At 40.4% G+C, this 57,671-nt stretch carries 53 protein-coding genes, 1 tRNA gene, 1 other RNA gene and 2 pseudogenes (1 of these 57 cut by a window edge); 17 read left to right on the top strand and 40 right to left on the bottom strand.

What is annotated here, in order from left to right:
- The 8 genes from ACFIKD_RS04480 to ACFIKD_RS04445 form a co-directional block, all read right to left on the bottom strand.
- Positions 1-626: the 5' portion of a N4-gp56 family major capsid protein gene (locus ACFIKD_RS04480; protein WP_375647322.1), read on the bottom strand. Its footprint begins 493 nt before the window's first position; the window shows 626 of its 1,119 coding nt (coding positions 1-626); it begins with the start codon at positions 624-626; its stop codon lies off the left edge, out of view.
- A 240-nt stretch (positions 627-866) separates the two neighbouring features.
- A complete protein-coding gene (locus ACFIKD_RS04475; protein WP_375647321.1) occupies positions 867-1,640 on the bottom strand; it encodes a hypothetical protein in 774 nt (257 codons plus the stop codon).
- A gap of 306 nt (positions 1,641-1,946) precedes the next feature.
- A complete protein-coding gene (locus tag ACFIKD_RS04470; RefSeq protein WP_375647320.1) occupies positions 1,947-3,788 on the bottom strand; it encodes a portal protein in 1,842 nt (613 codons plus the stop codon).
- On the bottom strand, positions 3,788-5,149 hold the full coding sequence (locus ACFIKD_RS04465) for a PBSX family phage terminase large subunit (RefSeq protein WP_375635637.1): 1,362 nt from the start codon (positions 5,147-5,149) through the stop codon (positions 3,788-3,790). Before ACFIKD_RS04465 ends, ACFIKD_RS04470 begins: the two co-directional genes overlap by 1 nt.
- A 692-nt stretch (positions 5,150-5,841) precedes the next feature.
- Positions 5,842-6,033, bottom strand: coding sequence for a hypothetical protein (locus tag ACFIKD_RS04460; RefSeq protein ID WP_375647319.1), 192 nt, complete (start codon positions 6,031-6,033; stop codon positions 5,842-5,844).
- The gene (locus ACFIKD_RS04455) at positions 6,026-6,163 is read right to left on the bottom strand and encodes a hypothetical protein (RefSeq protein ID WP_375647317.1); all 138 of its coding nucleotides are present in this window, start codon (positions 6,161-6,163) and stop codon (positions 6,026-6,028) included. Before ACFIKD_RS04455 ends, ACFIKD_RS04460 begins: the two co-directional genes overlap by 8 nt.
- Positions 6,164-6,176: 13 nt before the next feature.
- The gene (locus tag ACFIKD_RS04450) at positions 6,177-6,503 is read right to left on the bottom strand and encodes a hypothetical protein (RefSeq protein ID WP_375639170.1); all 327 of its coding nucleotides are present in this window, start codon (positions 6,501-6,503) and stop codon (positions 6,177-6,179) included.
- A gap of 552 nt (positions 6,504-7,055) precedes the next feature.
- Positions 7,056-7,268 carry a hypothetical protein gene (locus ACFIKD_RS04445; RefSeq protein WP_375647316.1) on the bottom strand — a complete coding sequence of 71 codons (213 nt, stop codon included), beginning with the start codon at positions 7,266-7,268 and terminating at the stop codon, positions 7,056-7,058.
- A 382-nt stretch (positions 7,269-7,650) separates the two neighbouring features.
- Here ACFIKD_RS04445 and ACFIKD_RS04440 point away from each other — a divergent pair, with 382 nt between their 5' ends.
- Positions 7,651-8,022, top strand: coding sequence for a helix-turn-helix domain-containing protein (locus tag ACFIKD_RS04440; RefSeq protein ID WP_375639156.1), 372 nt, complete (start codon positions 7,651-7,653; stop codon positions 8,020-8,022).
- 1,436 nt (positions 8,023-9,458) lie between these two features.
- Here the strand turns inward: ACFIKD_RS04440 and ACFIKD_RS04435 are convergent.
- Positions 9,459-10,694, bottom strand: a complete 1,236-nt coding sequence (locus tag ACFIKD_RS04435; RefSeq protein ID WP_375647330.1) for an MFS transporter — start codon at positions 10,692-10,694, stop codon at positions 9,459-9,461.
- A 1,613-nt stretch (positions 10,695-12,307) separates the two neighbouring features.
- On the opposite strand from ACFIKD_RS04435, the gene ACFIKD_RS04430 reads away from it, so the two are divergent.
- Positions 12,308-12,679: a helix-turn-helix domain-containing protein gene (locus ACFIKD_RS04430; RefSeq protein ID WP_375647315.1), complete on the top strand. Its 372-nt coding sequence runs from the start codon at positions 12,308-12,310 to the stop codon at positions 12,677-12,679.
- Between the two features lie 401 nt (positions 12,680-13,080).
- On the opposite strand, the gene clpB is transcribed toward ACFIKD_RS04430, so the two are convergent.
- From clpB to ACFIKD_RS04410, 4 genes are all read right to left on the bottom strand, one after another.
- Positions 13,081-15,660 (bottom strand): ATP-dependent chaperone ClpB, encoded by a 2,580-nt coding sequence (gene clpB / locus ACFIKD_RS04425; protein WP_375647314.1) that lies wholly within the window; start codon positions 15,658-15,660, stop codon positions 13,081-13,083.
- Between the two features lie 285 nt (positions 15,661-15,945).
- Positions 15,946-16,218 (bottom strand): DNA polymerase, encoded by a 273-nt coding sequence (locus tag ACFIKD_RS04420; protein WP_375647312.1) that lies wholly within the window; start codon positions 16,216-16,218, stop codon positions 15,946-15,948.
- Positions 16,219-16,325: 107 nt separating this feature from the next.
- Positions 16,326-16,688 (bottom strand): hypothetical protein, encoded by a 363-nt coding sequence (locus ACFIKD_RS04415; protein ID WP_375647311.1) that lies wholly within the window; start codon positions 16,686-16,688, stop codon positions 16,326-16,328.
- 138 nt (positions 16,689-16,826) lie between these two features.
- A complete protein-coding gene (locus ACFIKD_RS04410) occupies positions 16,827-16,991 on the bottom strand; it encodes a hypothetical protein (RefSeq protein WP_375647310.1) in 165 nt (54 codons plus the stop codon).
- 1,210 nt (positions 16,992-18,201) lie between these two features.
- Between ACFIKD_RS04410 and ACFIKD_RS04405 the strand changes: the two genes are divergently transcribed.
- A complete protein-coding gene (locus ACFIKD_RS04405; RefSeq protein WP_375647308.1) occupies positions 18,202-18,573 on the top strand; it encodes a helix-turn-helix domain-containing protein in 372 nt (123 codons plus the stop codon).
- 426 nt (positions 18,574-18,999) lie between these two features.
- On the opposite strand, the gene ACFIKD_RS04400 is transcribed toward ACFIKD_RS04405, so the two are convergent.
- The 5 genes from ACFIKD_RS04400 to ACFIKD_RS04380 form a co-directional block, all read right to left on the bottom strand.
- Positions 19,000-20,208, bottom strand: a complete 1,209-nt coding sequence (locus ACFIKD_RS04400; RefSeq protein WP_375647307.1) for an MFS transporter — start codon at positions 20,206-20,208, stop codon at positions 19,000-19,002.
- Positions 20,209-20,513: 305 nt separating this feature from the next.
- Positions 20,514-20,798, bottom strand: coding sequence for a DNA gyrase inhibitor YacG (yacG, locus tag ACFIKD_RS04395; protein ID WP_015856851.1), 285 nt, complete (start codon positions 20,796-20,798; stop codon positions 20,514-20,516).
- A 21-nt stretch (positions 20,799-20,819) separates the two neighbouring features.
- Positions 20,820-21,533: a Maf family nucleotide pyrophosphatase gene (locus ACFIKD_RS04390; RefSeq protein WP_375635662.1), complete on the bottom strand. Its 714-nt coding sequence runs from the start codon at positions 21,531-21,533 to the stop codon at positions 20,820-20,822.
- 235 nt (positions 21,534-21,768) lie between these two features.
- Positions 21,769-21,987: a translation initiation factor IF-1 gene (infA, locus tag ACFIKD_RS04385; RefSeq protein WP_004857577.1), complete on the bottom strand. Its 219-nt coding sequence runs from the start codon at positions 21,985-21,987 to the stop codon at positions 21,769-21,771.
- A 331-nt stretch (positions 21,988-22,318) separates the two neighbouring features.
- Positions 22,319-22,450, bottom strand: coding sequence for a hypothetical protein (locus ACFIKD_RS04380; RefSeq protein ID WP_375635626.1), 132 nt, complete (start codon positions 22,448-22,450; stop codon positions 22,319-22,321).
- A 728-nt stretch (positions 22,451-23,178) separates the two neighbouring features.
- Between ACFIKD_RS04380 and ACFIKD_RS04375 the strand changes: the two genes are divergently transcribed.
- Both ACFIKD_RS04375 and ACFIKD_RS04370 read left to right on the top strand, forming a co-directional pair.
- Complete coding sequence (locus ACFIKD_RS04375; RefSeq protein ID WP_375647306.1) at positions 23,179-23,544, top strand: helix-turn-helix domain-containing protein; 366 nt, start codon at positions 23,179-23,181, stop codon at positions 23,542-23,544.
- Positions 23,545-23,923: 379 nt separating this feature from the next.
- Positions 23,924-24,289, top strand: a complete 366-nt coding sequence (locus ACFIKD_RS04370) for a helix-turn-helix domain-containing protein (RefSeq protein WP_375635623.1) — start codon at positions 23,924-23,926, stop codon at positions 24,287-24,289.
- A gap of 843 nt (positions 24,290-25,132) precedes the next feature.
- Here the strand turns inward: ACFIKD_RS04370 and ACFIKD_RS04365 are convergent.
- From ACFIKD_RS04365 to ACFIKD_RS04355, 3 genes are all read right to left on the bottom strand, one after another.
- Entirely contained in the window at positions 25,133-25,336 is a 204-nt protein-coding gene (locus ACFIKD_RS04365) for a hypothetical protein (protein WP_375647305.1), read from the bottom strand.
- A gap of 696 nt (positions 25,337-26,032) precedes the next feature.
- Positions 26,033-26,614 carry a disulfide bond formation protein B gene (locus ACFIKD_RS04360; protein WP_375635621.1) on the bottom strand — a complete coding sequence of 194 codons (582 nt, stop codon included), beginning with the start codon at positions 26,612-26,614 and terminating at the stop codon, positions 26,033-26,035.
- Positions 26,615-26,624: 10 nt separating this feature from the next.
- Entirely contained in the window at positions 26,625-26,777 is a 153-nt protein-coding gene (locus ACFIKD_RS04355) for a DUF5993 family protein (RefSeq protein WP_015856857.1), read from the bottom strand.
- 811 nt (positions 26,778-27,588) lie between these two features.
- Between ACFIKD_RS04355 and purE the strand changes: the two genes are divergently transcribed.
- Positions 27,589-28,086: a 5-(carboxyamino)imidazole ribonucleotide mutase gene (purE, locus tag ACFIKD_RS04350; RefSeq protein WP_015856858.1), complete on the top strand. Its 498-nt coding sequence runs from the start codon at positions 27,589-27,591 to the stop codon at positions 28,084-28,086.
- A 1-nt stretch (position 28,087) separates the two neighbouring features.
- Positions 28,088-29,239 carry a 5-(carboxyamino)imidazole ribonucleotide synthase gene (locus tag ACFIKD_RS04345; RefSeq protein WP_375635620.1) on the top strand — a complete coding sequence of 384 codons (1,152 nt, stop codon included), beginning with the start codon at positions 28,088-28,090 and terminating at the stop codon, positions 29,237-29,239.
- 250 nt (positions 29,240-29,489) lie between these two features.
- Here the strand turns inward: ACFIKD_RS04345 and ACFIKD_RS04340 are convergent, their stop codons facing one another.
- Positions 29,490-29,633, bottom strand: a complete 144-nt coding sequence (locus ACFIKD_RS04340; protein ID WP_375635619.1) for a hypothetical protein — start codon at positions 29,631-29,633, stop codon at positions 29,490-29,492.
- A 2,603-nt stretch (positions 29,634-32,236) separates the two neighbouring features.
- Between ACFIKD_RS04340 and ykgO the strand changes: the two genes are divergently transcribed.
- The 5 genes from ykgO (at position 32,237) to ACFIKD_RS04315 (ending at position 36,025) form a co-directional block, all read left to right on the top strand.
- Positions 32,237-32,362, top strand: a complete 126-nt coding sequence (gene ykgO / locus ACFIKD_RS04335) for a type B 50S ribosomal protein L36 (protein WP_013545486.1) — start codon at positions 32,237-32,239, stop codon at positions 32,360-32,362.
- 140 nt (positions 32,363-32,502) lie between these two features.
- On the top strand, positions 32,503-33,288 hold the full coding sequence (locus tag ACFIKD_RS04330) for a tetratricopeptide repeat protein (RefSeq protein WP_375635618.1): 786 nt from the start codon (positions 32,503-32,505) through the stop codon (positions 33,286-33,288).
- An 801-nt stretch (positions 33,289-34,089) separates the two neighbouring features.
- Positions 34,090-34,250, top strand: a non-coding RNA gene (ssrS, locus tag ACFIKD_RS04325) — 6S RNA.
- Positions 34,251-34,579: 329 nt separating this feature from the next.
- Positions 34,580-35,185, top strand: a complete 606-nt coding sequence (locus tag ACFIKD_RS04320) for a 5-formyltetrahydrofolate cyclo-ligase (protein WP_375647329.1) — start codon at positions 34,580-34,582, stop codon at positions 35,183-35,185.
- An 18-nt stretch (positions 35,186-35,203) separates the two neighbouring features.
- Positions 35,204-36,025, top strand: a complete 822-nt coding sequence (locus ACFIKD_RS04315; RefSeq protein WP_375647328.1) for a TIGR00282 family metallophosphoesterase — start codon at positions 35,204-35,206, stop codon at positions 36,023-36,025.
- Positions 36,026-36,393: 368 nt separating this feature from the next.
- Here the strand turns inward: ACFIKD_RS04315 and ACFIKD_RS04310 are convergent, their stop codons facing one another.
- The 8 genes and pseudogenes from ACFIKD_RS04310 to ACFIKD_RS04280 all read right to left on the bottom strand — a co-directional run bounded on the left by ACFIKD_RS04310 (position 36,394) and on the right by ACFIKD_RS04280 (position 44,343).
- Complete coding sequence (locus ACFIKD_RS04310) at positions 36,394-36,750, bottom strand: helix-turn-helix domain-containing protein (RefSeq protein ID WP_375647304.1); 357 nt, start codon at positions 36,748-36,750, stop codon at positions 36,394-36,396.
- Between the two features lie 282 nt (positions 36,751-37,032).
- A complete protein-coding gene (locus tag ACFIKD_RS04305; protein WP_375635616.1) occupies positions 37,033-37,389 on the bottom strand; it encodes a helix-turn-helix domain-containing protein in 357 nt (118 codons plus the stop codon).
- A gap of 875 nt (positions 37,390-38,264) precedes the next feature.
- Positions 38,265-40,172 carry a Ti-type conjugative transfer system protein TraG gene (traG, locus tag ACFIKD_RS04300; protein WP_375647302.1) on the bottom strand — a complete coding sequence of 636 codons (1,908 nt, stop codon included), beginning with the start codon at positions 40,170-40,172 and terminating at the stop codon, positions 38,265-38,267.
- Between the two features lie 526 nt (positions 40,173-40,698).
- Entirely contained in the window at positions 40,699-41,103 is a 405-nt protein-coding gene (locus ACFIKD_RS04295) for a helix-turn-helix domain-containing protein (RefSeq protein WP_375647301.1), read from the bottom strand.
- A gap of 799 nt (positions 41,104-41,902) precedes the next feature.
- Entirely contained in the window at positions 41,903-42,169 is a 267-nt protein-coding gene (locus tag ACFIKD_RS04290) for a hypothetical protein (protein WP_375635614.1), read from the bottom strand.
- A 163-nt stretch (positions 42,170-42,332) separates the two neighbouring features.
- Positions 42,333-42,528 (bottom strand): annotated as a pseudogene (locus ACFIKD_RS09820) (UDP-N-acetylglucosamine 1-carboxyvinyltransferase); the annotation flags it as partial.
- 190 nt (positions 42,529-42,718) lie between these two features.
- The gene (murA, locus tag ACFIKD_RS04285) at positions 42,719-44,014 is read right to left on the bottom strand and encodes a UDP-N-acetylglucosamine 1-carboxyvinyltransferase (protein WP_375635613.1); all 1,296 of its coding nucleotides are present in this window, start codon (positions 44,012-44,014) and stop codon (positions 42,719-42,721) included.
- A gap of 176 nt (positions 44,015-44,190) precedes the next feature.
- On the bottom strand, positions 44,191-44,343 hold the full coding sequence (locus ACFIKD_RS04280) for a hypothetical protein (protein ID WP_375635612.1): 153 nt from the start codon (positions 44,341-44,343) through the stop codon (positions 44,191-44,193).
- A 177-nt stretch (positions 44,344-44,520) separates the two neighbouring features.
- On the opposite strand from ACFIKD_RS04280, the gene ACFIKD_RS04275 reads away from it, so the two are divergent.
- Positions 44,521-44,595: transfer RNA gene (locus ACFIKD_RS04275), tRNA-Thr, on the top strand.
- 164 nt (positions 44,596-44,759) lie between these two features.
- On the opposite strand, the gene ACFIKD_RS04270 is transcribed toward ACFIKD_RS04275, so the two are convergent.
- From ACFIKD_RS04270 to ACFIKD_RS04250, 5 genes are all read right to left on the bottom strand, one after another.
- Positions 44,760-44,960 (bottom strand): hypothetical protein, encoded by a 201-nt coding sequence (locus tag ACFIKD_RS04270; RefSeq protein ID WP_375647300.1) that lies wholly within the window; start codon positions 44,958-44,960, stop codon positions 44,760-44,762.
- Between the two features lie 247 nt (positions 44,961-45,207).
- Entirely contained in the window at positions 45,208-45,951 is a 744-nt protein-coding gene (locus ACFIKD_RS04265; RefSeq protein WP_375647299.1) for a YqaJ viral recombinase family protein, read from the bottom strand.
- Positions 45,952-46,721: 770 nt separating this feature from the next.
- Positions 46,722-46,910 carry a hypothetical protein gene (locus ACFIKD_RS04260; RefSeq protein WP_375635610.1) on the bottom strand — a complete coding sequence of 63 codons (189 nt, stop codon included), beginning with the start codon at positions 46,908-46,910 and terminating at the stop codon, positions 46,722-46,724.
- Between the two features lie 2 nt (positions 46,911-46,912).
- The gene (locus ACFIKD_RS04255; RefSeq protein ID WP_375647297.1) at positions 46,913-47,302 is read right to left on the bottom strand and encodes a hypothetical protein; all 390 of its coding nucleotides are present in this window, start codon (positions 47,300-47,302) and stop codon (positions 46,913-46,915) included.
- Positions 47,303-47,614: 312 nt separating this feature from the next.
- Entirely contained in the window at positions 47,615-47,932 is a 318-nt protein-coding gene (locus ACFIKD_RS04250) for a transcriptional regulator (protein WP_015857134.1), read from the bottom strand.
- Positions 47,933-48,347: 415 nt separating this feature from the next.
- Here ACFIKD_RS04250 and ACFIKD_RS04245 point away from each other — a divergent pair, with 415 nt between their 5' ends.
- Positions 48,348-49,418, top strand: a complete 1,071-nt coding sequence (locus ACFIKD_RS04245) for a YdaU family protein (RefSeq protein ID WP_375635609.1) — start codon at positions 48,348-48,350, stop codon at positions 49,416-49,418.
- A 137-nt stretch (positions 49,419-49,555) separates the two neighbouring features.
- On the opposite strand, the gene ACFIKD_RS04240 is transcribed toward ACFIKD_RS04245, so the two are convergent.
- Complete coding sequence (locus tag ACFIKD_RS04240; RefSeq protein WP_375647332.1) at positions 49,556-49,744, bottom strand: hypothetical protein; 189 nt, start codon at positions 49,742-49,744, stop codon at positions 49,556-49,558.
- 93 nt (positions 49,745-49,837) lie between these two features.
- Here ACFIKD_RS04240 and ACFIKD_RS04235 point away from each other — a divergent pair.
- Positions 49,838-50,038: pseudogene (locus ACFIKD_RS04235) on the top strand (hypothetical protein); the annotation flags it as partial.
- Between the two features lie 29 nt (positions 50,039-50,067).
- Positions 50,068-52,107, top strand: a complete 2,040-nt coding sequence (locus ACFIKD_RS04230; protein WP_375647296.1) for a toprim domain-containing protein — start codon at positions 50,068-50,070, stop codon at positions 52,105-52,107.
- Here ACFIKD_RS04230 and ACFIKD_RS04225 read toward each other — a convergent pair.
- The 4 genes from ACFIKD_RS04225 to ACFIKD_RS04210 form a co-directional block, all read right to left on the bottom strand.
- Complete coding sequence (locus ACFIKD_RS04225; RefSeq protein ID WP_375647295.1) at positions 52,098-52,442, bottom strand: hypothetical protein; 345 nt, start codon at positions 52,440-52,442, stop codon at positions 52,098-52,100. The two genes, ACFIKD_RS04230 and ACFIKD_RS04225, sit on opposite strands and share 10 nt — an antisense overlap.
- 281 nt (positions 52,443-52,723) lie before the next feature.
- Entirely contained in the window at positions 52,724-53,407 is a 684-nt protein-coding gene (locus tag ACFIKD_RS04220) for a hypothetical protein (protein WP_375647293.1), read from the bottom strand.
- A 31-nt stretch (positions 53,408-53,438) separates the two neighbouring features.
- Positions 53,439-54,056 (bottom strand): hypothetical protein, encoded by a 618-nt coding sequence (locus ACFIKD_RS04215; protein WP_375647292.1) that lies wholly within the window; start codon positions 54,054-54,056, stop codon positions 53,439-53,441.
- Between the two features lie 58 nt (positions 54,057-54,114).
- On the bottom strand, positions 54,115-54,534 hold the full coding sequence (locus ACFIKD_RS04210) for a hypothetical protein (protein ID WP_375647291.1): 420 nt from the start codon (positions 54,532-54,534) through the stop codon (positions 54,115-54,117).
- A 237-nt stretch (positions 54,535-54,771) separates the two neighbouring features.
- Here ACFIKD_RS04210 and ACFIKD_RS04205 point away from each other — a divergent pair, with 237 nt between their 5' ends.
- Positions 54,772-55,341 (top strand): hypothetical protein, encoded by a 570-nt coding sequence (locus ACFIKD_RS04205; protein WP_375635598.1) that lies wholly within the window; start codon positions 54,772-54,774, stop codon positions 55,339-55,341.
- The last annotated feature ends 2,330 nt before the right edge of the window (positions 55,342-57,671 follow it).

The following is a 57,671-nucleotide window of genomic DNA, read 5'->3' as shown; positions in this document are numbered from 1 at the left end:
TTTGCCAATTTAGCCCTTTCGACAGCTTTATCAATGAGCTTAAGATCAAAAACATCGTTTGATTTTAAATCTTCATCTTTTATTTTTCCATTAGGGCGCACGATGCGTTTATCGGTTGGTGCCGTTGGCGCATTAAACCCATAATGGACAGGTTTAAGAGTAATCGTACGTCCCTCAAAGTTAATAGCTTTTGCGGTATATCCACACACTTGAATGAAGAACATCATACTCAGACGATCTGCATACCAATCAACCAAACCATTTTTTGCCTCGGTGCGCAAATCATGAAGAATCCGTTGTTGATCAATCGTTCCCTCATTTTTGACACGCACAGCATGAACGAGTTCATTAATTGCCAAGCGATCATTGAGAAACTGTAAGGCTTCTTCATTGCCTTCCAATGTCTGCCCTTCACTCACCCCATCGCCTAGCAACTGCACACGCAAATTAAAGCTAATGGCATCCCCACTTGCTTTCGTGGTTTCATCCTTTAATTGTACGATACTGTTTGAATCATTTCCAATCAACGGTGCAATCGGAATTGCTTTTGAGACTTCTTGGTTTAGTAATTTAGACCATGTGCGCACTGCCATTGGGTCATTAAGTCCGATATAAGTTACAGTCATTTTATCCTCTAAAAGTTTTATTGACATAAAAAACCCGGCAAAGCGCCGGTTGTTAAAACACCACATTTCATTTCAAATGGTGAATAGGTTATTCGTGAGTTTTATCTAATTTCTGTTAGCGTCTGCCTCCCCCTTATAAGAGCTCTCCTCACCACATCCGTGCTTTGAGAAATCCCCCGCATTCCCTGCGCTAAAAGCCTCTCCAAGTTCCCGCAAAAAACACCCCCCGCATTTTTATTTTTAAAATTCTCTTCCCCCCATTAAACGATTAAAAGCAGCTTTATTTTTAGGATCAGAAACCCAAGCGCTAAACTCTGCTTCTGACATTTTATCAAGCATCTCCAAAGAAATCGGCCCATTTGGCGTCAAGCCGTTATAAGCAGCAAGTGTACGTGCAGAATTGTGTCTTTCCTGTAAATTTTCATCCATGTTATTGGGAACATTTGTGTAGCCAATTTTTTGTGCAATAGAGTAAATCACTTCAGCCGGATTTTGATTTTTTTGCGCACAATCGCGCAAGATCTGCTTCAACTCATCGCCAATCAACGCATCAATATTTTTGGGATCTGCCATCTCAGGATAGAGCGAAGCGCAAGCTGCCAACTGTTTAGCCCGCGTTTCATAAATAAAATCAGCTGCTTGATCAAAATCATCATGCTTTTGTTTAACACTTGCAACAGACTGCTGAAAAAACGCATGCAACTGTTCTGCTTCGCGAGCCAGAGAAGGTTGTTGTTTTTCATTAACAAGTCCTTGTTTTTGGAGTGTTTTTCCCAACCATTGCATATAGCCCATAAAGTCTTTTTGCGGATCTGGCGGAGCATCTTCTCCCCCTTGAACCTCTTTTCCAGCCTTTTGCGAAGAATACTGTTTTTGATGCGTTTGCCCTTGAAAATTATCTTCAAGAGTTTTTTCTTCTCTTCCAATTTCACCGTCTTCTCCCTCTTGTGTTGAGAGCAGATAATCCTGTTTCAATTGGTTTTGTTCTGCCGGCGTTAAGTGTTCTTGATCCATGACATTAGCCTTCTCTTTTTTTAACAATAAAATTAAATTTTTCAGATAAAACAGCCTGAGAGCATTTATCCCCTTAATGCTTACCCATCATTTTGGCTCCAACATTCCCCCACATGGCTCCCCCACCATGACGACAAAACACTATCGAACATTTTCCCCAATACACACTGTCCAATAAAACAGCTCTTCTGAGATAAAGAGAGGCGACATTGCACGACATAAGCAACATGGGTAACTATGGAAATTGTTTAGATAAGCAACTTCTGATAGATGAAATTCATCTGAAAGAGCGCATCATAAAGCATCCTATTGTTGAGCCTTTACTGTCTGCAACATCTGCATTATCTGCTCTGTTCCCATATTACCCCCCATCTGCGCTGAGGCATTTTGCTCTTCTTGAAGAGAATTTTGCGCCTTTATCGCAATTTTATGAATGAGTGAGGCTGGTAAAGGTGAATAGCGTAAGAGATCAAGCATAATCTCAGGCGTTGCAAAATTTTGCATCAAAGGAAGCAGTTGCATAATCAGTGCAAAAGTACGCTCTTTTTCATTAAGACTTGTTGGCGCATCATCAACGACAATATCATATTCCAAACTTGTCACCATTTCGCGTGTCAGTGGAACATACTGGGCATTTTCATCACCAGCAATACGGACCAGCCGCCCATCGGACAGATAATTTTGAATAAGATAGAGAATAATTTTCCCCTGTCGTTGCCGATATCGACGCAACCCATCAAAAAAGGAAGCCAAAAGATTAAGTGACGATTGTCGCCGTTGTTGTTCAAGAACGCCAGGCTGATTGACAGCTCTTGTCCCAATAAATTCAGAAGACAACCCCGTCACCTGTTCGAGTGCGCTCTTTGCTTCATTAAACAATTGGAAAAACCCTTGCGGAAATTGTGCCACGGGTTTAGGCTGAATTCTTCCCCCAGACACAGCACCACTTTTCAACCAAGTAATACTATCGGCTCTAGCCCAACTCTCGAGGGCTTGTCGATCATCATCAAAAGCATCGCGTTCTGCCATAATTCCGCCTTTTGATTGGCTATTGAGCAAATGCATCACTTGACTAAAATATTTGTTTGCCCACCGTTGGGGATCTTTTGTAGGGCGCACAAGTCCGTAAAAGTGCCGGCTTAACTTATCAAAAGTACCGGTAATACATTCCCATCCCAATTGATTGTGTGGGACCAAGGGCTTATCAGGCGCTTCGAGCAGCTTTCTGCCCAAAAATGCCCGTTTGACAATTTTTCTGTTCAACCTTGTTGCTTGAACATGAGGAAAGGTTTTGCTTAAATTTTGGAAATCCTGCTCTGAATAATCGATAAACTTTCCACTTTGAGGCTCGAGAACTTTATAAATCACCTCGCGTTCAAACCAGCGACATTCTACCAATGTCACCATTTTAGGACGTTGATAGGTCCCTCCCTCTTCCCACTCTCCTTGATATCCCCTCTCAGCTTGATAACTTTGTGTCATCCCATTGCTGGATGAATGTAAAAAACTCTGATGTTTAACCCAATCAGCATTAAGATCACTCCAATGAACATTAGGAAACATTTCCTGAGCCACAGCAAGAGGTTTTTCATCAATATACCACAAGCGTTGTGCATCAATAAGATTAGGCTTGACAGCACTCGCATCCCACACCATTTTCATAGGGTCCAGCCGCGCAATAATTGGTTTTCCCTGTGGATCTTCTTCATAATCAAGGCGTGTATCTGTCCACCCCATTCCGCAAATAATTGCATCTTGAAAGGCATCGGAATCTTCGTATTCCCCATCGGCTTCATCACGAAACCACTCAGCCGCCCCTGTCAGAATCTGGTTTGCAAAGGCTGCTCCTTCTTGTCGTGGAATAAATTGAACTTGTCTTTTATTATTGCGCTCAGCCCCAATCACGGCATTAATTAAAGGCGCAATACGGTTAAAAGTCATGACCGGTCTGTTTTGTTCGTGCAAGACAGCAAGATCTTGCTCATTCCATTGCCGTCCATTATAAAAATCGTAATCTTCTTGGGCATTTTTTCGCCATTTTTCGACATGGGCAATATCATCCTGATACCACCCCACGAGTTTTTTAAAGAGAGCTTGATTTTCAAGCGTTTCGATTTGATCAAAAGAAGAATCTGTAGAAATATTCATTAAAAAGCCATCCATGAAGTTTGAGAATGGTGAAACGAGCGATAAGGTTTTTTTCGCGCTCTAGCATTTGGTTGTTCATAAGCCACACACATCAGTCCAAAGGCATCGGCCCCATGGCTAGCCCAATCATGTTCAGCCCCTAGTCCGATATTGCGCTGTTCGTCGCGCTTTTCATGATACCAAGCGAGTGCTTTTCTGCCCGCACATGTCGTTTCACGATTAAACCATAGTGCAGGAAACAATCGCCTTACGGCTTCGATACGCATTTTCACAGCGCCTGTTCCTTGATTAGGAATCACTTTAGTTTGAAACCCAGCTTGTTGAAGGGCACTTTCAAAACTCACATTATAAACACGATCTTTTGTTGCGCCATCATGGGGCAAAACCATGAGAGCCTTTTCATATCCCCTTTGAAAGACCCAGCCCACATGCTCTGAGAGAGGCTGTCCTTGGGCTTCATAATAATCGAGCACTCGAATTTCCCGTCCAATAAATTGCGCAACCCACAATGCGGTAGCATCAGCCTTTGCTCCTGTTCCCCCGATATCCCAAAAGATTCTCACCTGCATCAAAGGATCACGTGGAACGGTGGTAATCCGCCCTTCCATTTCAGCTTCGAGAAGACATTTCTGATAATAAGCCCCTTGGACAGCTTGGAGATATTCGCCTTCCCAAATATGGTTATACTGCTCTGGTCTTTGCTGCAAATCGTCCATTCGATCACGATTGAGTTTTTCAGGAAATTGCGGATTATCACGCCAATTAATTTCTGCCCCTTTGATATGAGGATTATCGACATTTCGGAAACGTTTTTCCACAGGTGCATTTTCATGGCACGGGTTCCATGTGACCCATAATTCTGCATTCCAATCTTTTCCTTCTTCGCGCAAAGTTGGAATGAGGGTTTGCCAAGCAGTCTCAGTGACCGGCTCCGCTTCATCAACCCAGCAAAGGAAAACGCGCCCCATTGATTTAATACTTGCGATATTTCGATCAAGCCCAGCAAACACATAGACAATCCGTCCATCTTTTGATTTAATATATTTATCGCCAATGTCATAATAGTCTTGTAAAAAAGGATAAGATTCGATAGCGCGTTTAATTTCTTCCAAAGAACTGTCATTGAGAGAATTTTGAAATTGCCTTGCACAAAGAATAATCCCGCGTTCTCCAGCCATTCCATGGCGATATCCCACAACAGCCGACATCAAAGCAAAAGAACGTGTTTTTCCAGAGCCCCGTCCTCCCCAAGCGGCTCGCACATCTGCTTTTCCAGTAAAAACAGGAATAAGCTTTGGAATAAGAGCCACTTGAGCCGTTTTCTGCTCTATTTTTTGAGAAATTTTCTGAACAATTTTCATTATAAATTTTCATACTTTAGCAATAATTGCGCTTCATCCTTTTGCTTATCCCAAGTTTAATTATCCCAGAGCAATTGAAAGAAACGAGCAATTGAACGAAAAACGCCCTTCTCAAAAGCAGCGCTTTATCTTCTCTTCATCCTAATACGCAATGAATTTCACTTTTTTGCATGAAGCCCCCCTTGGACCGCTTTGACCGCTTTGACCGCTTTGACCCCGCATATACACGATATGCGCCCCCCCAAGGGTCCCTATTCCCCCATCACCACCCCTCAAACACCGCGCCCTGTCATCCCCCAACCAAAGCACGGCATCCCCCCACCAAATCATAGCCTCAACACATGGCTCTCAGGCATATCCAAAGCCCAACATCCTCCAATATCATGCCTCTCAAGCTTCCCCAATCCTCACACTTGTCTATCCCCGATACCCCCACCAAAACACATGCATCCCGCAAGCATAATACTTCTCTCAAGTTTCACGCCCTTCGCCCATCAAAACACTATCCCATATCCACCACACAAACATCCTGCACCAAATCTCCTCCAACACATGGCTCTCAGGCATCATTCACCCAAGCCAAGTATCACGAGCGCCTACAAGCACGATAGCCTCTGCTTCAATCCCCTCAAGACAAGCAATCACCAAAGCAACCCCCTTCCAAGATGTCACCCCGCATCATCCACCTCAGCCTAACATTTTTCAATATCACAAACCTCCGTTGCTGAAGGATCACGCTTCTCCGGTTCAATACTTTTTGCATTCACTGGTACAATCTCGATACGCGAAACTGTTTTTAATATCTCCACACCTTCAATAACGAGAAAAGACCAAACCTTTACAAAAAATCCAAAACAGTAGATAATATCACGCCCTCTAAGCATCGTACCTCTCGAGTATCACCTCTTCAGCACACGCCCCTCTGTCATCGCCCATAAAAGCCGGCGTCCCCATAAAGCCAAGCCCAAATATCTCCCCCCGAAATATTCTGCTCTCCAATAAACGCCCAAACATCACAGCCCCCTCTTCAAGCCTCCGTTGCTGAAGGATCACGCTTCTCCGGTTCGATACTTTTTGCATTCACTGGTACAATCTCAATACGCGAAACTGTTTTAACCTCCCCTTCTCCAGTCCCCTGAAGAGGCAACACTTTTGCAAGCAGCGAAAAAAACGGTACGGGATTATTCAGAGCATGATACTGAAGATAAGACACCAGCCCATCTTCACCATAGTGATAGCCCGCCTGCTCCGCCGCTGTCAAAAGAGCTTCATTAAATCGCTTTGTTGTTTTATTCAAAGCCCCTTTTTTCCGCCCTCTTCGACGTAAGGGAAGACAATGTTCATCTACCATCATCATGTTCCTTCCAACTAAAGAGAAACCAAAACCTCAAACACAAAAAATGACATGAAAATCAGGAATGAAACCTCAAAAGCAACCAGCAATCTAAAAAAATGGAACACACCCTAAAAGATAAAAAACACGCACAAAGCACAAAGCCTCTGCTCCTTTTTTACAGATCAACGTTTTTACGCTTTTACATCATTACAGAACAAAGCCAAATGAAACTCCCAAACCATTACCCCGCATCGCTCTATAAACACGGGTCTGTCAACAATCTGATTTCTCGTCTATCAGATTCCCCTGCTGATTATTTCATATGGCTATCCCACACTTCAAAGAAGGCTGTTTCATCAAACACGCCAGATAAGCTCTGATCTACAATTTGACTTCAAAAAGCAAATTTTCCTCTGCAGGATAAAGCTTCCACCCCGCACCGGTTTTAAACTATAATCCAACCTCTTACCCAGTAAATTCCCCTACTAACATCAGATTACTTACCCTACTAACATCAGATTACCGCCCCCAAACATCCCTATTTTACACTATAACCGTATAGCAAATATTTTAATTTTCTTGCCAATCTTCTGAAACTACTTTATTGATGAGCTTGTGTTTTTGATCGTCCACGCAACGGTCAAATAGGGATTTGAAGACCCAAAAACTCATGCATGAATTTATCCCGCTTTGCGGATATCCCAGAATTCCTGGAGTTTTTGCTATGTCCAAGTGCTTGTCAGCACTAAAAGCAAAAAGCTGATTTGAGTTCAGTGCTTTCAAACTCCCGGAATACCAATGCGAGGGCGCTCGCCCCCAGCGGGGGGCTTGAAGTGCCAACTAAAAATCCAGATTTCGCACTTTTTTAAAAAGTACCCAATCTTATAGTCTTTGAAATTATTTTGATTTTTCTTGCCAATCCCTTGAAATTACTTTATCACTTAAAGGATATTTTGGTCGTCTACGCAGCGATCAATAAGGGATAGTAAAGCCCTAAGCTCTAGCGTAAGAATGAACCCACTTTGTGGGTGTCCCGGGATTCCGGGAGTTTTTGCTATGTCCAGGTGTGATAAGCACTAAAAGCAAAAATGCTGACTAGAGCTCAGTACTTTACTACTCCCGGAATACCAATGCGAGGGCGCTCGCAACCGGAGGGGAGCTTGAAGTGCAAATTAAGAATTCACATTTCAACGACATTTCAATAGGTAAAAAAATCCGTCACAGACGCATTTCAATGGGGCTTTCTCAAAAGGAATTAGGAAGCCATTTAGGTGTCAGTTTCCAACAAATCCAGAAATACGAAAAAGGCTCCAATCGTGTAAGCGCAGGGTGTTTGCTCGAAATTGCTAAAAAACTAGCAGTTCCTATTACCTTTTTTTATACTGATATTTTTGCAGAAGAAGATATTCCCACAAAAGAAACTCTCCTACAGCGTGATCAATACACCTATAGCGAAAAAGAACACGCACTTTTGAAAAACTTTAGAGAACTCCAGCCGAAAAAACAAAAAGCAGTTTTGTGGTTGATTTCTGATTAGACAAAAGCACACCTATCGACATCCCTCGCCAATATCCCCCTCTGCCTAAAGCCTTGCCCGCCTGATACCACCACATCTCAAAAAACGGTTTACGGCACCGGTTTACGACATCATAGGATGACAAACTTCAAAATAGGATAACAAACACCAAAACCTTGGGAAAACATCCCCACCCCTCTCACAGAATTCTATCAAGAGATCTCTCTGATTTAAACGCACAATTCCGATTGTATCATTATGATACCTTTTTACATTTACCTTGTCAAGTTTTTATATTTTTCTTTTTATATTTTTGTGTTTTTCTTTAAGGGAGCCACATCCCTCAAAACACCTCTCTTGCAAAACGCCGTTCCAGCAAAACGCCTCTCATAAAAAACACAATGTCCAAAACAACAAGAGCTAAAATAGGATTTCCCCTCTAAATAGGATTACCCCTCTAAATAAGATTACCATTGTATTTCTCATTCACCCACTTATTAAAAAAACATCTCTCAATGCTTCTCACACCCATTTCACGGATATCCCCCACACAAATACAGACGCAAATATAATTGTTAAATTCCGCATAGAATATAAAAGCCAACCACGATTTTTCTCTCTTCACATCTCTTTACACATCCCCTCTTTACACATCCCCCTTTCAATCTGTTCACAGCTATTCCCAAACTCTCCTCTCCAACCAACACACGAACAGCACTCTTCATTTCCCCTCCAGTTTGCATAACTCTTCGCCTCGTCCCCTCCTTCTCACCACTCCATACCATAACAATATATTGATTTATAATGATAATTTAGCATCATTGATATTGATTGAGAATTCCAAACATCGTAAGATTCTCTCATTTCAAATCTCTCCCATGTTGAATCAATCAAAATCATTCGCTTGCACGTCAAAAGCGGGGAGAGCCCGTGTGGATAAAAAACGATTCAGAAAGGAATAAAAATGGCTCTTATGAACCGTCTCAAGTGCCAAGGGCTGTAGCCAACACCCACGAGCTAGCAAATATAATGATGATACCGGCTTGCTTCTTCACAAGCGTAAAGATAGGAGTGCTCAATGGATTTATCATTATACCATGACAAAAAACACGCACAATACATAAATCCATAAGTCCTCCGCTTCACTTTTACAGATTCACATTTTTACGCTTTTACATCTTTACAGAACAAAGCCAAAGGAAAGATTCACCACCCCACGCTGCTCTATAAACACTGGTCTGTAAACGAACAAAGCTTTTTGCCCAGCCAATGCGCTCCCACAGTCTTCAGACTATCCTCCTCAAACAACAGCACTTCATCAGGCTCAATAAATCAAGCCCTGCCCTCAAATATTCTAGCTCTTCACTCCCCCCTCAAAGAGCGATGTTTTTACATTACAACAGGATAATTAACGAACCGTCTTAGAAAAAAGAAACGGCATGGAGATATTAAATATATCAATGGTCGTCATCTACTGTCGTATTAAGAGATGTTGTATCTTTATTTTTCTTAATTTTTAAAATGCCAATCATTCCCGTGGAAATAATTAATGCAGACATAGCTAAAAAGGAGCTTAACAATCCCACGAGTGCAAAAAGTCCAGCAATAAAGCCAGACACTGCTTCCGCAGAGTTCGCTAAAGTTGAAAAAGTTCCAAAACTCTTACCAAAATCTTCACGACGAGAATATAATTGAATAGCTGAGACTAAACTAATATCCACAAGTGCACCAATAAATCCTAAAACAAATGCTAACACGAGAAGGAGTTTTAAATAAAGTCCTGCTGCTAAGGGCATAACAAACAGAATAACCCCATAAAGAAGCCAAAATACCATGAGCTTCAACGATGTAATCTTGAATATAATTTTACTATATAACAAACCACCAACAATAGTTCCAACAGCCATGAGAGAAAAAATATAACTAACAAGGCTTTCCTCTCCCCCTATAGAGAGGACAAAAGCTGGAATTAAAAATCTTAAAATTGCACCAGTAAAGAGAATAGCAAACGACGAGCCAACGAGCGTAATAAATAAATTATTATTTTCTTTAGAAATATATTTAAGATAGGAAGCTGTTTCTCGATAAATTTTTATAAAATTGAATGATTTATTCTCATTTGAATTTAAATTCATGAGATTAAATAACACTATAATAGATATAAAATAGGTAAAAAAATCAAAAATGAGTACTGCCGATTTATTTGCTAAAAAAAGCAGTAGGGAACAAACTAAAGGACCCATGACGGATGCAGTTTCCTCTATAATTTGTGCAATGCTATTGGCCTTTGTCAGATCCTTTACTGAGAACATTCTGGGAATAGCAGCTTGAAAACTTGGTTGGAAAATACTTCTTCCTATCGTTGTACATATTGCTGCGAAAATAAGAACAATAATATGTGCAGTCCCTGTTATAGTGGTTATAAAAACGAATAATGAGGCTAATAATCTAACAAGTTCACTTAAGATTATATTTTTCTTCAAAGAAAAATTATCAGCTAACCAACCTCCTATAGGACCAAAAAAGAGAAAAGGGATAAATCGAAAAAAATACACAAGACCTGTAAAAAAGATGTTATCTGTTAATTCTAAGACCAGTAAAACAAAAACAACTTCATAAGCATAATCACCAACTTTAGAAATAAAGAGAGAGGAAAAAAGAGCTAAAGGACTCTTTTTTAAAAATAAATTCATATCAACCATCCGATATTAAACTTTTCTACAGTTAAAGTTGCATTCCCTTCAATACAATTGGTGATATGAACTTCAAAAGAGTTGTTTACTCTAACAAATTGCTTAATAAGTTAAGTGAAAATTTTTAAAGAAATACTCCTCTTGGTATAAGCATTTAGACCAATATCAAGTAATATATTAATTTTTCTTTCTTATTTGCTTTAAAAAAAAAGAAAGAATGTAAAAATTATGAGATCAAAATCTGCTATATTATTATATTGACTTCCAGCCCACGTCTCAAAGAATGAAAATTCCCAACCAGCACTGGTCTACAACCCCACTTCAAAAAGCAGCTTTCCCCACAGAACAAAGCTTACACCCAACCGCCCCTCAAATGACAACACTTCGTCAGGCTCAACAAATCAAGCCCACTCTCCTCGCCAGCCTTCATCCCTTCGCACCACCACCTCTTATCCACACTCTCCTCCTATCCATGCGCACTCTCTTCATCCTCCATTTCCCCCTTTTTTCTCCCATTATACACTTAACAACTTAACACCCCTCTTCCCTCCAGCTTCCCCCTCCATTCACGAAAACTCTCCCCCCATTTATCTCACTACATTCCACGCCAGACAAAAACCCAACGTGACCAAAAACACGCACCAACACCCCCTCTCCACTCCTTTCTCACAGACACATTTTTACGCTTTTATGTCATTACACAACGCAGCCAAACGAAAGCCCGCACCGCTCTGTAAACAATAGTTTATAAACGAACCCAGCTTTTTGCCTAGTAGCCTTACAGTCTTCAGACTATCCTCCTCAAATGACAGCACTTCATCAGGCTCAATAAATCAAGCCCACTCTCCTCGCCAGCCTTCATCCCTTCGCACCACCACCTCTTATCCACCCTCTCCTAACCTATCCATGCGCACTCTCTTCATCCTCCATTCCCCCTTTTTTCTCCCATAAGACACTTAACAACTTAACACCCCTCTTCCCTCCAGCTTCCCCCTCCATTTATGAAAACACTTCCTCCATTTATCTCACCACATTCCACGCCAAACAAAAACCCAACATGACCAAAAACACGCACCAATACCCCCTCTCCACTCCTTTCTCACAGACACATTTTTACGCTTTTACGTCATTACACAACGCAGCCAAACGAAAGCCCGCACTGCTCTGTAAACAATAGTCTATAAACGAACAAAGCTTTTTGCCTAGTAGCCTTACAGTCTTCAGACTATCCTCCTCAAATGACAGCACTTCATCAGGCTCAATAAATCAAGCCCTGCCCTCAAATATTCCAGCTTTTCACTCCCCCTCAAAGAGCCGTGTTCTACGGCACAATAGAATAGAAAATTTTTGATTTTTCTTGCTAATCTTCTGAAATTACTTTATCACTTAAAGGGTGAGTTTGGTCGTATACGCGACGATCAATAGGGAACTGAAAGCCCGAAACCTCGATACATAAGAATGAACCCACTTTTGTGGGTGTCCCGGGATTCCGGGAGATTTTGCTATGTCCAGGTGCTTCTCAGCACTAAAAGCAAAATGCTGATTCGAGGTCAGTGCTTTCAGGCTCCCGGAATACCAATGCGAGGGCGCTCGCAACCGGAGGGGGGCTTGAAGTGCCAACTAAAAATCCACATTTTATCGACATTTTGATAGGCAAAAGAATCCGTCATAGACGCATTGCAATAGGGCTTTCCCAAAAAGAATTAGGAAGTCATTTAGGCGTCAGTTTCCAACAAATCCAAAAGTATGAAAAAGGCTTTAATCGTGTAAGTGCAAAATGTTTGCTCGAAATCGCCCAAAAACTAGATGTCCCCGTAAACTTCTTTTATGCAGACCTTGCCACAAAAGAAGATCTTTCAACAAAAGACACTCTCTTACACCTTGATCAATGCACCTATAGCGAAAAAGAACACGCACTTTTAAAAAACTTTAGAGAGCTCAAATCTAAAAAACAAAAAGCAATCTTGTGGCTAATTTCTGATTAAGCAACAGCGCAACGATCAACATTATTCCATTCATATCCCCCCTAAGTCACATTCAAACCAGCTCCCCACACCCCCTCAAAGAGCAATATTTTACGGCAGATAAACGGCATTTCTCTTTAACGCTTTTACGCACAAAGCAATAAAGCAATAAAGCAATCCCGCTTGTGACTTCACTCATTACATTGCAAGAAAATAGTTTTCACTACAAACAGAAATAAAAGAATCCTACGATATTCGAGAACACTCATTTAATATGCAAAAACACCGACCACTCCCTTTGCTTTGCAATAAAACACCCGCTGTCTCATCGTGAATTTTTCTAAATCAGCACGCCTCAAAGAGCGGTGTTTTATCGCACAATAGGATTATCACCGCCCTTTATAGCGTGAATTTCTTCAAACTTAATCTTCAGGCAAAAATTCCAACCGATCACCTTGTTTTATAATTTTCACCGTTGTTTCATCGTGAATTTTTCCAAACAAGATATTTTCCGCCAGTGGGTCTTGAATTTCTTTTTGGATAATCCGTTTAAGCGGACGTGCACCATAGAGAGGATCATAGCCTTTATCGGCAAGAAATTTCCTCACCTCTGGCTCGATTTGCAAAGTTATTTTGCGTTCATTGAGCAAATTTTGCAAATGTTCTATCTGAATATCGACGATCGCTTCCATATCGTGGCGTTGCAATCGTTGAAAAAGAATAATCTCATCAATACGGTTTAAAAATTCAGGGCGAAAAGCCGCTTTGACGACATTCATGACATCATTTTTTGCCTGATCAGTTGTTTGTCCTTCAGGCAAAGCGGTTAAAAATTCAGCACCAAGATTAGAAGTCATAATCAGCAAGGTATTGCGAAAATCGACGGTACGTCCTTGACTATCGGTCAAACGTCCCTCATCGAGCACTTGCAACAAGAGATTAAAAATATCAGGATGTGCTTTTTCAATTTCGTCGAACAGAATGACCTGATAAGGTCTTCTGCGTACGGCTTCGGTCAGCACGCCTCCCTCTTCATATCCAACATATCCAGGCGGCGCCCCAATAAGCCGCGCCCCAGCATGTTTTTCCATATATTCAGACATATCGATGCGCAACATGGCATTGGAGTCTTGGAAAAGAAAAGCGGCCAGAGCTTTGGTTAATTCGGTTTTCCCCACACCAGTAGGACCCAAAAACATGAAAGAGCCAAGCGGACGATTGGGATCTTGCAACCCTGCGCGCGCGCGGCGTACAGCGCGAGAAACAGCTTGAACAGCTTCGCCTTGACCAATCACACGTTTGCTAATTTCATCTTCCATCCGCAACAGCGCCTCCCGTTCTGCCTCCAGCATTCGATCAACAGGAATACCGGTCCAGCGTGAAACAATCCGTGCCACATGTTCAGCAGTAACCGTTTCTTCAACGAGATGATTTTGTTGGTCATCATTTTCAGCGATGCTCAATTGTTTTTCGAGTTCAGGGATAACGCTATAAGCGAGCTCTCCAGCTTTTTGGAATTGTCCATCACGCTGTGCAATAGCCAAAGCATTGCGTGCTTCTTCGAGTTGTTTTTTCAAATCAGCAGCATGCCCTAATTTTTGTTTCTCAGCCTGCCAAGCCGTTGTCATCTCAGCGGACTGTTGTTCCAATATTTTCAGTTCATCCTGCACGCTTTTCAAACGTTCTTTTGCTGTTGGCTCGACATCTGTTTTCAAAGCTTCACGTTCAATTTTCAACTGTAAAATACGCCGATCAAGTGCATCAAGTTCTTCCGGCTTTGAATCGACCTGCATCCGCAACCGTGCCGCCGCTTCATCGATAAGATCAATAGCTTTATCAGGCAAGAAACGATCCGTAATATAGCGGTTAGACAAACGCGCCGCCGCAATCAAAGCACTATCAGCCAAGCGCACTTTGTGATGTTGTTCATATTTTTCTTTAATACCGCGCAAAATAGAGATGGTATCCTCTAAAGAGGGTTCCGGCACAAAGACAGGCTGGAAGCGGCGTGCAAGAGCAGCATCTTTTTCGACATATTTTCGATATTCATCCAAAGTCGTAGCCCCCACACAATGGAGTTCTCCGCGTGCGAGAGCAGGTTTTAGCAGGTTGGAAGCATCCATAGGACCATCGGATTTTCCTGCCCCCACGAGATTATGCAATTCATCGATAAACAAAATGATCTGTCCATTTTCAGCTTGCACCTCTGCCAGCACCGCTTTGAGGCGCTCTTCGAATTCCCCACGAAACTTTGCACCAGCGATAAGCGCTCCCATATCGAGCGCATGAAGCTGTTTATCACGCAAAGTTTCAGGCACATCGCCATTAACAATGCGCAATGCCAACCCTTCCACAATAGCTGTTTTCCCCACCCCTGGTTCACCAATCAGCACAGGATTATTTTTGGTACGCCGTGAAAGCACCTGAACAGTGCGGCGAATTTCCTCTTCCCGCCCAATCACAGGATCAAGTTTTCCTTCACGAGCATCTTTTGTCAAATCACGAGCATATTTTTGCAAAGCATCATATTGGCTTTCGGCATGGGGGCTTGTTGCTGTTTTTCCCTTCCGCAAATCATTAATAGCCTGATTAAGCGCTTGCGCTGTCAAACCACCCTTTGTTAAAATATCAGCGGTTTTTGCGGTCTTTTCCATGATCAGTGCTTGCAACACACGCTCCACAGTCACAAATTGATCACCGGCTTTTTTCGCCAGATCTTCAGCCATGTTAAAGACTTTTGCCAACGGCTGAGACAAATAGAGCTGTCCATTTCCCCCTTGCACTTTTGGCAAAGCATCAAGTGCTTCGTTAAGCGCCTTTCGAATAAGAGTAAGATCACCACCCGCTTTTTGGATCAGTGATGCCGCCAACCCTTGAGAATCGTCTAACAGCACTTTCAACAGATGCTCCGGCATAAATTGCTGATGATCAGAAGAGAGGGCACTATTTTGTGCTGATTGTAAAAAACCTTGCAACCGTTCGCTATATTTTTCCAAGTTCATTTTTTTTCCTTAAATCTCAAGCCACCGCCGCACTTTAAACTCCCCAACATTCCACAAAAGAGACATCTTCAAAGGACCAACCAATCCCCACAAAACACCGCAAATGATGCCGCATGAAGAAGAACCGTAGTGCTAAAAAGAATATGGGTCCTCACAAGCCCTATAGCAAGAGGGAGAGAAAGGTGCACTGTCATTATTTAAATAAAAACTGCAATTCCCCTATACCCTCCACCAGCACAACCCCACCATCACAACCCCACCAGCAAAGCCTCACCATCACACACTTCACAACTTAACACCCCTCTTCCCCCTCCATTCACAAATGCCTCCCCCCAGTTCTCTGACCACATTCCACGCCAAACAAAAGCTCAACGCGACCCCAAAACACGCACAATATGAATTTATGAATATTCCGCCTTTTTTGTAAATAGGATTACTTATAGGTAATAATTTTAACATCATAGCTGAGTACATACTGTTAACATCGTATACTTCAATTTCATTATATGTATGTCCCCATTTCTTGATTAAAAAAACAAAACCCACCTTTATATGCATTTCTTAATATCTCATCACCATTTAATTCTAAAGGAGGTGTTAAAAAAGTTGCTTTTGTCATTTCCGATAAATTGTTCATTACAAGGCTTGGTAAAGTATCGTATTTTTTAAAATATCCTTTTTTTAATAAAATGTCTTTTAACCATATCTTTTATGATATCATCTTTAGCTTTTAAGAAATTATTTATTAAAATCAGTCTTTTAGAACTGCTATCTTTAACAATATTTCTTTTTAATGTAGTTATATGGTTATTGTAGTGAATTAACTGATTTTCAGTTTCAGGATACGCTTTAAAATGAAAAGCACTATTTGGAATTGATTCATTATATTTATGAGCACGAACAACAAAGTTTTTTTGTTTAAACTTTTTTTCAGCTTGCCATTTCTTTAATTCTCTGCTAGTTTTACATACATTCTTAGTAGTAATGGTTTCCGAAGGTATAGATTCATGTGTTGTTTCTATACCCAAAGAAGTACTAAGATGTGGATTTGCATAATTTATACGTTGTTTTAAATTTTGTAGATCAGTTTTTTTGACATTGCTTTCCCCAATGTTGAAAATTCACCTCCGCTATTGAAGCCCTCTGTTCCCGCAGAGGGCTCATTTTTATGATAATGCAATTACAGCACCTGTTTTTTCTTGCAAAAGAGCAATAAGCTTTTCAGTGTTAAAACATTTATCTAAAACTTCATAATCTTTAAAATCATAAGTTTCTTTTGTTTCTGGATCATAAAATTGAACTTGCATTCTTATTTTAAAGTCAAGCCTCATTACCAACACCGTGTATTTTCATTACATAGTATGATCTATTATTGTTACTAGATTTAATTAATTTTACAGATAAAATCAGTCCCATATTTTGACTAGGGGTCCCAAATTTAGAGACAATATCAAAAAAATCTCGAATAGCTGTTCTTGCTGTAACAAACAAAACTCTTTTATCATCTAGATATAAGTACAATCCAGTTTGTACAATATTAGTTTTTTTTATCTAAACTAGGAAACGCTGCTTTCCCTGCTGAATAACCTAATACTTTAAATTTAAAATCATCTTGACTATACGTAAATCTATAAATCCTCCGCTTCACTTTTACAGATTCACATTTTCACGCTTTTACATCTTTACAGAACAAAGCTAAAGGAAAGGTTCACCACCCCACGCTGCTCTATAAACACTGGTCTGTAAACGAACAAAGCTTTTTGCCTAGTACCCCTTACAGTCTTCAGACACCCCTCCTCAAACGACAGCACTTCCTCAGACTCAACAAATCAAGCCCTATCATGAATATTCTAGCTCTTCCCCCCCTAAAAGAGCGATGTTTTATGGCATAACAGAATAAAAAATATTTTTGATTTTTCTTGCCAATATACTGAAATTACTTTACAAATTTAAAAGTGTTTTAGTCGTCCACGCAGCGATCAACAGGGAAAACAAGCCCTAAGCTCTAGCGTAAAAACAAACCCGCTTTGCGGATATCTTGAGATTCTGGGAGTTTTTGCTATGTCCAGGTGCTTACCAGCACTAAAAGCAAAAAAACTGACTAGAGCTCAGTATTTTGACTCCCAGAATACCAATGCGAGGGCGCTCGCCCCCAGCGGGGTGCTTGAAGTGCCAACCAAAAATCCACATTTTATCGACATTTCTGATTAAGCAAAAAACGCGATTTATAATCCATATTTCGCACTTTTTTAAAAAGTACCCAATCTTATAGTCTTTGATATTATTTTAATTTTTCTTGCCAATTTCCTGAAACTACTTTATGAATTGATCTGTGTTTTTGATCGTCCACGCAACGGTCAATAAGGAGTTGGATTCCTTAAAACTTAACACATAAACAATTATGGCTATCCCGGAAATTCCGGGGGCTTTTGTTATGTCCAAGTGCTATCAGCACTAAAAACAAGAGACTGTTTAAGTTCAGTGAATCCAACCTCCCGGAATACCAATGCGAGGGCGCTCGCAACCGGAGGGGGGCTTTAAGTGCCAACTAAAAATCCACATTTTATCGACATTTTGATAGGCAAAAGAATCCGTCACAGACGCATTTCAATAGGGCTTTCCCAAAAAGAATTAGGGAGCCATTTAGGCGTCAGTTTCCAACAAATCCAAAAGTATGAAAAAGGCTTTAATCGTGTAAGTGCCAAATGTTTACTGGAAATCGCCCAAAAACTAGATGTTCCCATGAGCTTTTTTTATGCAGACCTTGCTACAAAAGAAGATATCTCAATAAAAGACACTCTCTTACACCACGATCAAGAAACCTATAGCGAAAAAGAACACACCCTTTTGAAAAATTTTAGAGAGCTCAAAGCGAAAAAACAAAAAGCAATCTTGTGGTTGATTTCTGATTAAGCAAAAGCACAACAGTTAACATACCCCCTGCCTAAAATTTCCCATACTTGATATCACCACCCCCCTCAAAGAGTGATATTTTACGGCATGTAGGATAATTTATACTATAGCTCATTTTCTGTTTCCGTTATTGCTTCAAGCCAAGCTGATTGAGGATCAGTGGCTGGGGTTGAAAGTTTAACTATTCGTAGCATAACAGGGTTCAATACAGTGCAATCGTTACTCAAAACCATGTCTCCGCTTGAGTTTATGAGACGGTAGAACAGTGTCAAGAAGGCAAAGCCCCGAAAAAAACATATGAGCGGTTAAGTAAAAATCAAAAGATTGAGCTTATAACGTTGAAAAAGCTGCTCTATGTTGGATTATCTCCACGTCCTCTAAATCTCAGAAAAATGATTTACAACACATGTTTCGTTGATGAGCCAATCATTCAGAATGAATAATGAACAAAGAACGGCTTACCAATATCCTGATACCCAATAAACAGAATAACCCACTCAATCCAGAAAAAAGGAACAACTGCCCAGCCGAAGTGTGACCTAAAACAAACGCTCCAACAAAGGGAGCCACCAACATAGCTAAATTTTGTATAGACTGCACCCATCCAGAAGCCAACCCAATCTGTTCATTGAAATTGGTTACCAGATAAACATTAGAAGATATGGAAAAGTAGGCACTAACCATTCCAACAAGAAAAGAACAGAAAAACAAAGTTTCAATACGGAGTAAATCCAAGTAAAAAAAGCACACTGAAATCATTACAAAACAAACCATTGTTGACATTGCAGGCATTAACAACTCTGATATTTTGCCTGTAAGGGGTTTATGCTTTGATTGTTTCACTCTCCAAAACCCATATAAAAAATTACCAATCCCTGAAGCAGATACCAACATCCCAAGAGCCTGTTTATTCATTTTCAGTGCATTAAGGATGACAGGCAACTGATTATTCACCATAAAGATCATGGCAAAATACACAAACATCACCGCCACATAGGCATACCAAGTTGTCCCATAAAGCCTATGCTGTGATTTCATGGTGTTCGCTGTTTTTACTATGAGCGACGAGACAGGTTGTGCACCAAGACAACAAAACACTATAAAGCCTAGCAACGTCAGAAATCCAGAAAACAATAAAGTATATGTATCTGACAAAAACGCAGAGAGCGTACTCCCCAAAGCAGGTCCTATCATCTTCGCCATGCTATTGATCATGTTAAGCACAGAATAGTAACGAGTACGTTCTTTTTCAGGCACAGAATTTGCACTGAGAACGAAAATTGCTGGAATGGCTAGACTATTGAATGTCGCTCGAATAACTGCCAGTATAATAAATCCCTGCAGACTCGTCGCCATCAATAAAACGACAGTACATAACGCCCGTAACAACAACGATGCACGCAACCAATGTATCATATAACGATGACTTACCAACATTCCAATTGGCTTAGACAGAACGATACCCGGTAATAATGTTGCCGCTCCAATGAAAGCGACATCATATTGATCAGCTTTCCAGATGAACACAGATACGGTCAAAATCACGATATAATCAATCCAGCCCCCAAATGACACCATGCCATTACCCAGCAAAAGCACCAACAAGCGATTGTTTGTTGCCCCGTCTATTTGCACTAAAACACGCCCCCCTCTTTTTCCTTAGCAATACTGATTGGATTATCAATTCTTCCCTCACACCCTAAAGGCATCAACGACCTTCCGCAACAAAGCAATTTATAATTACAAAACCACTGGTGCTAAGTCTTAGATATGTATTAAAACTTTCATCATTGATTGAACTTAATCTGCGTCTTTGCGAATGACGACAATAACCAAGCCGTTAATCCAGCTCTTGAATCCATTTACGATAATCCCGCGCGCCCTCACCTTCAGCTCCAACACGAAAAACGCTCTGAGCATTCTCTCCTCAAGAGGACTCTTTATTCTTCTTCATCACTTTTCTGCGGCGGGGGCGGTAAAATATAAGCGCCTGAAAGCCAACGATTAAGATCAATGGCTCGGCACCGTGTGGAACAAAAAGGATAGGCGTTTTGTTGTGACATTTGACCACAAATAGGACAAGGATGCGGAGGACGAGTCTCTTTTTGCAAATTTAGCTCTTTTTTTTCTTGGCGCACCTTTGTCATCTGCTCCTTCATTAACTTTTCTTCTGTTCCTTTTTTTTCATTTTTGCTTTTTTCTTTTTGTTGCTTTTCACCTTGCATTGATCTTGCCTTAAAGTTTTTCTAATGCGTTTCTTCAACCCAATGAGTGAAAAGTGGATAGTGATAAGCGGTCAAGAGATCGACTGTTTCAGCCAAAGGCAATCCCACAACATTAGAATAAGAACCCGTGATATAGACAACAAAAGCACCGGCTTTTCCCTGAATAGCGTAGCCACCAGCTTTCCCTTGCCATTCACCAGAAGCAAGGTAAGCCTTCATCATGGAAGAAGTTAAGCGTCTAAAACGGACACGACTTTCAACCAATTTTACGGTTATTTTTCCACGTTCATTGAGCGCACAAACGGCGCCATAGACCTTGTGCGAACGCCCAGAAAGGTATCGCAAACATTCATAAGCCTCGTCTTCACCCTCTGGTTTGGGGAGAATGGTGCGCCCCACAGCCACCACCGTATCAGCAGCCAAGATAATCATTTTCTGTTGAGGTAATTTTTCTTGACCATTCTGCAACTCTTCTTGACCATTCTGATCGTACCAGCGCAAAATTTCTTGGGCTTTCAGCGCTTTTTCTTTTGCCAAACGTTTGGCAAGATTTGCAGGATGTTCTTTTAATTTTGGCGTTTCATCAATATCGCTTGCACAAACCTGCTGAGGATCAATCCCTATTTGTGCTAAGAGCGCTAAACGTCTTGGCGAAGCAGAAGCAAGCACCAAATGAATTCCTTCTGTAAGAGCATCTGCCAAACGTTTTTTCCCCCACTCTCTTATATTTTTCATTTCCACCCCTTCACAATCGACTTCCCTCTCGCCCCTTTTACGCGCCCCCTTTTTAAGCGCCATTAATCTCCTTATCTTTTTTCCGCATTGATTTTACAGTTTTTCAATGCCATTCAAACACTCCCCTTTTTTCACTCATGATTTTTTCACTCATGAAAAGCAAGCTTAAAAACTGTTAAAAAATAATAGAAATAATATGATGGCTTTTACAAAAAAGCGCAAGCCACCCCTTAGGCTACTTATAGCGATATGTAATGCGCCCTTTTGTCAAATCATAAGGTGTCATTTCCACCATGATTTTATCACCTGCCAACACGCGAATACGATTTTTCCGCATTCTACCAGCAGTATGCGCAATAATTTCATGATCATTTTCCAGTTTCACACGAAACATTGCATTCGGTAAGAGTTCAGTAACGATACCAGAAAATTCTAAAACTTCTTCTTTTGACATAAACAAACATTTCCTTTACAGTGCACATATTTTGTTAAGCTGTGCGTTATTTCCAGCGTTCATATCCTATTTTCTTAAGTTTGTGAATAAAAATTCAACAAAAAGAGAAAGGTTTTTCAAGTTTACTCTCTCATGCGCTCAAAAAACATCACCACACATATCACCACACACATTGAGGCTCAAAACTTTCTCTCCACCAATTTTTCCCACCCATTTCCTCCAATTTTTAGGATGATCTTGATTTCAGAGTGACGAGAAATTGCGCTAAAATTTCTCCCCCTCAAGCGTTTTCCCAATGCCTCTGACTATCTCCACGACTTACAAACAATCCTCATCCCTCCAACTTTTCCTCACCTTCCGCCTTCCACACCCTAAACATGCGCCATTGGGATAAATGCAAACACCTCTCCCCATCCAGAAGCCCCCTCCTTTTTTCAAAAACATCCTTCACAAATCCATCCACGACATGCTCCACAGCCCTCTCCACTCTCTATGCATTTCCCCACACAGCCTGCCCCATTTTTCCTCTCTCCACACACTTCCTCTAAGCCACTCCTTCTATTTATGTTGCTCTCCCAGCTTGAAAACACGATCCCTATACATTCCGTCTCATTAACCACAACGCCCCCTAACGACATAAAGCCTTTTCCTTTTTTGCACATTTCCGTTTTTACGCTTTTATACATTCACAGAAAGCAGCCAAATGAAACTTCCACACCACCACCCCCGCGCTGCTCTGAAAACAATGCTCTACAACCCAGCTTCTTACCCAACACCCCCACGCACTTCAAATCACCCCCCCTCAAACGAGACTGTTTCATCAGACCAGACAAAGAAATCCAGCCTAAAATATTCATCACACTCTAAAAAACACCTTGATAAATTGATATGCCTGATATCACCCCCCCAATAACGCCGTTTTATGACATATTGATTTCTCTTGCCAATCTCCTGAAATTGCCTTATGAATGAATACTGTAACTTTGGTCGTATACGCAACGATCAATAGGGGATCAAAAACCCGAAACCTAAACATAGATTTATCCCACTTTTGTGGGTTTCCCGGGATTCCGGGAGTTTTTGCTATGTCCAGGTGCGATGAGTACTAAAAGCAAAAAGCTGATTTAGGTTCAGTATTTTTGACTCCCGGAATACCAATGCGAGGGCGCTCGCAACCGGAGGGAGCTTGAAGTGCCAACTAAAAATCCAAATTTTATTGATATTTTGATAGGCAAAAGAATTCGTCAAAGAAGAATTGCCATGGGACTTTCCCAAAAAGAATTAGGAAGCTATTTAGGCGTCAGTTTCCAACAAATCCCAAAATATGAAAAAGGCTTAAATCGTGTAAGCGCAGGGTGTTTACTCGAAATCGCCCAAAAACTGGATGTTCCCATAAGCTTTTTTTATGCAGATATTGCCACAAAAGAAAATCTTTCAACACATGCCGCACACTATGATCAAGAAACATACAGCGAAAAAGAACACACCCTTTTGAAAAACTTTAGAGAACTCAAAGCGAAAAAACAAAAAGCAATCTTATGGCTGATTTCTGATTAAGCAAAAGAGTAACAATTAACATTATTCCATTCATATACTCCCTTAAGTCAAATTCAAACCAGCACACCACACCTCTCAAAGAGCAGTGTTTTACGGCATAATAGAATAGAAAGATTTTGATTTCTCTTGCCAATTTTCTGAAATTGCCTTATGAATGAATACTGTAAGTTTGGTCGTATACGCAACGACCAATAGGGAACTGAAAACCCGAAGACTTGACACATGAATTTATCCCGCTTTGCGGGTATCCCGGAATTCCGGGAGATTTTGCTATGTCCAGGTGCGCTCTAGCACTAAAAGCAAAAGGCTGAGTCAAGTCAGTGTTTTCAGACTCCCGGAATACCAATGCGAGGGCGCTCGCAACCGGAGGGGACTTGAAGTGCCAACTAAAAATCCAAATTTTATCGACATTTTGATAGGCAAAAGAATCCGCCATAGACGCATTTCAATGGGACTTTCCCAAAAAGAATTAGGAAGCTATTTAGGCGTCAGTTTCCAACAAATCCAAAAATATGAAAAAGGCTTAAATCGTGTAAGCGCAGGGTGTTTACTCGAAATCGCCCAAAAACTGGATGTTCCCATAAGCTTTTTTTATGCAGATATTGCCACAAAAGAAAATCTTTCAACACATGCCGCACACTATGATCAAGAAACATACAGCGAAAAAGAACACACCCTTTTGAAAAACTTTAGAGAACTCAAAGCGAAAAAACAAAAAGCAATCTTATGGCTGATTTCTGATTAAGCAAAAGAGTAACAATTGACATTATTTGCCAATATCCAACTCCCCCTATAAACTTCAGATCACCCACCCCTCAAAAGATGATGTTTCATCAAACGCGACAGATACGTCCTATTCTAAAATATTCTTGCCCCTTCACCACCCTAAAGTAAGATCACTGAAAGCACCCGTTCACTCCCTCTTCAAAAAGCAACTTTCCCCCTCTATTCTCCCACACCCTCTTCTTCTCTCTCATCAACGCACCCGCCTCTTCATCCAAACTTCCCCTCCCTTCACAGACTCTTCATCCCCAAACCCCAATTCTTCTCTCTACATTCCATGCCATGATAAAATCACACACCACACATAAAATCGCAGCTTACTTTTTTGCACATTTCCGTTTTTACGCTTTTACGTCATTACAGAAAGCAGAAAATCTGTAAAAAATGCATTACACAATAACGTTTTCACCAACTGTCATTAAAATCTCGCCTCCCTTTTCATTTAAATCCCTCTATTTTCACTTAAATCATAGATATAAACCGCCCTATTATTTGCATTGACCAGCATAAATTTTTTCGACAACTTCTAGCTATCAAAAGGATTTATAGGAAGCATTTTACGACTTTTAAAAGATTTTTTATTTACATCCAGTGCTTTCTTGTAACGTACGAGAGTACATTTAATTGATTGACTATAAGAAAATTTGAAATGAGAGAACCTTTTCGTTTTTCTCATTCAACATCCGCAATGATAACTTATCCTTATAAGTCACAGTATTTTTTCGTAAGACAAAACGCACAAAACACAATATACTTGCGTTGCATATTCACACGCTTGTTTTAAAGACAGATCTCTCAACGCTCGTCACACCCATTTCGCAAACGCTATCCATAAAGGTATGGAAAAGCCCCCATGAAGGGAATAAAATCCATTCAACATCTTTACGTTTATAGAGGAAAACACCGGCAGCATCACAAAAACTCTGCCACTCCCAATGTTGCGGACAGCCTTCAGTTCAAGAGCCAATTCATTAAAGGCATGCCTTTCTTGTAAAGTTTTTACCCACATGGCCCATCCGCTCATGATGTGCAAGCAAGTAATTTTAATTGATTCAATATGAGAGAACGGGTGATGAGAAAATCTTATTATATTTCAGCGTTGTGCTTCACGTTGGAAATGATAATTTATCATTATAAATCAACATCTTAATAAAAAAGAGAGTCATCCAGACGCTTTATTTTTTCTAAAAAAGGCTTCACACTGAAAAGAAAAGATCTAAAAATTAGATAAAAAAAAAGGTTTGCCTCTAATAAACAAACCTCTGCAGAAAATTATTCAGATAATTTTCAAAATTTTAAATTAATCCCTCTAAAAGCAGCAAAGATACTTCAGAAGCATCAAAATGAATACAATAACTTATTTAACGCAATGTTAAGAAAAATCAAGAATAAAAATTTTTTATCGTTAATGCACCTTTAAAAAACGAAGCTTTTTAACCCACGCAGCTCAACAATCTGGGATTGTTCTAAAAACACCTGCAACCAATCCTTTTATCTCCCTCAAAAGACAGTATAAAAGGTTCACAGAGCAAGTCTTCGCTAAAAAACATCAATCGCAAGCGCTCATAAAAGCCAGTGTTGGCATAAAAGATCAGATTATCGAATAATCTTGCTAAAATGTCTTCCCAATCAATAAAAAAGAAGCGGATTTTTTAACATTTCCGCCTCTTTAACAATAAAATCACGATGAGGGATTATTAAAAATTCAAGACTGTGAAGGGAACCAATTTGATAACAATTCATACCTTACAGGATCATCAGCACATTGTCCACCACCACATTCCAGTATGGTAGAAATCAAATTTGCCGCAATCAAAAACACAAATAAAAAACTTGCCGTTTTACTCAAAAATGGAAAAGGAGAAAATTCTTTGAACTTATGTGCCAATTCGCCTAAAATCATGACAAATGAGACAGCAAAGATACAAAGGACAGAAATAATGAAAGCCCAAGTATAAAAATGCAATCCAAAGAACGTTGAACCATATCCCAAATCATCAGGTGTTATATGCAAAAATACTTGCCGTGCTGCAACGGCACTCGTTACCATACAACCGAGAATAACCATACCATAATGAGTATTTTTCACCTTATGGTGAATATTGAGCAAGAACCCACAACCTGCCAGCATCAATCCAACGCGCTGTAGCAAACAAAGGGGACAAGGTAACTCAAACTTTACCAATTGATAATAAAAAGCCACCACCAAGACAATAGATAACCCAATGAGTCCTAGCGTATTCATAAAGATGACGAAATGAGGGTTTTTTTGTTCAACTTGTTCCATGGCTATTCTCTCAAAAAGATAAATTTAAAGTAGAAGTTGCGTGATGATTGAAAGTGAGAAGAATGACAACGAATAAAATTGCCCACAAAGCATAACTTATATTTTTTTTGCCATACATAGTCGTTATTGCAGTACCTAAAGCGATTAAAAATGGAAAAAACATAGCTTTAAATCTCCTTTACATCCGGTGTTTAACTTTTAATTTATTTCAGCGTTCACCATTATTACAAAATTGGGCAAAAAAGAGACCATGGATTTATTATTCACAATTCGTCATTCACTTTATCTTGTCATCATATTTAAGTGAAAAAACGCAGAACCATATAATCGCTAAGAAACACATCTTAACAAAAGCACAAAAGCGTTGATTATTCGCTTCCCTTTATATCAGCTATTATTAAAAATATATCAACGATTACAAAGAGCATATTCCCCCACTCAATTAATAGAATCACTTGAACAGCAAAATAAATAGCCTTTGAAATTAAGAGAGCGACATCTCTTTTTTCTCAAAAGAATATCCTCACTTTGCAACGCATTTTCGCCATAAAAATCTCTTTTTCTCATAAGCAATTTTTCAAATTGCAGCAGATTTTATAATATATGGTGACCATGTTTATTTTAGCAAATAAAAATGAGACATTTTTTAAAACTTACAATCAATGGCTTTCCCCCGATGTATTTTTTCCTCTTACCTTAAATAAACGACAATCCCGCAGCTCAACAGCCTCATAGGTCCCACACCACCCCTTAACACCCCCCTCAAAATTCATCCCTCCCCCTCAAAAGAAGTGCTTCATAACCTTCAATACTTTAATTTTTCAACTCTCGAGATCCCCCTTTAAATTTTTAGCTTTCCATCTTATTTGAAAAATAACTGTTTCTCTGTCATCAATTGGCTTTGCAAAGAGAATATAAAACTTTTAAAAAAATAATGATAAAGAATCGCATTGAACCTTTGAAAAGGATGGTGAATGATGAAAAAATCATGTGATGTCGCGATTTTAATGGGGAGCCAATCGGATTGGCAAACGATGTGCCATAGTGCAGATATTTTGACGAATCTTGGTATTTCTCATAGTTCGCATATTGTCTCAGCACACCGAACTCCTGAACGCCTTTATCAATTTGCAAAAGAAGCAAAAGACGCAGGGTTTAAAGTTTTAATTGCCGGTGCAGGGGGTGCAGCGCATCTTCCTGGTATGCTAGCAGCCCTTACGCCTCTTCCTGTTTTTGGCGTTCCAGTGCATTCTCATTCTCTTTCTGGTCAAGATTCTTTGCTTTCAATTGTGCAAATGCCAGCAGGGATACCCGTTGGCACATTAGCAATTGGCAAAGCAGGCGCAATTAATGCAGCACTTTTAGCCGCAGCCGTTATGGCCATTTATGATCATGATCTCGCCCAGCGATTACAAGATTGGCGTCAACAACAAACAGCCAATGTCGCCAAAACGCCTGTAACGGAGGTTTAAAATGGCACCGTTTTCCAACACCACCCTCTCATCCAACACGCCCCTCTCGTCCAACGCCCCCTCACCTAACATATTACCTCCAGGCAGCGTCATTGGTTTAATCGGGGGCGGACAATTAGCACGGATGCTCGCCATAGCGGCCGCAGAATTAGGGTTTCGAACAGTTATTTTTTGCCCTGAGGCCGATTGCCCAGCCGCTCAAACAGCAAACAGCCATATTGTTGCCTCCTATGACGATACATCAGCTTTAGATCATTTTATTTCTCAGTGTGATGTTGTCAGCTATGAATTTGAAAATCTTTCGCTTCAAACGGTTCAATATGTAGAGAAGAGTAAGCCTGTTTATCCTTCTTCCAAAGCATTAGAGATCACGCAAGATCGACTTTTTGAGAAGCAATTTTTACGTGATCAAGGGATTGGAACCGCCTCATGGTATGCTGTTGACAATTCTTCTTCTCTTCTTTCCGCTCTCGATGCCTTAGGCGAACGTGGTCTTTTAAAGACGCGTCGTTTTGGTTATGATGGGAAAAACCAGATCAAACTTGACCGCCCCAATGAACAAACCCTTGACGAAGCCTTAAGGACTTTTCAGGAGCAGCCTTGTATTTTGGAAGAAATAGTTCCTTTTTTATCAGAAATTTCAGTTCTCTCGGCTCGCACAAAACAAGGGGAACATATTTTTTATGATTGCCCTGAAAACCAACATAAAAACGGAATTCTTCATAAATCCTTTGTTCCATCCCATATTCCACTTGACGTGCAAAAAGCAGCCCAAGAAATCAGCCTAACAGTAATGGATGCCCTCGATTATGTTGGTGTTCTTTGTATTGAACTTTTTGTCTTAACGGATGGTCATCTTTTAGTAAATGAACTCGCGCCGCGTGTCCATAATTCTGGTCATTGGACACAAAAAGCATGCATAACTTCACAATTTGAACAGCATATCCGTGCTATTTGCGGTCTTCCCTTAGGCAGCACATACCGTCATAGCGATTGCCAAATGACAAATCTTCTTGGGAACAATTTAAGCACGTTAAAATATTTTCTCACGCAAGAGCGCACCTCAATCCATTTATATGGCAAAAGCACTGTTCAACCCTACCGCAAAATGGGGCATGTCATCCAATTAATGGGACCAGCGAGCAAATCTTAACGCTCACATATAAAAACGCTTTTTCACCCAAGTGAAGACAGAAAAAGCACCCTCTCCCCTCACACCGATATCCAGCGGCTCAAATCGCGCACACCCCTGACCTTTTAACTTTCCCCTGACATGGGGGCTTCTCCCCCCTTCACACCCTCCTACAAGCCCTGCTCTTTTAAAAACATCACCTCTTCTCGCCCACAAACCGTTTCACATCTCATCCCCCCTCAAAAACAAATCTTCACTCCACACCGATTGACTATCCATGCGGCTCAACAAACGCTCCCCAACCCCTTTCAACCCTTCTTTCCCACCCAAAACTCTGTCCCCCTTTTTTTCTCAAAAACATCATCCCCTCATCCAACATCACCGCCTCATCCAACATGTTACCTCTAGGCATCATTATTCTCCCATGATAACGGCAGCCCCTTCATTTTTCTTTTAATCCCAATCTTTAGGAAATAAACTAATCTATTGCGCCCATAGATACCAATCCACGATGCGCTTTTATTGCCTCTAGCTTCTCTTCTTATGTTTATTTTTGCACAAAAGCATTTTCACAAAAGCATGAGTTTTGTTTTCTCATAAAATCGCTGAGAGGTAAAACGTATTACTCTACCCAAACAACTCTCGCAAACGCAGCCCAATATTGATCAGAAGATAGCCCCTCCAGCATAGCAACTTTCCTCTCTCTCTTTTTTCCTTAACGGATAGAGGACCTTCTTCTTTTGTTCATCCGCTCAACATCTTTCTCGAAAAAGTCTCCTCAACGTCCCCCAACGGCTTAAATTTCTTCTTTACAAATCAATTTTTCTTCTCTCACGCTCCCCCTCTTTTCAGCGCATCGATTTTCCCACCTTTTAATCCTGTTAAAACAATAAATTATAAGGCGCATCACCACCGTATAATGCTCATGGGTTTTATGGCATATCTTTATTGCATCCCGCACAGTTCTTTATGAACTCCCTTATCGTAAGCGTACTTTGTTTACGCATACTCTCACCCACAAAAGACTCTCTGTAACTCTCTATCCTGCTCAACAATGACATTCATCAAGACCATCAGACCCGCACACTTCACGAAGTTTCAATTTTTTTCGCGCTCCAAGCTTCTTTCAAGAGCACCTAACAGCACCCTTAATTGACTAAGTATAAATGTTTATTTTATTATCCTAGTAAAGCTAAATTATACTTTTTAATACTATCATTTTAATACTATCATTGCCTTTAAAACGCTCATTTAGCGAAAAAATACTTCATTTCTAAAAATAATGAAGCAACTTTAAATGAGGCACAGTCTGTTCCTCCTCAAAAACGTAAAGGGGGTCCATTTAGACACATGCTATTCCTCTTTCTTTTAACCTTTCGTAAACCCATTGTTTTCGTAACGAAAATCCTGTCGATAATCTTTTTATTAACGACAGGAATTCTTTGTATAGCATGCCTTATGGGAGGAAGAGAGTCACTGCCCCTATCGATCGGGATACCAATGATCATTGTGTCAGCTCTCTTTGGCATTTGCAATATGTATATAAATTGGTATTATGACATACTTTTATTACGTTTATCGCCAGATAATGTGAACCTTTCACTCTTTCAATAAACATCATCATAGATCACCCTTGGGAAGGTCAAATTTTTCTACAGCATGGATATTAAAAGGAATTCAAACCATCCACATTCAAGAGCCAAAGTGTATTCTCAGTATACTGGCTCTCTCACCGGATGGTTTGAATTCCCCATCCGCTTGACAATATCCAGCAATCCACCCCACGTAGAAATACACGTAGAAATAATTGGGTTGCAAAAAATCATAAGCTATTGACTTCAAAGAGAAATTTATGCAGAATCTTTCACTCTAATAGCACAAATTTAATCCCCCATTAGAAGTTCCAAGCGCGCCACTCCGTTCCTGATCTCCACGTCAAAGATATAATTACAGGACGTGATTACAGCACTAAGCTTATCCATTCCCAAACATCCTCTCAGCCCTCACGTAAAATAAAAAGCCTCAAACAGAAGACACTTGTATTACCAATTTACGCGCTTATTTTAGAGAAACACTTATTTTAAAGAAACACTTGGCCAATGCACATTGCCACCACTTCACAACAGCCCCTCATCATAGAGTATAAAAGCTCTCGATAATAGCTTAAACATTTATAGTGCACCACCCCTTCTTCAAGCTTATGAAGCGTAAACGCCAGCCTCATCACACCGTTTTGCCAGTCCCCAATGTTGCAGCACTCTCTTGCACTTGAAAGCATTTATAAAAGACCGTTTTATTCCTTACTCTTCAAGTGTTTTTACCCATACACCAATCCCGCTTGTGATATGCAGGCAGCAAATGCTATGGTTAAAGATACATAGATTTGTAATGAGAAAACCATAACACTATGCGAGACTCTTAAGTTTGCTATGTCTACTATGAACAGTAGAAATTGATCCTTATCAATTCATCCCTTTTGTCTTCATCATGCAATTTATTTTCTAGGTTTTAAGAGCAAACTTTAAGAATATCCTCACACACTAACAAAAAACACATCATGGTATAAATTTTATATAAGCCTTCTACACCGCCTAAACGATGATATTTTACGGAAAAACAGGTTTCTCTTCTCACAAATGAGAAGCTTTTACTTGTTTCCACTTTTTATTCTTCTTTTTTGCGAGAATATTTTTACCTTCAAGGCAACCATTAACCCACCATAGGAAATGTATAATACACCCTTGACAAGAATAAGACTTCTTGTTAAATCTTTCTTACTTTTTTGCAATTTTCACTTATTCGTTGTGCTAATGAAGTGGTTAATGCGTACCTTAAGAGTGCGCTTCTCTTTTTGTGATCACAGTGAAAAAGTGTGTCGTGTGATGTTATGATGCAAGTACGATATCGCAATGCAATGTTCATAGTGTGAGCAGTGTATTGGGGTTGTAATATTGTATTTTCGTGTTTTAATGTTGTATTATAGTATTGTGTTACGTAAACTGTTTAACGGTGAATATGATGAAAATTAAAAATTCGCTTAAAGCACTAAAGGAGCGCCACCGTAACAATCGTTTGGTGCGTCGTAAAGGTCGTATTTATATTCTTAATAAAACGAACCCACGTTTTAGAGCGCGTCAGGGCTAATTCTTTTAGGGTTAATGTTTTTATGCCTACTTTTTGTAGGCTTAAAAATTTTTCTTAAGGTTTTTTTGGTTATAAGTCCGTTGGTTACGAGTCCATTGTTTGATAATATTTGGTGATTTATCTTTTGGGGGCTTGTTTTTATGGATTCTTCTATTTTTCTAAAAGCTTTTCGATTTTTTCAGCTGCGTTTTTTCTGTATCTTCCAGCACATTTTTTTTCTTTTTTTTGTTGGCATTTTTTGTTTTGTTCCCTCTAGCTATGGGCAAAATCCTCCTTCGCTTCCTGAAGATCGTCCTTCTCCACAATCGCTTTTACCGTTAGATGATCTTATTCCCAATTCTCCTGCCCCTTCCTCAATGCCCTCTGATTCTGATTTGTCTGCGATTACTCTTGAAGATTTTGACAAAGAGCAGCTTTCCCATGTTGACAGAGTTAAGCAACGCAAAGAAGCCGAAATTTTACGTTTACTGAAAGAGTTGAAATATTGTGCTGATGTTTCTCAAGCGAAAAAGATCAGTCAACAACTTCAACTTTTATGGTCGCAATCGGGGAGCGATACAATTGATCTTTTAATGTCATGGGCTGAAAATGCGATCAGTAGCGACGATTATGGACTTGCGCTTGATTATATTGATAATGCTCTTGCACTTTTACCTACTTACGCTGAAGCTTGGGTAAGACGTGCTTGGATTCACATTCAACTAAACGACTTCAAGCTTGCCATGCTTGATCTCAACCATGCTCTTGAACTTGAGCCGCGCAACTATATAGCTTTTTTTGAACTTGGCGTTACCATGGAGGCAACAGAGCGTCCAAAACTTGCTCTTAAAGCTTATGAAGCAGCATTAGAGTATTACCCACAAATGCGCAGGATTCAAAAGCGCGTGCAAGCTCTGTTAGACGAACAAACACCACAAGCTCTTTGAAACCATTCAAAAACGAGACGCTTTACGACATCCTTTCAAACTTAGATAAAACGCAAGCCGGCTTCACATTCCACTCAATAAACTAAAAGCCCCCTGCTTATAACCACGCCATCACCCCCCACCACGCAATTGACAATGTCTTTTTTGAATTTTGACCTGTTTTGTATTGAAGGCAGCTTCCAAACACTTCCAATATACCCTCTACAGAATTTCTTCTCATAGCAAGCAAACGCTTCACACCTGAGTCTTCTTCACACCACCTCTTTTTTTTACATCCCTCCATCATGGATAAAAAATTTGTAAACGCGATCCTCAAAAAATATTTTTTGAAAAAAGCTTAAAACATCGCTAAGAACCTTTGATAAACTGTCATCGTCTTTTTTTATTTTTATGAGCTTCAACCATAGCGGAGCACATACCGTATCGGCTCTCCTTCACCCCTCAAAGTTGATAAAACAGCACTGAAATATTCCCTACAAGGAAAAAACTTCAAAGACGCAATGTCAGTTAAACAAACATCCTTGAATAAGAAATGTCTCCCTTCAAATCTCCTCCAAGCATTCCCGCGAAACATAAAAATCAAGCGATTGCCAATAAACTGTTCTGCGTCACTCAATCACCCACCCCTACTCATATTTTTTGCTTTTTTTGCTTTGAATAAAGCGTTCTATATATAATACAGCCATTTCCAGCAGCCACCAGCAAGATTGTAAAACCATCTTGAAAAAACTTTATGAAAAATAAGAGATCGCGGTTATTTTATCTCTAGCAGAAACTCTGAAATTGTTTTATATTAAGGAGGGTGTTCTGCGCTTCTCGACAGGAAATAACGTATTCCTGAGACCTTAATGATCTCCAAGGGAGCTGTCCCTGATCAAGCCCGTGGGCTTTTTCATATGGCGCCCACCTATTTGTATAGGTTCCCGGGATCAGCTTTTTCCATCGGCTGTTGTGGATCACCCTTTTTTACATCAAAATTTTTCCAGATAAAAATTGAGAGCGACCTTTTACATAAGACTAATGACGATACTCTCTTTTCAAAAAATAAAAATTACGAGGGGCTTTATTTTATGAAACAGACAGCACTTACAAAAAAATCCCCTCTGTAAATCCGCTTCATCCCTTTGCACAGCAAGCAGCGCAAAAGCGGCTTGTCGCACCGATACCCCCTAAAGAGCACACACTTTTTTCATGCTTTTTTTTCATGAGCACAGCTCTTATCTTAACAGAGATTTACAAAACGCCAACAATAGATAAAATGCCAGCATCTTATAAAACAACTGGCGAGACAATGACACAAAATCCCCTCTGTGAATCTGCTTCATCCCTTCGTACACAGCAGCGCAAAAGCGGTTTATCGCGTCGTGATGCTCTTTTAATAGAAGAGCGCACACTCTTTTCGCAGCGTGCTTGTTGCCACTTTATTGAATACCTTGAAAAAAAGGGGACAGATTTTTCACGCCTCATTTTGGCAGGCTATTGGCCCATTAAATCGGAAATTGACCCGCGTCCTTTACTGGATGCTGTAGCATTACGCGGCGGACGTTTAGCCTTACCAGCAGTACTTAATCCCACCACCATGGTTTTCCGTGCATTTTCGCCCAGCACGATTTTAGAGCCCATGCGCTTTGGCACCTTTGGTCCCAGTGCCGACAATGGTGTTGTTGTCCCCAATAATATTATTGTTCCACTTTCTGCGTTTGATCGTCAATGTCACCGTCTTGGCTATGGAGGAGGATATTATGACCGTGCGGTTGAAGCTCTTGAAAAACAAGGGCATCAAATGACATTATGGGGCATAGGATTTTCATGTCAGGAGGTTTCCTCTATTCCCGCAGCAGAACATGATCTACAGGTACAGGGAATTTTTACAGAAAAAGGTTTCTTAAAATGTTAAAATGTGATTAAAGTGCCTATGCGTTTTTTATTTTTAGGTGACATTGTTGGTAACACAGGCTGTAAAGCTGTTTTTGAACACCTTCCTCAACTGATTAAGAAGTGGCAGCTTGATTTTGTTGTGGTAAATGGTGAAAATGCCTCTGGTGGTTTTGGTCTCACACAAGAAACGTATCAAGATCTTTTGATAGCCGGTGTTGATGTTGTCACCACGGGCAATCATGCTTTTTCTCACAAAGAAGCATTGCAGTATGCCCATGAGAGCGATCGTTTTTTACGCCCTGCCAATTTTTCGAAAGAAATTCCCGGAAGAGGTGTTGGTATTTTTACGGCAAAAAATGGAGCCCGTGTTCTTGTCGCCAATCTGTTGGGCAGCGTTTTTATGCCGTGCAAAGTAGAAGATCCATTTGAAACAGCGGAAAATATTCTGCTTGCCTGTTCATTGATGGAGCAAGCCGATACGGTTATTTTTGACTTTCACGCAGAAACGACAAGCGAGAAACAATGTTTTGGCCATTTTCTTGATGGTCGTGTGAGTGTTATCGTTGGCACACATACGCATATTCCCACGGCTGACGCGCAGATCTTAGAAGGTGGGAGCGCCTATTTAACAGATGCAGGCATGTGTGGAGATTATAATTCATCTCTTGGAATGGATAAAGAAGAACCCTTACACCGTTTTCTTTATAAGACGAAGCAAGATCGTTTTGAACCGGCGTGTGGTCCCGCCACCCTTTGTGGTTTAGCGGTTGAGATTTCAGATCGCACAGGTTTAGCAGAAAAGGTCTCGGCGGTACGGATTGGTCCTCATTTAAAGCCTGAAGTTCCAGATTTTTGGTAGCTTCTTTTAAGCCGCCCCCTTTGATGATTACTCTCCACTGTGCGCCCTTTGGATGATCGCTCTCCACTGTTTCCTTTTGAGAACTCTATTTGGCAAGACGATTTTTCAAACCCTTCCCAAATCCTAAAAACACCCCACCCCCCAATTTGCCTAATACAGCAACTTTTCTAGCACAAATAAGTCACTCTTTTTAAAAAAATAAAAGATAAAGGATAAAATTTTTCGTGATTGTTAAAACGATGAGAAGGAGGTTTTATTTCGACATTTCTGCGGGGGGGGGGAGGGAGAAATGCTAACCCCCTTCTCTGAAAAAGGGTTTATATAATAATTTATTATTTAGCAAGAGCCTCTTTAATCTTTTTTTAATTCTAACGAAAATTTAATCTTAAAATTGCTTTCTGCTTTTTAGGTTTGAGCTCTCTAAAACTTTTCAAAAGGACTTGCTCTTCTTTGCTCGAGATCCTTTCATCATAAGGATACAAGAAGTTTTCTTTTGTTGAGAGATCAGCGTAAAAAAAGGAAATGGGAACATTGAGAATATCAGCAATTTCTTGTAAACGCCCCGCCCCTATACGATTAGAGCCTTTTTCATATTTTTGGATTTGTTGAAAAGTCACACCTAACTGGCTGCCTAATTGCTTTTGCGACATTCCGATCATTGTTCTTTTAAAGCGAATTTTTCTGCCTATCGAAATATCGTTAAAGTGTGGATTTTTAGCTTTCACTTCAAGCTCCCCTACCGGTTGCGAGCGCCTCTTATGCGTATTCCGGGAGTCTGAAAGTACTGAGTTCGAATCAGCTTTTTTTGCTTTTAGTGCTCATCGCACCTGGACATGGCAAAAACTCCCGGAATCTCGCGATACTTATAAAGCAGGCTAATGTCTCAGCTTGAATTCTCAGGCTTTAGGTTCCACCATTCAACCACACTGTACGACGAGAACCTTGGCTCTTGTTCATAAAATAATTTCAGGAGACCAGCAATAAAAATTAAAACAGTGTTTCTTATCTCATGAGACAATCAAACACAAAATTGCTTTCTGCTTTTTAGGTTTGAGCTCTCTAAAACTTTTCAAAAGGACTTGCTCTTCTTTGCTCGAGATCCTTTCATCATAAGGATACAAGAAGTTTTCTTTTGTTGAGAGATCAGCGTAAAAAAAGGAAATGGGAACATTGAGAATATCAGCAATTTCTTGTAAACGCCCCGCCCCTATACGATTAGAGCCTTTTTCATATTTTTGGATTTGTTGAAAAGTCACACCTAACTGGCTGCCTAATTGCTTTTGCGACATCCCCAGCATTGTTCTTTTAAAGCGAATTTTTCTGCCTATCGAAATGTCGTTAAAGTGTGGATTTTTAGCTTTCACTTTAAGCTCCCCTGCCGAGTGCGAGCGCCCTCGCATAAGTATTCCGGGAGTCAAAAACACTGAGTTCAGTCAGCTTTTTTGCTTTTAGTGCTCATCGCACCTGGACATGGCAAAAACTCCCGGAATCCCGGGAAACCCACAAAAGTAGGCTAATCTTATGTACTGAACTTTAGGGGTTTTGAATCCCTCTTGGCCGTTGCGTAGACGACCAAAATTACAGTGTTATTTATAAAATAATTTCATGAAATTAGCAATAAAATTTAAAACAGTCTTTATTTGTATTTTTATCAGAGGCACCCCACCTCTCTTTTTTGATTAAATTATATACGAACGAAATGAGCGCTATTTATTGAAATAAGTATAAGATCATAATCAAGAGAAGCTAGACGTATCAGCTAGACGTAGTAAAAACCTTTCATAGGCATCATTAGCAAACAAGCAAAGAAATATCATGATGATATCATCAATGACCATTGCTGTTTGGTGTTCATAGGATGCAACTCTCGCTGTGTATCCAAAAAAAAGAAAAAATAGGAATAAAACCAAGCCACCAACAAAGAAGTTTAAGAAGGCAAAAACTGGTTTACGAATAAATAATAGAATAAGGCAGATTGCGTAAAGCAACTTTTTAACTATCACAGCCAATATTCTACGTATTATCTTGAACACCCCACACATTATAATTGATAAGATACTCTTTTTATGTCTTGATTTTTTTGGTGTTTGTCTTCTTAGCAGAAAGATCGTTTATGACTTTCTCCCATTTTCAAGCCACTGTACTATAAAAATGTACTATAAAAATAATTTATCTCTAATTATATCACCCCAAAATACAATAATGCTTTATTCATTTTAACTAAAAAACAAGTGCTTTATTAAGAAGAAAAGCTATTTTCATTAGCAAGAGCTGTTAAATCCTTACGTCTAAAATAGATAGAGCGTCCACAACGGATAGGGAGCTCTCCTTGCACGAGAATAATCTGTTCGTCTTTTCGCATTTCTTGTGTTATTTCATGTGGATATATTAAGGGTCTTTGTCGCAAACTTAGATGCTCTGTTCCTTCTATACCTGATGTTCCCAGAGTTATGCTTGAATCTTTCACTTCAATGGTCATTTGACCACATGCCTTAGATATATTTTCAGCAGTTTTAATATCTTTTATTGCGGCATAGCTTACAAAAGCACAATTTTTAAACCATGTCATAACGCCTAACGAACCGAAATAGCGTTCTATTTGCTCTACAGACTCGTAAAAAAGCATGAGAGATATGCCATATTTGCGTCCATGATCACGTGCTTCTTCTAAAATGTTCATATATCTTAAAAGATCAGCATTATCTAAAATAAAGAGCGCTCTTTTTGCATAATTACCATTAGCAGCTTCCATAGCTCTGAGAAAAGAGCCAACAAGGACACGCCCAACACCTGGATAAGATTTTAAAATTTTTGAGGGGATATTTAAAAAAACATCGATATCTCCTTTTGTTATATCATTAGTTTTAAAGTTATAACCACTGATAAGATCTGCATAATTAGAGAGGGAAAGCCATTGTATATCTTTTGCAACAGTAGAATAGACATCTGAGAAAGTTTGTTCAATCATGTTTGTAAACACCCCAAGAGTTTCACGAATAAATTGGGATGGCGATGAAGCCTGTAAGGAACGCAATTTTCCAATCACAGACGGTTCTGGCATTGACATGATCGTATGAAGGGTTTTTAAGTTTTTTTCCTGTAATGTGTATTCATCAGAAAAGACCACATGCGCAAGTATTCCTGTTAACAAATTATGTGCCTGTGATACAAAGAATTGGTCTGTCGAAGTTGATTTGTAGTTTTCAGAAAGAAGGAGTCTAGCAACTTCAACCACACCCGCTTCTCTTTCATAAAGGGGGAGATTTTCATCTAACAGCCAATCTAAAGGATTAAAAGTTTCTGTTGAAGAACTATGGGGGTCAAGAACGTATACTTTTCTTTTTAACTGCTCCCTTGCGTCTTTAACTATTGGAGCGATTTCAGTTGAAGGGTCAAAAACGATCAGTGGACCGGAATATTTGAGACAAGTTGGAATAACATTACTGGTTGTTTTATAACCACCAGAACCAGCAAAAAATAACATATGGGTTGAATCAAAATCCAGTTTATATGTCAACAATGGCTGGCGACCACCTTTTCCCCATGTTGTTTTGTCTTTAGGATTAAAAGGGACATCTTTAACAATATCTTTGTCGACTCTATAGCGCTCTCCTATGACGACTTCACCATCACGAGGAAAAATCTCTTCAATCTTTTTCATACTCATCCATTGAACACCACCAAAGATCGTATTTTTTGAAATTTTCAAAGGTGAAGCTTTAGGTAATGATAGTTTTATCGTGTAACCAAGGATAACAATGCCAATAATAACACCCCCTAAAACCATCCTATCAAAGAAAGGAAAAACATCCGCCCATGTCATATTATCTTGACCTACATAGGGACTAAGTCTGATATATTCATTTGCACTATAATAAGTTGCAAACAAACCAAAGATGATCATGGACGAAATAATGATATTTTTTCTGGTATGCCTTTTTTGTAATAAGATGAATGAAGAACATGAAAGTGCAATAAGGATTAAAATATCCAGTGGCTTTGATCTTACAAACCAATAAGCATCAGGCGTCGTTCCATTTTCTGTAATGTTATTGATGGTTATATTGACCAAAAAAGCTACAATGATTGAAAAGATGAGTGGCAATGCTAAAAATATAATCTGTTTTTTGTCTAATTTATTGACCATTTTCCCCCCTGCATACCAGAAAAAGCTTCTCTTCCTATTTTTTTCGAAATTTTTGAATTTTTATCAAGTTTTGAAACGTAAAGCAAACCATCTTAAGATGAAAGACTTATCTGCCTCTCTAAGACGGGCTTTTATAAAAAGCTCCCCTAAACTAATTTTTTCAAGAATTTTTCCAAAGTTTCTTTGATGCTTCACGCGCTATTTAAATTTCTTACTTAACTCTTTTACGACACTGTATACGCTTCTTAACAGAAAAAAAACCAATAACAATACGCATTAGTGTTCACTGAAAAAAAGCGCGGTTTATCATGTTGTGCCGTAAAACATTGTTGTTTAGAGCGGTGATATAAGGCATGTAAAACTTTCCATATTAAGTGTTTTTAGAGTGTGTAATAAATGGGCATGGCTTGCCCCGTAGAGCCTTTTTAAAGTGAACCACATGAGTGGTTAGGAGTAGGTCACCCCCCCCCGCCAACAGAAGCCGGACTGTTTACAGAGCAGCCCTTAAGTCAGGAATATGCATCCTTTAGAGCGTAGAGCGGGAGGAAATCAAACACAAAATTGCTTTCTGCTTTTTAGGTTTGAGCTCTCTAAAACTTTTCAAAAGGATTTGCTCTTCTTTACTTCCGATCCTTTCATCATAAGGATACAAGACGTTTTCTTTTGTTGAGAGATCAGCGTAAAAAAAGGAAATGGGAACATTGAGAATATCTGCAATTTCTTGTAAACGCCCCGCCCCTATACGATTAGAGCCTTTTTCATATTTTTGGATTTGTTGAAAAGTCACACCTAACTGGCTGCCTAATTGCTTTTGCGACATCCCCAGCATTGTTCTTTTAAAGCGAATTTTTCTGCCTATCGAAATGTCGTTAAAGTGTGGATTTTTAGCTTTCACTTCAAGCTCCCCTGCCGGTTGCGAGCGCCCTCGCATTGGTATTCCGGGAGTTGAAAGAGCTGAAACTTGACTCAGCCTTTTGCTTTTAGTGCTAAAGAGCACCTGGACATAACAAAAGCTCCCGGAAATCCGGGATATCCATAAAGCTGGATAAATACGTGTCTCAAGTTTCGGGTCTTTCATTCCCTGTTGGCCGTTGCGTAGACGACCAAAACATTCTCTTACCAATAAAGCAATTTCAGGAAATTTACAATAAAATTTAAAACAGTCTTTATTTTATGAGCTCCACCCCCGCCTCTCAAATGCTTATGCCCGCTCGTAAAAACTCCAAAACCATGAGATAAAACCCACTTTTATTGAGAGGACTAATAACCCTTTATTTTTGAGATCAAGCCTCCCAAAAGCACACCTAACAACATATAGCCCCCTCCCAAAGCCATTTTTGAGAGACATCTTACAGATTTACACTGTGATGCGTTGGATTTTTGCGCCAAATCGGACTAATTTTTCCTCCAATCTCTCAAATCCACGATCAAGATGATAGACACGATTGACGATTGTTTCTCCCTTTGCTGCCAATGTAACAAGATAAGAGGGCTGCAATCACAAGAGAAACAAAAAGCGCGCAAATCCGTCGCCATGATGAGGCCCCCCTTGCAAATTCTCTGTTTTATGAGATGCGCTACCCTCTAATCCATAGCGCTTTATCGGCGCCCCATTAACAATGCCATCCTCAGCTTTTAAAGAATGAAGATACTTTTTTGTTATGATTGTCTTTTATAGGTTTTCCATATTCGTTTTTTCATCAATTAAAGAGATTACATTGCCCTTTTCATCAGTACCCGTGCCCAAGAGTTCTACTAAACTTCCGTGGATTGCGAGATTCTAAAGGATTACACTCCGGATTCTTGTCATGTACTATACACCATTCTATATAAGCAGGGTCATTCTGAAAATCTTCTGAAGCACCATAAAGAACTTTTTTTTCAAGTTGATTTACACCAGACTTTTTCCATGTACCTGCAATGGTTTGAGGCAATTGAGCTTGATAACATCCAATCATAATCAATAAAGCACTCAATAATTTAAAAGTCTGCTTCATTTCATTTTCCTTGAATAATTATAAACACTATAAAATACATAGATTATTTTATTATCATATTTTTATATTAAAAAACAATAAATATTGTGAACGTTTACTATCATTTTGAATTATTTTCTTTGGCAATGATAATACAAATAACACAAATACAAAAGAAACAAAAAGCGCGCAAATCCGTCGCTATGATGAGGCCCCCCTTGCAAATTCTCTGTTCCATGAGATGCGTTGCCCTCTCGCCCATCAAGCTTTCTAGACGCCCTCAAACGATTGAGTTCTTGAACATGCATAAAACGATTTTCGAAAATCTCGTCTCTGTAATATGCGCGGTTCCCTCAACCCCGTGTTATGAGCGCCATAAACGACATTTAGACAATGATACAAATCTTTTTTTGTTTTATGAGCTCCACCCGCCTCTCAAACACTTATGCCCGCTCGTAAAAACTCCAAAACCATGAGATAAACCCCACGTTTATTGAGAGGATTAACAAACCTTGTTTTCTGAGATTAAGCCCCCCGAAGAGAGAGATTAAAGAATACCCTCAAAGGGAATTACACTGTGATACGTTGGATTTTTGCGCCACAACGGACTAATTTTTCCTCTAATCTCTCAAATCCACGATCAAGATGATAGACACGATTGACGATTGTTTCTCCCTTTGCTGCCAATGCTGCAATCACAAGAGAAACAGAAGCGCGCAAATCCGTCGCCATGACAGGAGCCCCTTGCAAATTCTCTGTTCCATAGACAGTTGCTGTCTGCCCATCAAGCTTTATCGAGGCCCCTAAACGATTGAGTTCTTGAACATGCATAAAACGATTTTCGAAAATCGTCTCTGTAATATGCGAGATTCCTTCAGCCCGTGTCATGAGCGCCATGAATTGCGCTTGGAGATCGGTTGGAAAAGCAGGATAAGGTCCTGTTTTAATATCAACAGGCATAATTTTTGTGTTCTTTGGATTTCGCTTAACATGAATTCCTTGAGGTTCTATTTGAATCTCGAGTCCTGTTTTTTGAAGCACCTTAAGCACTTTTGTAAGATGATTAGGATTTGCATTTTTAAGAAAGACATCGCCTCCTGTCATAGCAACAGCCATTGCATATGTCCCCGCTTCGATTCGATCAGCAATGACGCGTATTTTTGTTCCTTTAAGTTTTTTAACCCCTTCAATTGTAAGCGTTGTTGTTCCTTCACCAGTTATTTGAGCCCCCATAGCATTCAGAGTTCGAATAAGGTTTGCCACTTCTGGTTCACAAGCCGCATTCTCAAGAAAGGTTGTTCCCTCTGCCAATGTCGCCGCCATAAGCATTACATGGGTTCCACCAACTGTGACTTTAGGGAAACGATAGTGAGCACCTTTTAACCCCCTTGGTGCTTTTGCATGAACATATCCATTTTCGATCGTAATCTGTGCGCCTAAAGTTTTGAGTCCCTCAAGGATAAAATCGACAGGTCTTGTTCCGATAGCACATCCTCCAGGAAGCGACACATAAGCCTCTAAGCATCGTGCAAGGAGAGGTCCGATAACCCAAAAGCTTGCGCGCATTTTTTTCACCAGTTCGTACGGCGCACGTGTTGTCGCTATTTTTTGCGCAGTAAAATGAATTGTTCTTGAATTCACACACTCATCGTTAAACTCTTGTCCATCAACAGCATACCCAACACCATGATTATTGAGAATACGAATAAGCAGTTCGACATCGGCCAGATGAGGGATATTTTCTAAAGTGAGCGTTTCTTCTGTCAAAAGCGCCGCAATCATAAGAGGCAATGCAGCGTTTTTTGCCCCTGATATAGGAATGGTTCCTTTAAGCTTTTTCCCCCCAACAATTTGAATAGAATCCATAGTGTTTTCCCTCTTTTCCTTTGTGCCTGCCCTTCCAAAGGTTTTTCCCCCTTCGGGAAGTTATGCTTTATTAATCGTTTTAGAACGCATTCTAAATATGAGAACAAATTATTGAGAAGTTTAGTTGCAAAGCTTCACTAAAAAACATTTTTTTGCATTTTAGGGCTTTTTGCATTTTAGAGCTCTGTTTGCGCTCTTTGTCGGCTTTGCTCTTTTCGACGTTTCAGGTTTTGACGCAATTGTTGCGCCAATCTTTCTTGACGCCGTTTTGCTTTTTCATTTTGATGATTCATTTCATTTTGTTTTTGTTTTTGATGCATTTGTGTCATTGCGCAACCTTTTAAACAGTGTTGAGCTTCTATCCAAGCAACTCATAACCTTAAATATTTAAGCATATAAGAAACATATGTCATGACATAAGATACGTTTTCTTGCAAGAATATACAAATGTTCTCTTGCCTATTTTCTGACAATATGGCACAAGACAGCGCAAAGATTGAAAAGGGGCTGCGGTAGCTCAGTGGTAGAGCACTCCCTTGGTAAGGGAGAGGTCGAGAGTTCAATCCTCTCTCGCAGCACCATTTTATTCTTCTTTTGTTTATTCTTCTCCTACCCCTCTCCTCTTTTCTATAAGCATCAATCACCTCCATTGATCCTCCATCAACGAAAGTATCATGCGCAGCATTCTCTCCCCAGTGAGAAAGGCTCTTGCCTTATTTATTAGTGCCTCCCTAACACTCAACATCTAACACTCAACATAAAAGCAGCTAAAACCCACGCCCCATACGTCTCCTGTCTCACTTCCCCAACACGCCTCCCACAGTTCCTCATGCATAAGCTCTTCATACCTCTCTTTCCCTATACCGACTAAAACAGATAGCCCCCAAAAAACAAAAGCATAACGCGCACCATTGTCATCGCAATAAAGAAGCATTTGCCCTTTCATGAGTAAAATAATATCTCCCCTTAACACTCAACACAAAAGCTCCCAACCCCCCCTTCTGTCCCAATACGTCTAAACAAACTTTAACGCTCCCACTTCGCCTTCAAACATCTCCTTCCATTTCCCAACAAGTTTTCACATTCACTCCAAATCCCCTGCGCTTCCTGTGCCCCCTACTTGCCGCTCTCCTCAAACACCCCACTTGCTTTTCCCCCTCTGCTCTTTCCTTTTTATAAAACTTTTCCCCTGCTCAATGCTGTACAGATCCCTTTCTTGCCCGCCTCATTCTTGTTTTGCCCACCAGCAGACGCTTTGCATTCGCTCCCCGCTCTCTGTTTTTCCTTTCCTTCAAAGCAATTTCTGTCCTTATACTAAAACCTGTCTCAACACACTTAATTTGCTGTACCATCTTCTCCAAAGCCTCATTAAAACGGCTAATTTCATTTTCAAGCTTGCAAATATACGCTTCATCACGATAAGCACGTTTAATCAAAGGTGGCATATCAGGCCAATAGAGCATTAAATCCACCCATTCGCGTTGAGAAATCCATAACCCTCCTTGACATTGTGCTTTATGTTCTGCTGGAAAAGTCTTTTGCATAAAATGAGGGATCAAAATTTCAGGTTTTTTTGTTTTTATTTCTAATAAGCCATTTTCTCCCACAAAAGCATCGGGAGAAAATCCTTGTCCGCGATCATCTGCCAAAACAAAGCCAATACATTCAGGTTCTGTATGCGTAAGTTTTGCATAGAGTTGTCGTGCGATTGGTTCTAATTCTGTCCCACGTCGCTGAGAAACCGTTGTTCCTTCCTCAACGGTTTTTCCTGTAATTCTTTCTCCCGCCAATTTCATCATCACACTATGATATCGTGAAGTTTTTTGCCCCTGTTTTTTTTGTGCCATAACCATCTCAAACAAAGAAGCCGTAATCAAACCATTGCGTACTTTCTGCCATTCTTCCGTTCCCTGAATACAATCGATAATGATTGGCATAGTATTTCTCCCCTTCATCTTTAAAGTGTTTTTTGCAATATATCCTCTTTGAAACATTCACATTGTTTAAGCCTGTATCCCTCACACGGACTAAAGGCGACAGCATCCTTCAATGCATCCCTCAAGTATTGTGCCCCTGAAAACAAAAAAACTGCTGCCCCCCTCAACATCCCCCCGCAAATTTCTCAATCACCCCAATGAAAAACCCAGCCGACAACTTTTCCCCCTCGCAAACCGCCCGTAATTTCTCATCCACAGACTCTTTTCTTCATGCCCCCTTTCCCATATCGGCTAAAAAATTTCCCCCAAGCTCCCCCCAAGAAGGAAAACATAACGCGCATCATGGTCACCGCAATAAAAAAGCATTTGCTCTTTCATGAGTAAAATAATGCCCCCTTAACACTCAATATAAAAGCTCCCAGAACACACGTGTCCCAAAACGTCTAAACAAGCTTTAACGGTCTTAATTCCCCCTTCAAACATCTCCTTCCATTTTCCAACATGCTTTACGTATCACTCCAAGCCACTGATAGTTACCTCTCCCCCCAATTTCCTCAATCCCCCCAATGAACCCAGCCGACAGCTTTTCCCCTCGCAAAGCTCCCGCAATTTCTCATCCATAGGCTCTTTTCTTCATATCCCCTTTCCCATATCGGCTAAAAATTTTCCCCCAAGCTCCCCCCCCAAGAAGGAAAACATAACGCGCATCATGGTCACCGCAATAAAAAAAGCACTTGGGCCCATCATTGCGGCTCCCTTTTTCAATCTAGCTATTGCACGACGGAAAAATCATGGCGGCAATATTCTTCCTCCAATTTTTTTGCCATAAACTGAGCCACCTCTTGCGATATGAAAAGAATAGCGTTGTGTTTTTGTGGTTCGAGTCTGATTAAATTTCGCATATTTCCAGCATAATAAAGTGGAACCCCTTGATAAGAAGTCTTGAGATAACTTGGCATGTTTACCACCAATAATCTGTCAAGACATCACATGGGCGTAAACGATGCTGTTTTTCATAAGAGCCATAGAGATTATCTTCATAATCGCAAGCGGCTCTTTCATTTAAACAAGCATGATAAGCTTCACTATTCAAAACGAAGGGCTGCAATGGCGTATTTTCTTCATTCATTTCATGATTTTCGACATAAAAGTCAGCGATTTGTTCCGTAACATCTTCAGCATGAGAAGTTGTCAGATCGAGTCGTAAAACTCTATAAACAGTTTCACATTCTTCAATCAGTTCGAGCACTTCTTCGATTTCATCGATTGGTCCTTCATAAATATTAGGATTTTCCTCTTCGCATAAAACGATAATGATTTCATCCTCTTTAACGAATGGAATATTTTTCATGATTTCCCCCTTTAGATAGTTGATAAAGCATAGCCTTGTCTTGACAAGACTAAATATAGCGTTAGTCTTATATCCTCTATAGGAGAGATGTCAACCATTTTATCCTTCATAAAAGATATATTTTAAATCTCTGCGGGGTTCAAATGACATATGTAAATAAAAATCTATTATTCTTTGTTCCTCTCATGTCCCTTTGTTGTTCTCTATTTGTTCTTACTCGATTGCAATTATAAACACGCTGGAGAGATAAAATGAGTGATATAATATTAATAAAATACTGGAGTCGTCTTGATTCAAAAGCACAGAAGGAACTTATTTTGGAGCTTCGTCAACGGGTCGCCGCAAAAGAGTCAAAATCGCCTGTCTCTCTTGCGGAGAGAGTTTTGAAATAAGCTCTATAAATTCTTTATCTTCAGGGCTAGCCCCTTTACCGTAAAGAATATAATTCATACTGATATTAATTTCGTGACAAATTCGCGAAAGAGATTCGATTGTTGGTTCTTTTCCTTCAGAAAGAATAGAATGAAGGTATCCCGCACCTTTACCAGCAGAGAGGGAGATAGATCTTTTTGACCGCCCACTTTTTTCCAAAGCGATCCTTAATCTTTGACGCCAACCATCGATATTCATAATTTCACCATATAGCGCGTCTTTTACAAAAAACACGTCCTTTTTATAAAATTGGCTTGCATTATCCTCTAAAAAGGATAAAATTAAGGAAACAAATTTTACTTTTTAGGGGGAAAAATTTTTTATTTTTGGATCATAAAAACACTTTAACCACCCCAAAGGATATAAAAGCCACCTCCAAAAGTTGCTGCCCAAAAGCAGATATATTGAAAATGTGTGGTACTCTTTATTTTTTCCATCACCGCAATCTTAAATCGTAAGTTTGCATGCGCTTCAAGCACACCCAATCATTTATAAACGTCGTAAAGAAGCCTCTCGTCATCATCAAACAGAGCCAAACAAAACACAAGCTGAATCCCTATTTGCGCTTTTATCGTCAATAAGAATGTATAAAAAAAAGAAAGTAGACTGCAGTATGAAACACGCTAATCAACAAGAAACTCCTCATTATGAATCGTCCAGGCTTCCGTATGTTTGTTGGTATCAAAATGACTTTCTAGGAGGTGTTCGTGGGATGCGCGCACACGAGATTGGAATCTATACGATTCTTCTCAATGAAATGTATGCACGCGGTCGTCCTCTAGAAATATCGGAAGAACGTTTAGCGCGTCTTTGTGGTTGTGACAAGCGAACTTTTGTTAATGTTTTAGAAATGCTCATCCAAGAGGGTAAGATTTTAAATTTAGCCAATGGATTATGGAACAAGCGTTGCGAAAATGTTTTTCAAGAGCGTGAAAAATTGCTTGAACAAAAATCCTTTGCGGGTCGTTCTTCGGCAAAAAAGCGTAAAAAAATCAATGCTGAGATTCAACAACTGCTTAACGAGAGTACAAAAGATGCTGCACAAAGCTTAGAAGCTCAAAAGACAGAAGAAAAGAAAACACCTCACGGTGTTTTTGAAAAGAAAATTTTGTGTGATGAGATAGAACCTTGTTTTTCCTGCGAAGAAAACTTTGAACAAAGCGATCACCAGTCTCTCTCTTTAGCTCTTGATTCTGCTCTCCCTTCCCCTCCACAAGAAGAAGCGGAGCAAAAAAACGCCTCTCCCCTAAACACTCCACAAGCCGATTTTGCCCCCGCCCCTATTGCGCAAATTGTCATGGGGGAAAAAACAAAATCCGCCACCAATCTCCCACCCAGCAATCTTCCTGTATCCATCCCGCCTTCTTCCAACAAAAAAACCACCGCCTCAGTTGCCAAAGGACACCGTCTTCCTGAACATTGGCAAGCAGACATCAAGGCGGCAGTTTCAGAAGGTTTGAGTGAAAGCCAAGCCTATTGGCAAGAAAAGAAGTTTCGCGACTATTGGCAAGCCAAGAGCGGAAAAGAAGCTCTCAAAGTAGACTGGCAAGCCACATGGCGCAACTGGTTTCGCCGTGAGATCGAACGGCTAGAACAGCAAAAACAGGGAAGCTCCTCATCTTTCATCTCTGAGAACAACGACATGCTTTACCGCAGTTTGATCAACTATAGCGACAATTCTTGACATCACACGAACAACGTATTTTTCAAGCACGCGCGGGGACAAAAAATGTTTCAAAACCATAAAAATAACAACAAAAACAACAATGAAATAAGCTATTCATACAGCAAAACAAGTCAACACCACCCCTACAACTCTCATCACAAAAGTGCTCGCCCTACACACGCCTCATCTCTTGCACGCAAAGGAACACAAACGCTCTCCAGCCTCTGTGTATCCATCCCGCCTTCTTCCAACAAAAAAACCACCGCCTCAGTTGCCAAAGGACACCGTCTTCCATGCACTTGGAAAATAGTTATCAACGCAGCAGTTTCAGAAACTTTCAGCAAAGATCATACCCTTCAAACAACGCTCGTCAGCCTTTCAGCATCCACCCCCTCTTTCTCGAGAAACACCCTTCTTCCAATTACCGCCCTTGCCAAAAAGGGTACCGTCTTCCTGAGCATTAGCAAGCAGACATCAAGGCAGCAGTTTCAGAAGGTTTGAGTGAGAGCCAAGCCCATTGGCAAGCAAAGAGCGACAAAGAAGCTCTCAAAGTAGACTGGCAAGCCCCATAGCACCACGGATTTCACTATCAGATCGAACGGCTAGAACAGCAAAAAGAGAATTCCCCCACATCTTGAGAAAAACAGCAATAATATCACGAATGACCATGAGCACAATTTTTGAAATCAAACAAAAACTTATCTCACAAGCAGATAGAATAGTAGAAATGCTTCTTCCCCAAGGGCACAAACGAGGCAACAATTGGATTGTAGGCAACACACGTGGTGAAGCTGGTCAAAGTTTATCAATTTGCTTGAGTGGCAGTAAAGCAGGACTTTGGTATGATTTTGCAGAAGGCACTGGAGGAGATCTTTTAGACCTTTGGTGTGAAGTCAAAGGCATTAGCCTCTCTCAAGCATTAGAAGAAGCACGCGCAACTCTCAATCTGACACGCCCAAAACCCTTTATGGTCCCTCATCGTTCCTATCGCCGTCCACCGGTTCCTAAAGGGCAGACCCCGCAGAATCTCGTAAAAAACTATCTCCACAAAGAACGCCACATTCCTCTAGAGGTTATAAAGCGTTACCGCATAGGAGAAAATGGTGAAAAAATCATTTTCCCCTTTTATAAACCCGATGGCACCCTTGCTCTAGTTAAAGAACGGCTCGCGCAAGCAGGAGCAAAAAGCAAACCAACAGCCTCTCAATGTGAACCGATTTTGTTTGGTTGGCAAGCCCTTTGCCCCACGCAAAACACACCCTCAACCAACCCAACCTCTGCACACGCATCCCAAAATACACCCTCAACCCACCCCGCCTCTACACAGGCATCCCAAAATACCCCCTCAACCCACCCCGCCTCCACACAGGCATCTCGAAATACACCCTCAACCAACCCCACCTCTACACACGCATCCCAAAACACCGCCTCAGCCCACCCCGCCTCCACGCACACGGCCCAACAGGCAACCCAGCACGCGCCGTTTCCCACTTTTTCTTCAACAAACCGTACAATTGTTATCACTGAAGGAGAAATTGATGCACTTTCCTTAGCTGCCTATGGATATCCGGCGGTTTCTGTTCCCTTTGGGGGAGGAAGTGGAGGCAAACACAACTGGATTGAAAATGAATTTGATCATTTAGAATCTTTTGAAACGATTTTTTTAGCCACAGATATGGACCAGCCCGGAGAAGAAGCAGCCCTCGAGATTGCCAGCAGGCTTGGACGCCACCGTTGCTACCGTGTACGTTTACCCCTTAAAGATGCCAATGATTGTTTAACCGCAGGGATTGATAAAGCCACCATAAAAGCCGCCTTTTCCTCAGCACAAAGCTTTGCACCAGAAGGTTTACGGCGCGCCTCAGACTATAAAGATCAAGTGATTGGGCTTTTTTGGCCAGAGCCTGAAAAACATCTTGGTTATACGGTTCCCTATCCTAAACTGAAGGACAAATTGCATTTCCGCCCAGCAGAATTAACGCTTTGGAGTGGTGCCAGTGGTGCAGGAAAAAGCCAATTGTTATCAGACTGTATTCCCCATTGGATTGCGCAAAAAAGTCGCCTTTGCTTAGCGTCTCTAGAAATGAAAGGAGAACAATCTTTACGGCGCTTAACCAAACAAACAGGCGGCTTAGAAAAGCCTACAAAAGAGACGATTGAACGGATTCTTCATTTTTTAGACGATGGGCTTATTCTTTATGAACATGTTGGCAAATCAAGCGTTGACACCTTGCTTGATGTCTTTGACTATTGTCGTGCGCGCTATGGCTGCGATCAATTTATCATCGACAGTCTCATGCGGCTTGGCATTGCCTCTGATGATTATGCAAGACAAGAACAAGCCGTTTATAAAATGGTTGATTGGGCTGTTTTAAACAGTGTACACATTCATCTTGTAGCCCATGCCCGCAAAGGCGGTCTGGATAAAGATATCCCCAGCACAGAAGACATTAAAGGTGCCTCAGAAATTGGCGCCAATGCCTTTAATATCATCACCATTTGGCGCAATCGATCGTTAGAAGACAAAATCTTTGCCGCCTCTCTAGCACAAGAAAAAGCAGATTTAGCCAAACGCCCTGGCGTCATTATGAATATTGCCAAACAACGTTCTGGTGATTTTGAAGGCAAAATAGGGCTTTGGTTTGATCCTCAAACCTACCGCTATCGCTGTTCTTTTGAACAAACATTCCCTCGACGTTATCTGTAATGCTCCATAAACCCCACTCTCTTTAAAAACGCCTCCGCCTTCACACGCGCACGCCTTGCTCCCACAGAAACAACAGGAAGGATAAATCCACAAATGATAAAAAACACCCAATCCTTCGAGAACCAAAGCCAGCCCAACTCCATATTCTCTGCTCCCAAACGCAAACAAAAAAAGATCGCTCCAACAACGGCGCAAAACACCAGCCCCTTCAATAGCCACAAACAACGCGTCAGCACCCCATCTTGCCGCCCCCTCATATGCAAAATCAAGAACCACTCCAACACTACAGCAAACACGATCCCTATCAAGGACAGGAGTCCCCACGGTATATCCATACTCTCCATCCCCTAAAAGAGCCAAAAAAAAGACGACTCCTAAAATACAGTAAAACAGCACTTCCTTCAAAAAGAGGGAAATACCACAAATACAATAAAACGCCGCCCGCCACCACGGAATATCGAAGCGCTTGGAAACTTTATAAGTACCAATAACGACAACAATAAAAAGGTAGGAAAACACCAACAACAGCAAAAAAAACAAATCGTTCGACATCAATATCCAAAATAACTCACAGCAAGCACATTAAAGGTCACACCCATGGAGAAAAAAACACCACCTACCTCAAGAACCAAGCCCCTAGAACACGCGCACGCCTTACACCCTGATAAATCAAAGGAGAAAGAAATCCAAAAATGAATAAAAACACCCAATCCTTCGAGAACCAAAGCCAGCTCAACCCTAGATTCTCTGCTCCTTCACGAGTAAAAAAAAGGATTAGTGCCAAAATGCAGCAAAACAGCACAAAATTCAAAGAACGCAACAACCTCTGTAACACCGTATCACTTTGCTCGCGTATAAAGAACCCCAAGAGCACTTTCAACAATACAGTCAAAAGCAATCCCTTTAAGAATACCGCCCTTATGCTATCCATATCTCTGACGCCCACAGCAGCAAACCACAGGATAAAGCCCATAAGGCAACAAAACATGACCGCCTTTAAGAACACTTGCCCCGCCACAGGCATACTCTTGACGCCCAGATGCACCAAACCAAGGACAGTTGCAAAAATGCAAGAAAACACCGCCCCCTTCAAAAACAGCTCCCCACCAACAGCGCGCCTGCCCACGCCCACATAAATAAAACCAAGGTAGGTGGCAACAATGCCATAAAGCACCACCCACCTCCAAAACATCCACCCTGTAACAGAGCGACGCTTTGCTCCCACATAAATAGAAACAAAGGCGAGAGCCAAAGGGCAGAAAAATACCAACCACTGCAAAAACATCAAATCGTTCGACATCAAATACCCCTCACAGTAATAACATCAAAGATCACGCCCGTGGGGAAGAGAAACGCTCATTCTTTTTAAGCCCCCCCAACAGTACACGCATACACCGTACCCCCTCCAGAGCAAAAAAAGGAACAAGTCCAATAGTGCCCGCAAACACCCCATTGTTCGAGATCACAAACCAGCGAACCCCCATATGCTTGGCGCCATTATACGCCAATCCAACAACAGCTCCAACAACGCAGGAAAACACCACTAACTTCAAAAAAGACACCCCACGCGATATCCATTTACCCTGCACCCTCATAAGCAAAACCAAGGACAGCCCCAGCAATGCAACAAACACCGCTCCGATCACTAAAAATTCCCACGATATATCAAAACGCTTCGCTCCCTTATAAGCAAAGCCAAGAACCACTACAGCAATGGTGCAAAACACCACAGCCTTGAAAAACACGCCCCACGATACAGTCCTACGGTCTGCTCCCACAACAATAAAACAAAAGGTCGCTCCAGCAATGCAAGAAAGTTCCACCCCCTGCCAAAACACCTCCCACGTAATAACCGGTCGCCCCGCATCCTCATAAGCAAAACCAAGGACCAAGCCAATAACGCAGAAAAACGCCAGCCCCTTCAAAAACATGTCCCGCGCAACCACCATACGCCCCGCTCCTTTATTAAGTAAAAATCAGAGACCATGCCCAAAATGCAGCAAAAGATCAATCCCTTTCAAAGAATGAAAGCCTAAACCCAAAACGCCTTGCCCCACGATAAATAAGCCCAAGGACAAGACCAAAGACAACGCCAAAAAGAATGTTAAACACCCACCTGTTTGAGAACCACACCCAAGTCAAACCAAAAAGCTCAGCTTGCGCATAAATAAAATCAATGACAGCAGCAAAAATGAAGCTCAACAACAACATCTTGAAGAACAAACCCTGATTTACACCACGCCGCTGCATTACTTCATAACCCAACATAAGGAAAATGCCAGGAGTGCCATAAAATACCACAGCCCGTAAAAATACGCCCCACGTCATCCCCAACGCCTTCATTTCCATATAAACAGACACAAAGACAACAACCACAATGCAGAAAAATACTAGTCTTTTCAAAGACAAAGCACCGCGCAACATCATTCCACTCCCCCATCAAGCCATTCAAGGAAAATCCACCATGCAACAAAACACCCCTCTTTTCAAGAGTCAAATCCATGGGGCTCCCCCACACAAACGCAACAGTCCAAGTCACCCCCAAGAGCGCACAAACCCTCACGCACACTCCAACACATGTCTTCCTCTAATCCCCCTGTTTTGCCTAGAGCAAGCAACATTTTTTAAAAACGAGAAGCAAACGATAATTTTTAAGGAGATGATATGACCCATCAAGAGAGAAAAAATACGCAAACCTGCCCGCTTGACCATCAAGATAAAGGAAGGCACATTGGTCATTTAAAGGCGCAAGAAATCCCTGTTGAAACGAGCAATCCTTATTTTCAATCCAATCATCCAGAAAACTCCAGCAATCCGCGTACCATCAATGCCATTGCCAATGCACAAAGCCATCCCATTGCACTTTTATATGCCAAAGGACATCTTAGCAAAGCCCAATATAAAGCGGCAGAACGTTTTTATTTTTACTGGCGTCAAAGTCAAGCCGATCTCCACATGAGCCTTGACTACACCCGTGAAAAGGTTTCCTGTAGCCAAGGGTACACACACCCCATTGAACGTCAAATAGAAGCATCCAATCATTTAAAAACAATCAAAGTTCAACTGGGTATTCTTGGCTATTCACTGCTTGAACGCGTTATCGGCTATGGACAAGCAATAAAAGAATTAAGTTCTTCAAAACGCAAACAAAATTCCCTTGCCGATCATTTACGAGATTGTTTAGACTTGTTAGCATTTCATTGGGGATATGCAAACCATAAACATTCTGAATAATCCCCCTCCTCGCCATTCTAAGCTACCTCCCATGTTGCTGCCCCCTCTAAAGCCCCCCACATGGGCTCAACCATCCAGAAGCTCCCCCCCACCTCTTCCATCCCCTCACCCCCCCACACACCCAAAAGGACAATACTTCACTCCACACCCACTCAAGATACACTCCGCACCCTTAAAAACAAAAATCCTTCCCCCACACCAGTCCTGTAATCATGGGGTGCTTTTACGTTTATTCGTTTTTTATTGAAGAATACGTTTTGTTTAAGATGCTTGCATGCATCATAACAGCTTTAAATACAGTTTAATTGTTTAATTAATATCGAGTCTCAAAATAAATATTCAATTGAAAAAAGTATTCATTAATTTTTAATGCAAAATGACATAATCTTCTTTTTTGTAAAAAGTATTTTTTATATTGATATCTTTTCAATTCTCTGCTAATTATAGCGTAATAGTTTTGTAAGTATGAATTTGTGGATTGAATACAGTCTTTTGAGTTCATTTTTTTAACATGTCCTACTAGCCAATGTTAAAATTCTCCTGCTTTTAGTCCTCTGATTACAACAGGGGACTTTTTTTACGACTGTACTTTTTTATAACTGTGTTGTCTTAAATCACTCTCTTATGAGCTTTGTTATATTCCTCCATAAAATCTCCCCGCAAAATGGATCATTCTTTTGTCAAATTGGCTTGCGTTCCATCCTCAAAGAACAAAGCTTTTTAACCCAATCTGATCTACAAACAGCTTGGATAGACTTCACTCTTGATTTTCCATTCAGGATTTTCAGCTAAACTCAAGGTGCGACAAAACAAGCTCTGCCCTAAAAATCCACCGCACCCTTAAAAAAACACTTCAATATATCCAAGGCGGCTGGCTCTCATATCACCAAACCGCAAATGACAGTGTTTTACGACATAACAGAATGACTTATATTTAATGACTTTCTTTATCCTGTACCCCACCAAAAGGTTGATGTATCACGACACCATATTGATTTATAATTATAATCACCCGTTCTTCATATTAAAATAAGAGACCCGAATATCATAGGGGTTCTCTCATTTTAAATTTATTTCAGGTTGCAAGAATCAACGCCATGTCTTTTGCACATTACCAACATGAGAGACATATGAAATAAAACACTTCAAAGATAAAGAATCAAAATGCCTCTTATAAACACGCTCAAGCACTAAAGGCTGTCATCACATTAGGCACTAGAATAGTATGATAGTGCTGGCTTTCCCCTTATGAGCTTTTAAAGAAGGGCTTATCCACTTCACGAGAGATTTCCCCATTATCCCATTCACCAACATCCCCATTCACCAACATTATTGTGAGATAAGACAACATGATGTTTTTTAAATAAGGACGTAAATGTGCAACACAAATATATTCTGTTTAGAACATTCTGTTTTACGTAAGGCGCGTAAAACCCCATTAAAAAACTGGTATCCCCACGAGAAAAAATCTAAAGCGTGAGGATAAAAACATAAAACAAGCGTGATTCCATTCAGCTATTGCTCTTTAACCGTCAAACCGCATAAAACATAGATCTCGGAAAGACGGAGGGAAGCTTTATCCATAGCACTTCATATTCTTCTCAAATATGTTGATCTTCCTGCTTTAAAAGATAAACTAAAAATATATACAACATCTCTCCTAACACCCCCCTCTTTCTAGCATCCCTCAAGAATCAAACGTTATACAGCTCATTTTGTCATATTATAAAGCACTGTTATTTTAAGGCGGTGTTGAAACAGTTAAAATAATTAAAGTGTTTAACCAACGCCATTAGCGAAGCAAAAAAACAAACTGTTGAAAAGCAGTGTAAATCTTGTGTAAACATAAAAAAAACAAGAAAAAGGCACAAAAATATCTTAATTATTATAAAAATACTCAGCGTCTTTTACGATTGTATTGACGAACAACCCTGATCACATAATCATCTTAAATGTTGAGAATAAAGAATGAATAGCCCTAACAAATACAGCAACCTATCAATAAAAATATAAAAACAAATCTTTTGGCTATCCCTGTTTTTTTACGGAATAGGCCTTTCCCTTTGGATACTGCTCACTCTCATGAAGCAGCATCCAAACTGTAGAGGATGCACTCCGCCTTCAAAAGAGTGCATCCTTCCCCTCAACGGATACTGCCCACCCTCATGAAAGCAGCATCCAAACTGTAGAGGATGCACTCCAGCCCTCAAAAGAGTGCACCCTTCCCCTCAACGGATACTGCTCAACCCTGATAAAGCAGCATCCAAACTGTAGAGGATGCACTCCAGCCCTCAAAAGAGTGCACCCTTCCCCTCAACGGATACTGCTCA

This window comes from Bartonella sp. CR84HXZ (genome assembly GCF_042194535.1).
GTDB lineage: Bacteria > Pseudomonadota > Alphaproteobacteria > Rhizobiales > Rhizobiaceae > Bartonella > Bartonella grahamii.
Note: the sequence above shows the minus strand (reverse complement) of the source record. Positions and strands in the feature narration are given on the sequence as shown.

What these genes read in the sequence shown, in the direction of transcription:
- ACFIKD_RS04245 (WP_375635609.1), top strand. Translation starts at nt 48,348, where the DNA reads ATGAAACACGCTAATCAACAAGAAACTCCTCATTATGAATCGTCCAGG.
- ACFIKD_RS04435 (WP_375647330.1), bottom strand. Translation starts at nt 10,694, where the DNA reads ATGAATTTATTTTTAAAAAAGAGTCCTTTAGCTCTTTTTTCCTCTCTC.
- ACFIKD_RS04270 (WP_375647300.1), bottom strand. Translation starts at nt 44,960, where the DNA reads ATGAAAGGGCAAATGCTTCTTTATTGCGATGACAATGGTGCGCGTTAT.
- infA (WP_004857577.1), bottom strand. Translation starts at nt 21,987, where the DNA reads ATGTCAAAAGAAGAAGTTTTAGAATTTTCTGGTATCGTTACTGAACTC.
- ACFIKD_RS04460 (WP_375647319.1), bottom strand. Translation starts at nt 6,033, where the DNA reads ATGCTTAGAGGGCGTGATATTATCTACTGTTTTGGATTTTTTGTAAAG.
- ACFIKD_RS04280 (WP_375635612.1), bottom strand. Translation starts at nt 44,343, where the DNA reads ATGACACAAATGCATCAAAAACAAAAACAAAATGAAATGAATCATCAA.
- ACFIKD_RS04420 (WP_375647312.1), bottom strand. Translation starts at nt 16,218, where the DNA reads ATGCATATAAAGGTGGGTTTTGTTTTTTTAATCAAGAAATGGGGACAT.
- ACFIKD_RS04215 (WP_375647292.1), bottom strand. Translation starts at nt 54,056, where the DNA reads ATGGTGGTTGCGCGGGACATGTTTTTGAAGGGGCTGGCGTTTTTCTGC.
- ACFIKD_RS04315 (WP_375647328.1), top strand. Translation starts at nt 35,204, where the DNA reads ATGCGTTTTTTATTTTTAGGTGACATTGTTGGTAACACAGGCTGTAAA.
- ACFIKD_RS04390 (WP_375635662.1), bottom strand. Translation starts at nt 21,533, where the DNA reads ATGAAAAATATAAGAGAGTGGGGGAAAAAACGTTTGGCAGATGCTCTT.
- ACFIKD_RS04330 (WP_375635618.1), top strand. Translation starts at nt 32,503, where the DNA reads ATGGATTCTTCTATTTTTCTAAAAGCTTTTCGATTTTTTCAGCTGCGT.
- ACFIKD_RS04225 (WP_375647295.1), bottom strand. Translation starts at nt 52,442, where the DNA reads ATGGATATACCGTGGGGACTCCTGTCCTTGATAGGGATCGTGTTTGCT.
- ACFIKD_RS04255 (WP_375647297.1), bottom strand. Translation starts at nt 47,302, where the DNA reads ATGAAAAATATTCCATTCGTTAAAGAGGATGAAATCATTATCGTTTTA.
- ACFIKD_RS04290 (WP_375635614.1), bottom strand. Translation starts at nt 42,169, where the DNA reads ATGAAGCAGACTTTTAAATTATTGAGTGCTTTATTGATTATGATTGGA.
- ACFIKD_RS04345 (WP_375635620.1), top strand. Translation starts at nt 28,088, where the DNA reads ATGGCACCGTTTTCCAACACCACCCTCTCATCCAACACGCCCCTCTCG.
- ACFIKD_RS04205 (WP_375635598.1), top strand. Translation starts at nt 54,772, where the DNA reads ATGACCCATCAAGAGAGAAAAAATACGCAAACCTGCCCGCTTGACCAT.
- traG (WP_375647302.1), bottom strand. Translation starts at nt 40,172, where the DNA reads ATGGTCAATAAATTAGACAAAAAACAGATTATATTTTTAGCATTGCCA.
- murA (WP_375635613.1), bottom strand. Translation starts at nt 44,014, where the DNA reads ATGGATTCTATTCAAATTGTTGGGGGGAAAAAGCTTAAAGGAACCATT.
- ACFIKD_RS04450 (WP_375639170.1), bottom strand. Translation starts at nt 6,503, where the DNA reads ATGATGGTAGATGAACATTGTCTTCCCTTACGTCGAAGAGGGCGGAAA.
- ACFIKD_RS04230 (WP_375647296.1), top strand. Translation starts at nt 50,068, where the DNA reads ATGAGCACAATTTTTGAAATCAAACAAAAACTTATCTCACAAGCAGAT.
- yacG (WP_015856851.1), bottom strand. Translation starts at nt 20,798, where the DNA reads ATGCAAGGTGAAAAGCAACAAAAAGAAAAAAGCAAAAATGAAAAAAAA.
- ACFIKD_RS04475 (WP_375647321.1), bottom strand. Translation starts at nt 1,640, where the DNA reads ATGGATCAAGAACACTTAACGCCGGCAGAACAAAACCAATTGAAACAG.
- ACFIKD_RS04360 (WP_375635621.1), bottom strand. Translation starts at nt 26,614, where the DNA reads ATGGAACAAGTTGAACAAAAAAACCCTCATTTCGTCATCTTTATGAAT.
- ACFIKD_RS04295 (WP_375647301.1), bottom strand. Translation starts at nt 41,103, where the DNA reads ATGCGAGGGCGCTCGCAACCGGCAGGGGAGCTTGAAGTGAAAGCTAAA.
- ACFIKD_RS04320 (WP_375647329.1), top strand. Translation starts at nt 34,580, where the DNA reads ATGACACAAAATCCCCTCTGTGAATCTGCTTCATCCCTTCGTACACAG.
- ykgO (WP_013545486.1), top strand. Translation starts at nt 32,237, where the DNA reads ATGAAAATTAAAAATTCGCTTAAAGCACTAAAGGAGCGCCACCGTAAC.
- ACFIKD_RS04455 (WP_375647317.1), bottom strand. Translation starts at nt 6,163, where the DNA reads ATGTTTGGGCGTTTATTGGAGAGCAGAATATTTCGGGGGGAGATATTT.
- ACFIKD_RS04470 (WP_375647320.1), bottom strand. Translation starts at nt 3,788, where the DNA reads ATGAATATTTCTACAGATTCTTCTTTTGATCAAATCGAAACGCTTGAA.
- ACFIKD_RS04260 (WP_375635610.1), bottom strand. Translation starts at nt 46,910, where the DNA reads ATGCCAAGTTATCTCAAGACTTCTTATCAAGGGGTTCCACTTTATTAT.
- ACFIKD_RS04210 (WP_375647291.1), bottom strand. Translation starts at nt 54,534, where the DNA reads ATGATGTTGCGCGGTGCTTTGTCTTTGAAAAGACTAGTATTTTTCTGC.
- ACFIKD_RS04265 (WP_375647299.1), bottom strand. Translation starts at nt 45,951, where the DNA reads ATGCCAATCATTATCGATTGTATTCAGGGAACGGAAGAATGGCAGAAA.
- ACFIKD_RS04365 (WP_375647305.1), bottom strand. Translation starts at nt 25,336, where the DNA reads ATGTGGGTAAAAACTTTACAAGAAAGGCATGCCTTTAATGAATTGGCT.
- purE (WP_015856858.1), top strand. Translation starts at nt 27,589, where the DNA reads ATGATGAAAAAATCATGTGATGTCGCGATTTTAATGGGGAGCCAATCG.
- ACFIKD_RS04340 (WP_375635619.1), bottom strand. Translation starts at nt 29,633, where the DNA reads ATGATGCCTAGAGGTAACATGTTGGATGAGGCGGTGATGTTGGATGAG.
- ACFIKD_RS04410 (WP_375647310.1), bottom strand. Translation starts at nt 16,991, where the DNA reads ATGAGGCTTGACTTTAAAATAAGAATGCAAGTTCAATTTTATGATCCA.
- ACFIKD_RS04355 (WP_015856857.1), bottom strand. Translation starts at nt 26,777, where the DNA reads ATGTTTTTTCCATTTTTAATCGCTTTAGGTACTGCAATAACGACTATG.
- ACFIKD_RS04220 (WP_375647293.1), bottom strand. Translation starts at nt 53,407, where the DNA reads ATGTCGAACGATTTGATGTTTTTGCAGTGGTTGGTATTTTTCTGCCCT.
- ACFIKD_RS04250 (WP_015857134.1), bottom strand. Translation starts at nt 47,932, where the DNA reads ATGAATATCGATGGTTGGCGTCAAAGATTAAGGATCGCTTTGGAAAAA.
- ACFIKD_RS04465 (WP_375635637.1), bottom strand. Translation starts at nt 5,149, where the DNA reads ATGAAAATTGTTCAGAAAATTTCTCAAAAAATAGAGCAGAAAACGGCT.
- clpB (WP_375647314.1), bottom strand. Translation starts at nt 15,660, where the DNA reads ATGAACTTGGAAAAATATAGCGAACGGTTGCAAGGTTTTTTACAATCA.